Here is a 43,712-nt window from a genome sequence, read left to right as displayed (position 1 = left end):
TTGATTTATACTGTGTCAACTTTTTCTAGGACAAGACACTGGGTTGGTTATGTAGCCCTTAAAACCATCCCACTTATGGCAACATTGATGGCCCTGCTTATCCCCACTAAATTTCCACTTTGCCTTTTTTTTATGCCAAAAAGAGAACAAATATGCATTTTAAGGGAAAAACATTTGGAAGTTACAAGTTTTCGTCGTAACTTTGCACCCGGTAAAAAGATTATATTAATAGTTTATGAAATATTTTAAATTGATGGCCGCTGCTATGATTGGCAGCGCTACCCTCACCTCTTGTTTCAAGGATGAGCCTCTTAACGCAGAGTGCGATATTGAGCAGGCATATATTCATGTGGATAATCCGTTGGAAATGTTCGCTAATTACACAGACACTATCGTAAAGGTTCTCTCCAACGAACAAGACATAACTTTCAACGTAAAAAGACATACAGACATAAGTAATATGGCACCATTATTCAGACTAACTGAAGGTGCAAAGATTACACCCGAAAATGGTTCTGTACATGATTTTACTAATGGTCCTATTATATATAAGGTTACTTCGCAGGATGGAGAATGGAATCGTTCTTATTCCGTATCATTTTCATTTCCACCTGTTTTTTACGAAGAAATGAAATATGACTTTGAGGAGTATTTCCTCAATGAGGTTAAACCTGTGAATAAATATTATGTATGGAGCGACAAAAACGATGACGGAACAAGAGCCAACAATTGGGCAACAGGTAATCCTGGATACAACTTAAGCGTAGGAAACACAGCCAAACCAAACACCTACCCTACAGTTCCTATTCCTGCAGGTTCAGAAGGCACACTGGATGGTACTGCTTGCGTTAAACTAACGACAAGCGACACTGGTGCATTCGGAATGATGTACAAAATGCCTATTGCAGCAGGCAACTTATTCTTAGGTAAGTTCGACGCATCTCAAGCCATGAAGGATGCAATGAAAACTACTCAATTTGGTATTCCTGTCAGTTTCTTGCCAATCAGATTCAGCGGCTATTACAAATACCAAAGAGGTAATAAATTTACCGACAAAAAGAAGAATGTTGTAGAGGGCAAATTGGATTATGGTACCATCTATGCTGTACTTTACGACAATCATAATGCGGAAGGAGAAGCTATCTTTCTTGATGGAAGCAACGTACAAACAAGTGAACAAATAGTAGCCATTGCAAAGGTGCCAGACATTGATAACACACCAGAATGGACTCATTTTGACTTAGAGTTTGAAAAAAGAAAGGAAATCGACATGGAGAAACTCAAGAACATGGGCTATAGTTTAGCTATTGTATGTTCATCCAGTGTGGATGGAGCATCATTCATGGGAGCCATAGGCAGCACCTTATATGTTGATAAATTCCGTATAACATGTGAAAAGGGAGATGAATAAGATGAACAAAATTTCAATATTATCAATTCTGCTCTTTACAGCAGCAAATACGCCAACTTTTGGTTGGACGAATCAATACGGAGAGGTAAAAAGTAACAGTCTCCTAAGAAACTACAGTTACTACGTAAGAGGTGGCTACAATTTGGGAGGAACAGCTCCTATAGGAATGCCTGCTACTATTCGCACCCTTCATAGCTATTCTGTTCGTCCTAATTTTATATTAGGTTTCGACGCTTTCCACCCTTTCAATGACAGTTGGGGAATCATGTTTGGTCTCCACTTTGAAAATAAAGGCATGAAAACAGATGCTGGCGTTAAGAATTACCACATGAAAATGAAATGTGGCGACAGAGAATTGGAAGGTATGTTCACTGGAAATGTAGTCACTAAAGTAGATCAAAGTTTGGCAACAATACCAATACAAGCAACCTATGATATATCTGAAAAGGTAAGAATCAAGTTAGGTCCATATTTCTCTTATGTCACCTCACATAAATTTGACGGATATGCCTATGATGGCTATTTGCGTCAAGGTGATCCAACGGGAATGAAAGTTGAACTTGGTAACACAGATGGCGAACGTGGGGAATACGATTTTTCTGGAGATATGCGCAACTGGCAATTCGGTATAGACGTAGGTGCTGATTGGTACTTTTCAAAACGATGGGGAGGTTATGCTGGTCTGACATGGGGTCTTTCTGAAATCTTCAAGAAAAACTTTACAGTATTAGATCAATCATTATACCCTATCTACGGAACTATCGGTTTGATTTATCAATTGAAATAAAAACTTAATTTAAACAAAGAAAATATGAAGAAATTATTTACTTCAGTAGCATTGGCACTTGCACTGATGTCTGCATCTGCCGAAAATTACACTTGTCCTCTGGCTGTAAGCATCAGTGGTTCTGATGATATACCCGCAGGAGACGTTACAGTATCTGTCACCAAGCAGGACAATGGCAAATACACCATGGACCTCAAAAACTTTGCTATGGGTGGCATGGGAGTTGGAAATATTCATATTGAGAACGTAGAAGCAACAGAATGCGGAAACGTAACCGCTTTGGAAACCCAACAAACCATTCAAATCACTCAGGGTGACGATGCTTCTGTTGAAGATTGGATGGGTCCTGGTTTAGGCGACCTTCCTATTCTTCTCAAAGGTCAACTCAAAGGTGGAAATTTCAATGCAATTTTGAATATTCCACTTGCAGGAGGCATGATTGTGGGTGTGAAATTAGGTAACGATGCCAACCAGATGGGTCAATTACCAAACTCTGGATTCGAAGAATTTTCAGAAAAGAGCAAAGAACCAATCGGATGGCATTCCTTCTATAAAGGTAACCTTGCAGGCTCGTTAGCAGGAACAGCAGCAGGACAGCGTACGTGGGAATCAGAAGACAAACCAGAGAGCAGCGAAGGCACTAAGTCCGTCATGATAAAATCCTCAAGCATTCTTTCTGTCTCTGCCAACGGAACCATTACAACGGGGCACATTCAAGCAGGAGCCATGTCTGCTTCAAACAAAAAAAATTGCTCATTCCTTGATTTTAGTAAGACAGACCTTGATGTTGATAATAATCCATTCTACGCAGTGCTGACTAATAAGCCAGACTTTATTAAGATGAGCGTAAAGTATCATGTGGGGGAAAGAAGTGCTAAAAATTGGTCGGGAAAAGTTGAAACTTACAGTAATTATGTTACAGCATCAGCCAAAGCTATTCTCACAAACGGGAAATACGTACAAGACCCAGAAGTTGATGATTACAAAGATAATATCATCGCACGTGCAGAGAATAAAACAATAGCAGATACAAAAGATGCTTGGCAAGAAATTTCCATTCCATTTACATACGCAAAGGATAAGGAAACCCCTAAGGCTGCTCTTGTTACAATCTCTACATGCGCAGAACCTGGAGGTGGTAGCAAAAACACTAAGGATCCAGACATTCTCTATGTAGATGATGTAGAACTTGTATATAATGCTGGTTTTAAATCAGTTTCTTTCAACAATGAAGAATTGACTGATTTTGATGAATCTGGAAACATAAACATAGAGAAATACGACAAGAAAGTTAAACCTGAAGATTTTACCATTGTAGCGGAAGGCGCAGGTGCTTACGTAACCAAGAAGATAACAGCTGATGATGAAGCAACATATGTAACAATTACGGTTACTTCAAATGACTTAAAAACATTTGTCACTCGTACAGTAACCTTCCCAGGTTTGGTAAACGGCATCAACAAGCCTCAGACCGTTACTCTCCCTAACGGCATCAACGCCATCTACAACCTCGCTGGTCAGCAGGTAAGTTCTATGACTTCTGGCAATGTTTACATTGTGAAGACCACTGACGGAAAGACCAAGAAGGTTATCAAGAAATAATGGTTTTAAAAAGTAAAATAACGATACAGAAGTAACAATTTACTTCCTATCATAAACATCAGAATCCTCGGCAGAAGGAAATTTCCTTTCGCCGAGGATTTTTTCTGCGTGGGCAGGCGCAAATTTTTCCCTGCCCACGCAAAAATAAAAGTGGTACCCTACTATCCTATTCGATACACTACAGATATAAATTTAGGCTTTCCCTATATATAATAAGGTGTACGTACACAAAAATAGGCCTTTTCGTCTTACAAAAAGTTAAAAAAGTGACTTTTTTCTACTTTTACATCATTTTTTCTTTCTTTTTGTTTGTTATTACAATCTTTTTCTTTACCTTTGCAATCGCAAACAAGAAAATAAAAATTTTAAACTCAATAAAAGATTAAGATTATGAAAGCATCAGAAGTCATTGCGAATCTCCAGAGAAGATTCCCTAATGAGCCTGAATACATTCAGGCAGTTAGTCAGGTACTTGGTACCATCGAGGAAGAGTACAACAAGCACCCTGAGTTTGAGAAAGCAAACCTCATCGAGCGTCTTTGCATTCCAGACCGTGTCATCGAATTCCGTGTATCATGGGTAGATGATAAGGGTAACGTTCAGACTAACATGGGTTACCGTATCCAGCACAACAACGTGATTGGTCCATACAAGGGAGGTATTCGCTATCACAAGTCTGTAAACTTGAGCATCTTGAAGTTCTTGGCTTTTGAGCAGACATTCAAGAACTCTTTGACTACTCTCCCAATGGGTGGTGCTAAGGGTGGTTCTGACTTCTCTCCACGTGGTAAGAGCAACAACGAAGTGATGCGTTTCTGCCAGGCTTTCATGACTGAGCTTTACCGTCACATGGGTCCAGACGAGGACGTTCCAGCAGGTGATATCGGTGTTGGTGGCCGTGAGGTAGGTTACCTCTTCGGTATGTACAAGAAGTTGACTCACCAGTTCCAGGGTGTCTTGACTGGTAAGGGTCAGGAGTTCGGTGGTTCTCGTATCCGTCCTGAGGCTACAGGTTACGGTAACGTTTACTTCCTCTGCAACATGCTCGCTACAAAGAACATCGACCTCAAGGGCAAGACTGTTTTGGTATCTGGTTCTGGTAACGTTGCTCAATATACAATGGAGAAGTTGATCGAGTTGGGTGCTAAGCCAGTGACATGTTCTGACTCTGACGGTTACATCTACGATCCAGATGGTATCGATCGCGAGAAGCTCGACTACATCATGGAACTCAAGAACGTAGAGCGCGGTCGTATCAAGGAGTATGCTGAGAAATATGGCGTGAAGTATGTAGAGGGTGCAAAGCCTTGGTTTGAGAAGGCAGACATCGCTCTCCCATCAGCTACTCAGAATGAGATCAACGAGGAAGCTGCTAAGGCTCTCATCGCTAATGGTGTGATTGCTGTCAGCGAGGGTGCTAACATGCCATCTACTCCAGAGGCTATCAAGGTATTCCAGGATGCTAAGATTCTCTACGCTCCAGGTAAGGCTGCCAACGCAGGTGGTGTTGCTGTATCAGGTCTCGAGATGAGCCAGAACTCAGAGCGTTTGAAGTGGTCTCGTGAGGAAGTTGACGCTAAGCTCCACGACATCATGAACGACATTCACGCTAACTGTGTGAAGTATGGTACAGAGGCTGACGGTTACGTTAACTATGTAAAGGGTGCTAACGTAGCAGGTTTCTTGAAGGTAGCTAAGGCTATGATGGCTCAGGGTATCGTATAATCATATCAACTTTAAGATATTACTCAAAGAAAGTAGGCCGTTTTTGACCTACTTTCTTTTTTTTATGCGTAAAAAATTTGCTTTAAAAAGAGCGCAACTTAACGAAGCGCTTCATTAACCTCTAACGAAGCGCATCATTAAAACCTAACGAAGCGCATCATTAGCACCTAACGAAGCGCATCATTAAAACCTAATAAAGCGCATCATTAAAACCTACCATCCAAATGCCTCTGTTTAGCAGGAAATCTGCACCACTAATATGATACTGAACACCACAATAAAAATGGGTTCAGCCTATTTTATTCTGTAGGTTGATAGAAGAGCACTGCCTTTATGTAAGTCTCAAACTTGGAATCTCTATGCTTGCTCAATCTCATTTGGATGATAGCTTTCAGAACCGCATAAAAACAGAGGGTCAGCATCAAACCAATGACAATCGCCAAGACGGACGTCCAGGTCTTGCCATAAACGTAGGCACTATCTGGCATTGCAGATAAGATGATGATTGGAATCAAAGTAATAATACCTCCAACAGTCATCTTGTGGCGAGGAGTACCACCCATATCCATGATGGCTTGCTTGTCGAAGAGGTAATCCTCCAACTCCATCCGCTCGATACCATAATCCTCCAACTTTGGGAAGTTTGGACGGTCGCCATACTTCTTTATCTTGTCTGTCACCTTATGTTCGAAGTCATCAAAAAACTCCTTCTCTGGATCTTTTAAGTTCATTTTCTTATTATATTAAATATTGAATATTCCTGCAAAAAAATCACCACAACAATTACAAAAGAAAAAAGCAAAGGTATCTTATCACGAGAAACCTTCGCCTTCATTCTTTTTCTGTAAAAAAAGAAAGCAGTGCCCCTATAAGCCGAGTTCTGTCTGTATCCTACAAGAAGTAAGAACAGAGTCTGCCATTTATCTAGCCCTAAAGTCACCCTTAGGTTCAAGCACTCTACCCTCCACAGTAGTCCGAAGACTTCGGACGAGCCGCCCTCAAACTGCGGTTTACATGAGCTTACAGCTCCCAGATGACACAGCCTGACGATCACCCGCCAGCTGGTGGTCTCTTACACCACCTTCTCACCCTTACTCTCACCACTCCACTCAAAGAGCAAGATAGTAAAAGCGGTTATTTTCTTCTGCCGACACCTACTGTCACCAATAGCTTCTATTTTCGGAAGTGGGATGCCCTATGCTGCCCGGACTTTCCTCCCGCATTCCCATGAAGGAATGCCAGCGACAGACCGGAGCGCTGCTTTCAGTCTGCAAAGGTACAAAAAACTTTTGAATCTCTGCTATGTTTCTTTACTTTTTTCCAATATTAACCTATAGAGGTCTTCTTACGCCGTATTCTATTTCTTCCTACACCTTATTATATATAAGCACGAATCAATAGTAAGTGCAGGATAAATAGGCGCTATCAAATTAGTGCTTGCAGCAGCAACCACCTTCGTGCTTTACACCGCCAATGACAGCCTGATGCTGATCACGCAACAAGTCGTTGACGGTCTTTACTGGATTGAAAGTGCTCAGAGGAACTTCTACAAAGACGGTGTTCCAATCGCTCATCGCACCATTCCACAGACCAGGCAACTCCAATGCCTTCAAGTCCTTACCATTCTTACTCTTGCTTGAAATAAATCCAGTAGTAGAATCCACATAATCAGGCAGATTGAATGGTTCGCCCTTATAGTTCTTTGTAGCACAAACGAGATCTACCGGATTGAAGTGAGTACCCTGAGTAAACATCTTCATGTATTCCTCATTGTTTGTATCAATCTGAGAACTCTCAAGAATCTGCAAACTTACAGTACCATCATTATTATAAGTAAGGAAAGGACCGCCACCAGGCTCACCAACGTTCTTGACTACGCCGCAGACACGCATAGGGCGGTTCAATTTCTTACGCAAATAAATAACCAGTTCGGCATCCTCCAATTCCTTGATATCTGCACGGCGACAACAGAGATCACGCTGAACGAAGCGGATAATCTCCTCCAATTTTTCATGATTATAAAGGCCAGAGTCAAGCAAATTCAAGTATTTGAAAGCCCTCTTCTGAAGCGTAACCAGAATACCAGCAATAACCTGTTTATAGGTTACTGTGTCAGCCTTCAAGCGATCTGGCACTACATTATCAATGTTCTTCACAAAGACAACGTCGGCATCAATTTCATTCAGATTCTGGATCAGAGCGCCATGTCCTCCTGGACGGAACAGCAAGCTGCCATCCTCATTGCGGAAAGGCGTGTTATCAGGATTAGCAGCAATCGTATCGGTGCTTGGTTTCTGCTCTGAGAAAGAGATGTTGTACTTCACACCAAACTTCTCTGCATAGAAATCAGCCTTCTCTGCCACCTTCTGCTTGAAAAGTTTCAAATGGTCATGAGAAACAGTAAAGTGTACGTTAGCCTCACCATTGCTACTTGCATAGAGAGCAGCCTCTACCAGGTGTTCCTCCATAGGAGTGCGCACCTCATCCGCAGAATACTCATGGAAAAGCAATAAGCCCTTAGGTAACTGACCGTAGTTGAGTCCCTTTGCTTCCAAAAGGTTAGCCACCACAGCCTTGTAGTTACCTTCACCCATCAGTTTCTTGATGCCCTTGCCTTCATTCTCACGACATTTCTCACAGAGAGCCTCACGGAAAGCAAACTTCTTGATGTTCTCGAAGAAATGCTTCTCAAAGTCTGTAGTAGGTACATCATAAGGAGCGCTCAAGAAAGCAAACATGTTTTTGAACATACGACTGGCTGCACCGGATGCAGGTACAAACTTCACGATTTTGTGCCCCTCAGCCTTGTACTCATTCCAAGCCTGCTCATAATTTTTCACTTCATCATCTGTAGGAGCCATGATACCCTTGCCGATAGCGGCAGCAGCCTCAAGCTTCAAGAAAGGAAAACCATTCTTGATCTGCTCCAACTGATGTTCAATTTGTTGCTCGCTAATGCCACGAGCCTTGATTTGATTTAGATCTTGCTGATTCATAATACCACATTTATGTTATTTTATGCGATTATGCCACAAATATAGTAACTTTTTTTGAAAAAGCGAAATATTTGCGCGATTTTTTGTACCTTTGCAGCAAAATATTAACAAGGAGGGATAAAAATGAACGAAGTTTTTACATTTACACCCGAAGAGAAGGAGCAAACCCTGCTCATCCTCGAAAGATTGAGAAATGCCATCGGAGAGACTTTCACGCAGGAAGATGAAACCAATTTGCGTGAGGATATCCACCATGCTTTCGAAAATCACCAAATACGACGTGACGTGTTTGGACTGAATCCTATTTTGCATGCACTCCAGACTGCAGAAATAGCTGTCAACGAAATTGGTCTGAAACGAGATGGTGTCATTTCCATACTGATGCAGACCAGCGTCATCGACGGATACCAAACCTTAGCAGACATCAAACGCAAATATGGTGACAACGTGGAGCACATCATCGGCGGTCTGCTCCGCATTCACGATCTGTACAAACGAAATCCTATCATAGAAAGCGAGAATTTCAGAAATCTGCTCATCTCGTTTTCTGAAGACATGCGTGTGATCCTCATCATGATAGCAGACCGCGTGAATGTGATGCGACAGATAAGAGACACGAAGCAGGAAGAGGCTAAAAAGGAAGTCAGCGAGGAAGCCAGTTACCTCTATGCCCCACTCGCCCACAAATTGGGTCTCTATAAACTGAAGAGCGAACTGGAAGATCTCAGTCTGAAGTATCTGGAGCATGATGCCTATTATTTAATAAAGGAGAAATTGAATGCCACAAAAGCATCCCGAGATGCTTATATCGCTCGTTTTATCAAACCTATTCAGGAAAAGTTGAATGAAGCTGGACTGAAATATCACATGAAGGGACGAACAAAGAGCATCCATTCCATCTGGCAGAAAATGAAAAAGCAGGGATGCGGATTTGAAGGTGTATATGACCTGTTTGCCATCAGAATCATCCTTGATGTGCCTCGTGAAATGGAATACAAACAATGCTGGCAAGTGTTCGCCATCATCACGGACATGTATCAGCCTAATCCGAAGCGTATGCGCGACTGGTTATCCGTACCTAAGAGTAATGGATATGAAAGTTTGCACACCACCGTACTGGGTCCGGAAAAGAAATGGGTGGAAGTACAAATCAGAACAGAACGTATGGACGATATCGCCGAGCATGGCCTGGCTGCCCACTGGCGCTATAAAGGTATCAGACAGGGAGAAGGCGGCATTGACGAATGGCTTGCCAATATCCGAAGTGCGCTGGAGAACAATGACGATCTGCAATTGATGGACCAATTCACCACAGATCTGAAGGAAGATGAGGTGTATGTATTTACCCCGAAGGGTGATCTGCTCAACTTCCCGAAAGGTGCCACAGTGCTTGATTTCGCCTACTATATCCACTCGCGTATTGGCAACAACTGCGTGGGAGGTAAAATCAACGGAAGGGCCGTAAGCTTCAGACAAGAGCTCCATTCCGGCGACCAGATTGAGATTCTCACCCAGAGTAATCAAAAGCCAAGACAAGAATGGTTGAATATCGTACAGACCTCGAAGGCAAAAGCAAAAATCAGACTCGCCCTCAAGGAAACCCAGAAGAAGGATGGTCTCCTTGCCAAGGAACTCATCGAGCGACGATTCAAAAACCGCAAAATCGATATTGATGAGAGTACGATGGCGCGTATCATCAAGAAGATGGGCTACAAAGAGAACTCGGATTTCTATAAAGATATAGCAGAAGAAAAACTGGATGTCAATAGTGTTATCGACAGATACGTGGCAGAACGTGACCACGATCTCAACTTGTCCAACGCTACCAGACCTGCTGAAAGCGCAGCCAACTTCGAATACGAAAATCCAACAGAGGAACTGGTGAAACAAAGCGACGACGTGCTTACTATAGACGAAAATCTCAAAGGTATAGATTTCGAACTTGCTCATTGTTGTCACCCTATCTATGGTGATCCGATTTTTGGTTTCGTAACCATCAACAAGGGTATCAAGATTCACCGTACCGACTGTCCAAATGCCCGCGAATTGCGCAGACGTTTCGGTTACCGCATCGTAAGAGCCCGCTGGAGCGGAAAAGGTACTTCCAAATATGCCATTACTCTGCGAATTATCGGAAATGATGACATAGGTATTGTCAGCAACATTACCAATATCATTTCTAAAGAAGATAAACTCGTGATGCGTGGTATCAACATCTCATCCAAGGATGGACTCTTCTCTGGTAATGTAACCGTCATGATAGATGATGCTACAAAGACCGAAACACTCATCAAGAAACTGAGTGCAGTAAAGGGAGTAAAACAGGTAATAAGAATCTAAACGTAAGACAAAGATTAGCTGAAGTTATCATATAATTTTTCGGCATAAATTCAACAAGATAAAGGCTAAATGCTTGATGCTTATAGTATCGGTATTTAGCCTTAATTTTATTTAAGTACAAGCACACAAGTGTTAAAGTAGGTTATAAATAAACGGATTTTCATAAAAATCCATTGCTATTTCGGATATAATAACTATTTTTGTACGTGTGTTTTTCATAGTATTAGATTTAAGGTTAACAAGGAATGGGTCACAGCGGTGACCCTTTTTTTATGTTTTCTTGAATTTTCTATAGAGTTTCCAAGCCAACAAAGCCCCATCGAATGCACTAACACCGATGGAAAACAGACTCTGCATCCTTTTGCTTGGGCTTGCGTTCTTGGATAAAGCATCAGGCTTTGAAAATAATGATTTCCACAAAGCCTTGATTCTTGCATCATCAGCCTCGATATCCTTTTGCAACAATTCTTTTCGCAAACGGATTTCTGTCAATGAACTATATTGCGTCGGATTAGAATTATCTTGATTCATCATCTTATCATTATTTTTGCATAAAAATACCTGCAAGGAATTTCACCAAAGGACGTTCTATCCATTGATGGCGGAATATAATGAATACCACTAATATAAATAGGTATATAGCCGCAACGATGCAGAATCCCCAAACATTTCCAATAAGTTCACCCAAGCCATAAGCCAAGGCAAAAGACAAATAAATAAGGGCAATCATGAGCAAGCCGACTAACACTACGGTAACAGTTATGGCAGTCAGCAAGCGTACTACTTTATCCACTACATCGAGCTTCACGTATTCCGTCTGAAGCCCGATATAGTGTTTGAGCACTTCAACAAGTTGCCCAATAGTTTCTACATTTTTATCGTTAGAAAACATCATGATAAATTATCGTCCTCAAAAAGACATGATAAATTATACCTCAGGAGCAGCGTCCTTGATGTCATCTACCAAATCATCAACATCCTTTTTGCTGAGTTTGATGTTATGCTTGCTGCAGAAATTGTCAACTGCATCAGCAATCTTGCTACGTGTATCCTCACCCTTCTCAGGAGCAAAAATCAAACCTAAAGCTGAACCAGCGATTGCACCGCCGAGGAAAGCTCCAATGTAACCTAATGCTTTCATAATTACTAAGTTTTTATTGTTAAACATGTTATCAAGAGATCAACGGGCTAACCTTAAAAGATGGTCCGATGACTTCTTTATGTTGCAAATGTACTAAATAAAATTCAATAAACAATGATTTTTTCCTTAATTTTTATTTAAAGGTGTTGTATTACCCATGTTTTAACAAACTTTATGCGAGGTTTCTTGTTGTATTTGCAATATTATTTGTATTTTCGCAGAACGAAAGCGACACAAATTGTCAACTGTTGGTGATTATATCACTACTCAACAACAAAGAAATCAAATAAGTTAAACAATAAAAACATTAAGTTATGAAGAAATTATCAGTTTTGAGCTTAGGCTTGTGCATTGTTTTGGCACTTGCAAGTTGTAAGTCTAAAGAAAGCATGTATAAGAAAGCATACGAGAAAGCACAGGCTCAGGAAGTACAGCAGCCTGCAACAACAGAACCAGTTGTTACTCCATTGGAGACAACTACTCCTAGCGAATCAACAAATACAGAAGTAGATAATGCATCAGTACGTCAGGAGAATGTATCACTCGTTGCAGGTTCTGGTCTCCAGAATTTCAGTGTAGTTGTAGGTTCTTTCTCTTTGAAGGCTAACGCAGAGGGTCTCTACAACACCTTGAAGAGCTCTGGCTATGACGCACAAATCGTATTCAACAGTGAGCGCAATATGTATCGTGTGGTTGCTTCCACATTCGTAGATAAAGCTGGTGCCGTAAAGAGCCGTAACGAGCTCCGTGCCAGCAAGTACCCAGACGCTTGGTTGCTCTTTAAGAAATAATGCGCATCTTATCCATAGATTACGGTAAGAAACGTACCGGACTGGCAGTGACCGACCCATTGCAGATTATCGCAGGTGGGTTGGCCACTGTTGCTACATCTGAACTATTTGCCTTCATCGAAGGCTATATACAAAAAGAACAGGTGGAGCGTATTGTCATCGGCAAGCCGATGCAGCCCAACGGACAACCCAGTGAAAATCTGGCGCGTGTGGAGAATTTCTTCAACAGATGGCGAAAGGCTCACCCGGAGATTCCCATTGAGTACTATGATGAAAGATTCACTTCTGTACTCGCCCATCGAGCAATGATAGACGGCGGAGTTAAGAAGAAAGTAAGAAAAGAAAACAAAGGACTGGTGGACGAGATTAGCGCCACCATTATTTTACAAGATTTTTTGCAATCCAGAAAATGATTTTACCTATTTATATATATGGTCAGCCTGTATTAAGAAAAGTGGCTGAAGATATTACTCCGGATTATCCGGAGCTGAAACAGCTGATTTCCAACATGTATGAAACTCTTGACGCAAGCAACGGAGTAGGTCTTGCTGCCCCTCAGATTGGTCTCGACATCCGTGTTGTAGTTATCGATTTGGATGTACTTAGCGAGGATTTCCCTGAGTACAAAGGTTTCAGAAAAGCATTTATCAATGCTCACATCATCGAGCGCGACGAGGAAAGCAAGACAGAGTCTTTGGAAGAAGGCTGCCTGTCTATCCCTGGCATCTCAGAAAAAGTTACCCGCCCTACCCGTATCCATGTGAAATATCTTGATGAAGAGTATCAGGAGCACGACGAATGGGTGGAAGGTTATCTGGCAAGAGTTATGCAGCATGAATTTGACCACCTGGAGGGCACCATGTTTGTAGATCGCATTTCACCTCTACGCAAAAACATGATTGCCGGTAAACTTAAAAACATCATCAAGGGCAAATTCCGCTGTGCTTATCGCACTAAAATTCGTCGCTAATCAGCGAAAAAGCATTTTCAATAGGTTTTAGTTCTATTTATACATTCAGTATGAACAAAAAGAGATTCTTGGCTATAGCTTTCCTTGCATTGTCTATAGCACCGGTTGCTGCGCAATATCGAGTAGATCGCCTCATTACTGCAGGCAGAAGTGCTCTGTATTACGAAGACTATGTTTTGTCTATCAAATACTTTAATTTGGCAATCGGCGCCAAGCCATATCTCTATGAACCATGGTATTATCGCAGCGTGGCTAAATTCAGCCTCGATGACTATACGGGTGCTGAGAGCGATGCTACAGAAGCATTGCATCTCAACCCATATATCAATGATATCTATGACCTACGTGCTATTTGCCGTATCAGACAGAGCAAATATGATGAGGCTATCCAGGATTACAATTCTGCCATCAAGATTGAACCCAGAAATCGCAACTATTGGTTCAATCGTGCCCTCTGTCTGATGCAGGACAAGAAATACGATCCTGCTCTGGTACAACTTGATTCTATCATCAAGCAGTGGCATGACTTTTCCAATGCATATTCCCTCAAGGCAGAAGTGTATCTCCAGAAAAAAGATACCATAAGTGCCGAAAAATGGCTGGATAAAAGTCTTGAACTCAATCCATACGATGGAGATACATGGACCACACGTGCCTACATGGCTCTCGCAAGAAAAGAATGGAGCATTGCCGATGAGGCTCTCACCAAGTCTTTTCATTTCAAGCCAAACAATGTAAACAACTATATCAATAGGGCCTTGGCTCGTATCAACCTCAATAATCTAAGAGGAGCTATGAGCGATTATGATAATGCACTGGATTTGGATCCGAATAATTTTCTCGCACACTACAACCGTGGTCTAATGCGTGTACAACTGGGAGACGATAACAGAGCTATCTCCGACTTTGACTTCGTCATCAAGATGGAGCCACAAAATTTCATGGCGATTTTCAACCGTGCGCTCCTGCATGAGAAAACAGGAAATCTCCGTGCAGCCATCCGTGACTTTACAACGGTAATCAATCAATTTCCTAATTTCTGGACAGGGCTCTCCTATCGTGCCAACTGTTACAGACGACTTGGCATGACAAACAAGGCGGAGCTTGACGAATTCCGCATATTCAAAGCACAAATGAACAAACATCTGGGAATACAACCGAGATGGAGCTCCAAGACCAAGAAAGAAATACGTAAACGCTCAGAAATTGATCCGAATAAGTTTGCAAGCCTTGTAGTAGAAGACGAACCAAAATACGAGCACGAATACAAGAGTGAGTATCGCGGACGCATTCAAAACAGATTGGTGGAGACTGCTTATCTCCCAATGTACAGAATCAGTTATTTCCCAAGTACACAAAATATTACGGGTGTACAGGCATTCGACAGGGACGTAGAGCAACTCAATATCCAGAACAAACAAAACAAGGACACAAAGCTCTACATCGTTTGCAACAAGGAACAACTGGACGAGAACGGCTCTATGAAAATATTCTCGCTGATTGATAAACTATCGGCAGAATTAAGCGTAGCAAAAGATGACGAAAGAAAGAAGGAACTTCTGATTCACAGGGCTGTTGCCAATGCCGTATTGCGTGACTTTGAGGCAGCCATCAGTGATTTCACAGAATACATCAAGTTGGACGACACCAACGCATTAGCATATTGGCAAAGAGCCGTTTGTCAGACAGAAATGGACGAATTCAATGTTTCAGAAGGACAGCCTATCATCAACATCCATTCTGCAGAAGCAGATTTCAGTGATGCAATCCGTCTGAGCAAGAACAATAATGCATACATTTATTATAATAGAGGAAATCTGCATGCTAACCGCAAGGAATTATCTAAGGCCATTGATGATTATACAATGGCTATCAAAATAGATAACAAACTTGCAGAAGCATATTATAATAGAGGTATAGCACGTTCAAAAACAGGCAATAAGGCTACTGCCATCCAAGATTTGTCTAAAGCTGGAGAATTAGGTCTTTATGATGCTTACTCTGTCATCAAAAAGCTAAACAAACAGAAAGAAGAAAAGAAATAGATTCTTGTTTGCAGGTCATGCAACAACAGATAATTCTAACAAAGGGGGTGTATCAAGCAAAATTAACAGCTTAATACACCCCCTTCTGCATACATATTATAATAACTTATAGATTTCACTCGGAGTTTTACGTTTCAGCACTTCCAAACCGAAATCCTTTCCTGCCACGATGCCATAACTTCTCAAAACTTGTTCAACAGTCTTTCGTGCCAATTCCGGATGATTGTTTTCTTCACTAAGATGACAGAGCCAAACATGTCGGAGATTAGAAGTTGCATATTCAGCAAGTGCCTTTCCACAAGCATCATTACTCAGATGTCCGTTAGGACCCAGAATACGATCTTTCAAATATTGAGGATAATTACCCTGCAACAACATTTCAACACTATGGTTTGCTTCTATTACCAGATAATTAGCACGACCTATGAATTCGTGCATTTCTTCTGTAATATGTCCGACATCAGTAAGCAGACAGAAGCATACACCACCCTGTTCCACAAAATAGCCCACATTATCGGTACTATCATGAGGAACTCCAAATGGTGTAACCTTAAACTCTCCCAGAGTAAAAGGAATCCCTTTTTCTATAACATGGACATTTTGCGGAACGATCTTCTTGCGAACACAATAATTCCTCTCTATCCCCATGTGAACTTTACGGGTTGTATATACCGGTAGATGAAAATCATTACTCAAACTTCCCACAGACTTAACATGGTCTGCATGATCATGAGTGATAAGGATATGATGAATATCCTCAAACTGCATGCCATAATTATGAAAATGCTTTTTTAAGCTTCTCAATCCGACACCTACATCTATCAATATAGAATCCGTCTCAGTGTAAAGATAGTAGCAATTACCACTACTTCCACTGCCGAAGGAAATAAATCTCAGCATTTTAAATTATATTTTCATGCAAAATTAGCAAAAAAAACTCATATTACAAAGTTTTTTAGTACCTTTGTAGCAATTTTTAGCAAATTAATAAGATTTAAACATCAGTTTTATGGCAAGAAATGTAATTACATACATAAAAAAACACTTATATCCCATACTTCCCACCATGGTATGCGGAAGTTTATTCGGTTTTTTGTCACTCATGAGTTGCCAGCCACATAAAGGAAGCGAAGAACAACTGAAAGCAGACATTGATTCCTTCGCTACCTACTATTATAATTGGCATTTTGAAAAAGCAGCCAGGTTTTGCACGCCCGAATCAAAGGTTTGGTTACGCTACGCTGCAAGCAACGTACACCAAGCTGACATAGAGCTACTGAAAGCAAAAAACGAAGATGCTCAAATTGAAATTGGAGACATAGACTTCAATGAAGATGAAGTAACAGCTACCGTCAATCTGGAAATAACCAATTTCCTCCAAATGGATACAATCGGTAAAGAAGCCCGCCTCATCAAACAGTCGAAGTTCACATTACCTATGACTATTCATAATGGCAAATGGAAAGTAGAACTCAAGCAGTTACCTACCTTACAAAAATAGGTTTGCCCTTCCTTTTTTAGAAAGGCAAACCTACTGCAAAGTGAAAATCGAAATCACGGCTCAACTTTGGATGGATGATAGACCAATGTTCCTTTTCTGATTCATAAGCAGGATTGATAGCTTTCATACCTACATCAAATCGCAAGATGAAATAATCAAAGTTCAATCTCAGACCCATACCGTACGAAGCGGCTATCTGCTTATAGAATTCAGTAAACTTGAATTGGCCACCTGGCTGTTCTGCATAATTGCGGAGCGTCCAGATATTACCTGCATCTATGAAGAGCGCACCCTGCAATTTCCAGAATAAAGAAGAGCGATACTCAGCATTTAAGTCGAGTTTGACATCACCCGTCTGATTGATAAAATCGATACGGCCATCAGTACCCTTAAACTTACCCGGACCTAATTCTCTTACGCTCCAACCTCTTACGGAATTGGCACCACCTGAGAAATATCGCTTCTCAAAAGGCAGCACCGTGCTATTACCATAAGGATAAGCAACTCCCAGACCAGCATGAAGAGCCAAGGCATTACGCTTATCAAACTGGAACAGATGAGTATAATCAAAATCAAACTTCACATACTGCGCATAAGCGATATTAAACAAAGTGTGTTGTCCCTGAGAATTGGTTTTAAATCCAAATCCTTTAGAGACACCATTCAGCAGATTACCAGCCGACTCAAAATTAGCCCTGACTGCATCTACGCCATCCGTATAACTGACAGTAAAACCAGTCTTCATGATAAAGATATCCTCGTAGTTATAACGCAGGATAGCATTCCTGTTTTCCGCATTATCCAGATAATCACGCTTGAACGTAGAAGAGATCCAAGGCATATACACATAATTGAGATCCAACAAATCAAAGCGGTAATTCAGATGATGCTTCGGTTCACTCCAGCGATAACGCCATGCAGAAGAGAATACTCTGCGATGAAATTCTGGTCGATTCTGGAAATCCCAACTTACAGCCCATTCAGAACTTGCCGTCTGTCTGCGCCTGAAACTCTTGGAAAGGAATGGAGCAAGGAAACGAGGGAAAACCAATTTTGTTTCTACAGAAAACTCCGTATAGTTCTGATCCTGATAACCTTCCAAACCGGTAATTGCCTCATAAGCACCACGGAATTCTATACTCAATTGCTCACTCCCATGAAAGAGATTACGATTGGTATAGGTAATGGATGCTGCAGCACCCAAGTCACCAGCAGTATTAGTACCTTCCGGCTGGAAAGAGATAGTAGAAGGCTTATTGGTACTTATCTGGATATGACAATCCAGCAAATTGGTATCTGGCACTTCCGCAAATTTAATATTCGTATATTTTACAGCTTGGAGACGGGCGAAATTATTGTATGTCCGCTGCAAGGCAGAAGCATCATAAGGTCGCCCCTCTTTGATAGCTGTCGCATTGAGAAGAACCTGTTTGCGAAGATGGATTCGATCACTATCATTACTTTGGAAAAGTACATCACGTATCAGATAACGAGTATGATCAACTTCTGGAGAATTGTTATTTGGCTTGTACTTTCTCAACTGAAGCGTCAGAGCTATATCCTTGCGCCCCATGATTGTATCAGCCGCAAAGTGAATAAAATCCTTATTGAAACGGAAGTATCCATTATCTGATAATAAACCGGCAATACGTTTTCGCTCATTATCCAAAGTTTCGACAGTAAAACGCATTCCTGGCTTGATCTGCTGATTATCAGGCTGGTCGAGATGCAACAACTGCAGGATACCTTCATCCTGGATGTCATAATTTACCTTTCCTATCAGAAAAGGCTGACCAGGATGAAGGAGATAGGTAGCCTTCAGTTTTTTCCCTTTTGTCTCAGTATAAAGAGAAACACCCGCATTCATATATCCTTCATTCTGCATGGCTGTCATCAGATCCTGACAGGACAGACGAGCCTGCAAGGTATCATAAATGACAGGCTTGCGACTGAAAGGATTTCTGAAAAGCGAAAACAACTTGGGCTTCTCTTTCTGACGTACATACTGAGATAGAGGGGAAGCATTATAATCAGACTGATCTGACACAACCGCCACCTTATCTAATATATACTCACCCTCTTGTACATACTTGCCAGTAGAGCAAGCTGTAGTCAACAAAAGGATTGAAAACGGAATATAACTATATCTCTTCATTGCTGCAAAGTTACGACAAAAAATCGAGCCAACGAAAAAAAAATATAAAAATTCAAACAAATTAAGGCTTTAACAGGAGGAATATTTTGCCATGTCCTATTTTTAATGTAACTTTGCCAAAAATAAGTCCTATAGTAAAGGGATTACAAGATTCATAACAAGAATAGAAAATAACATATATGATTAGCAAGAATAAAATTAAATATATTCACTCACTCGAGCTAAAAAAGAACCGAAATAAAGAAGGTGTGTTTGTAGCCGAAGGACATAAGGTGGTGGAAGACCTCCTGGAACTCCAGCCTGCAGAAATCCTTGTTGCTACAGAAGAATGGCTGAAAGGAAAACACTTTGGAGCCTCAACAGAAGTGATTGAAGTAACTGATGAAGAACTCAAAAAAGTGAGTTTCTTACAGCACCCCCAACAGGTTCTTGCTGTTTTCAAACAGGTCGGCAGGGAACACCCTACATCTACTACAGGCTTTTCCGAAGTAGATACATCGATCCTCAATCTTGCACTGGATGGAGTCCAAGACCCGGGAAATCTGGGAACAATCATACGAATCGCAGACTGGTTTGGCATCGAACATATATACTGCAGTCTGGACACAGCAGATGTCTATAATCCCAAAGTAGTACAAGCTACCATGGGTAGTATAGCCCGCGTAAAAGTGGAATATGGAAACCTGCAGGCTTTGATGGAGTCACTTTCTCAGGAGACACCGATTTATGGTACTCTGTTGGATGGCGAGAACATCTACCAGCAAAAGTTAGAGAACCGCGGTTTTATCATCATGGGAAATGAGGGCAAAGGTATCTCTCCTGCATTGACAAAGCTCGTCAACCATCGCTTGTTAATTCCCAACTTCCCGGAAGGAAGAGCCACTGCAGACAGTCTCAATGTGGCGATAGCCACCGCTATTACTTGTGCAGAATTCAGAAGGCAAGACATATCCTTCTCATAAAGAAAGAAAACGTTTTTAAAAGGAGGAAACATTCATAAACGAAGAAGATCATGGATACTAAAGTTTTATTCAAGAACCGCAGCATAACATCCTGTATGAAAGCTGCTTACGATTACACCGGAAGCCATTTTACTTCACTCATCAAGAAGACATGGTGGGCTACACTCATCTATGCTATTCTGATGGCAATTACCGTATATTTCAGAATGCCCAATAAGGGATTGCATGATTGGGGAGTAGAAAATCCCATCACGTCATACCTTCTGCAAACCATCATTTATGCAATGACATGGTTTGCATTCTGTCTCAGTAGTGCTGCTATCTGGACATGGCTTACCAAGACATCATTCTGGAAGAATTTGCTGAAATTCACCATCGTATATATTATATTCGAAATAATAGGTGGTTTTGCCATCGGTTTCGGATATGGAGGCACGTCTGCTATTTACCAAGCCATGGCAACCAAGGCTATGGCAGCAAATTCCACTTTAACTCTGACTTACGCAGTAACGGGCATTGTCGCAGTAATCTTATTGGTTATCGTTGCGCTCTTGGCTTTACCATTTGCCCATATCATCCCCCATGTTATGCTCAAGCAAAAAGAAGAAAAGCTGAAACCTTGGAGCACTTACAAAGAGGGAGTCAAACACCTGGGCAGCATTTTCCTGATGGGTTTCTTGGGAACGATCATAATCTGCATCATTTCCTGTATCGTACTGATACCAACCTTCATCATGAGTTGGGCACAGATGTCATCTCAAATGGGAGCTTTAGGTGGCGACCCGCTTGGAGTCCCTGCTTATTTCACTCCATTACTTTTGATTGTCTTGAGTATCACGATATTTGTCCTGACATACGTTGCAAGTTGGTTAGGCATTTCCTATGCCTATCTCTATGGTTCAAATACCAGTCTGGAGAAAAAGAAAAAAGAACTGCAAAATACAAATGAAGGCTCTTTCACTAATCAATGAAGCTACTTTCATCTTCCAATGAAACTGCTTTCACTTGCCAAAGAAAAGGCTTTCATCTACCAATGAAGCTGCTTTCACTTTAAAGCATCATAAAATAGTATCAACATAATAATACAGAATTCAATGAAAAAGACAAAATTGCTTTTCATCGACCGCGATGGAACCTTGATTCAAGAACCAGAGGATGAACAGATAGACAGCTTTGCAAAGCTCGTCTTTACTAAGGGCGTGTTCAGAAATCTCTCTTTCATAGCACAACATACAGATTTCAAGTTAATCATGGTGAGCAATCAGGATGGTTTAGGCACTGACAGTTTTCCTGAAGAAACTTTCTGGCCTGTTCACAATTTTATCATCCAGAGTTTGGAAAGCGAAGGTATCCATTTTGAAAAACAGCATATCGACCGACATTTTCCGGAAGATCATTCACCTATGAGAAAGCCGGGTACGGGAATGCTGCAAGAATACATGAATAATCCTGAGTATGATCTGGCCAACAGTTATGTAATCGGAGACAGAGAGACAGATGCACAATTAGCAGAAAATCTCGGTTGCAAGAGCCTCATCCTCGGCAAAGACGGAATGGATTGGGACAAGATAGCAGAAATTCTCTTTGCAGGTGACCGTATCGCAGAGGTGAAGCGCACCACCAAGGAAACAGACATCTATATCAAGGTAAATCTCGATGGTTCGGGCAAATGTGATATATCAACAGGATTGGGCTTCTTCGACCACATGCTGGAGCAAATAGGCAAGCATGGCATGATGGATCTCACCATACATACCAAGGGAGATCTCGAAGTAGATGAGCATCATACCATCGAAGATACAGGTATAGCCCTCGGTGAATGTCTCCTTCAGGCATTAGGTGATAAAAGAGGAATTGAAAGATATGGCTATTGCCTGCCAATGGACGACTGCCTGTGCCAGGTAGCATTGGATTTCGGAGGTCGCCCATGGCTGATATGGGATGCAGAATTTCATAGAGAGAAAGTAGGCGAAATGCCTACAGAGATGTTTAAGCATTTCTTCAAAAGCTTAAGCGATGCAGCCAAGATGAATCTCAACATCAAGGCAGAGGGTGAAAATGAACACCATAAGATAGAAGGAATCTTCAAAGCGCTGGCCCGCTCACTGAAAATGGCAGTGAAGCGAGACATCTACCACTTCGAACTGCCAAGTTCCAAGGGTATGCTTTAATGGATTTCTATCACTTGAGTATCATAAGCAAACTTGAAGCCAGCAGGCAGTCGCCTGTTGGCTTTTTCGTATAAGCCAATCTGGTGAGTTACATGAGTAAGATAAACCTGTCTGGCTCCTATGCGCCTTGCCACACGGATGGCATCATCTACCAGCTGATGACTGTGATGAGGCTTCTCAAAACGCAACGCATTGATTACCAGTACCTCTACCCCATCCAGATAAGTATATTCTTCATCATCCATCGACTTCATATCCGTGATATAGGCAAACTTTCCGAAACGATAGCCCAAAATAGGCATTTTATCATGCATTACCCTAATTGGCATGTAGGAGATATCCCCTATCGTATATTCACGATGAGGCTCTATGGTATGCAGCGATAATTTTGGAGCACCGGGATAAAGGAGTTCTGGATTAGCAGGGAAACAGTAAGGCATGGTATGGGGCAAGGTGGAAGTAACCAACCCGTCACCATAAACCTGAATATCTCCAAACTTACAGAAACCGCGCAAGTCATCCATTCCTCCTACATGATCATAATGGATATGAGTAATCAGCACCCCATCTAACTTACGGAAAGGAACACGGAGAAGTTGCATGCGAATATCAGGACCTGCATCTATCAGTATCCGGGTATGATCCGTTTCTACCAATACTGCACAGCGAAACCTCTTATCCTTGGGATTCTGGCTTCTGCATACCTCACAATTACATCCCAAAACAGGAACACCGCTTGATGTTCCTGTTCCCAATAAAGTTATCTTTAGCTTACTATTCATGAGACAACTCTTTATTTAATATTTACCTCAGGGTGAATCTCAATGCCAAACTTATGAAAGACATCATCCTGAATAGCCTTACACAACCTGACCACATCCTGTCCCTTAGCACCACCTCGATTTACCAAGACCAGCGCCTGCTTATCATGAACACCAGCAGGGCCAAGACTCTTACCTTTCCATCCACACTGATCAATCATCCATCCTGCAGGAATTTTCTCATGACATGCATCTATCGTATAATGAGGCATGTTCGGATAAAGCGATACCAATTCCTCATACTTTGTCTTATCCACGATAGGATTCATAAAGAAACTACCCGCATTGCCCTGAATCTTCGGATCCGGCAATTTTGCATTGCGAATATCTATGATGACTTCTCGCAACTGCTTTGCCGTAGGATTAGAAATACCTTTTTCTGCCAAAGAACTGCGGATATTTCCATAGTCAAGGTCTGGAGTATAGGTCTTTGACAGACGATATACCACACGGGTAATCAAGTACTTATCACGCCATTCCTTCTTAAATTTACTCTGGCGATAACTATACTCGCAGTCGGAATTATCAAATTTTACAATCTTACCCGTAGAGAGTTCAACAGCCTCTACCTTATAAATGATATCCTTTGCCTCAACACCATAAGCACCTATGTTCTGCACCGCACTGGCTCCCACCTCACCAGGAATGATCGACAGATTCTCGGCACCATAGTAACCATGTTCAACACAATATGCAACAAAATCATCAAAGACAACGCCGCTTCCGCACTCTACGAAGATTTCATCCTCTTGAGAAGCAAGAGAGTCCATCGTCTTTTCAGCAGTTACATCTGCAGCAGTAATCCATCCCTCATTTAGGAGTTTCTGCCTATCAATGACACGAATTCCCAAGATGGAAGAGTGGATGACCGTAGCGGGATAATCACCCGTCAAAAGCAGGTTACTACCACTTCCGATAATCAAAACAGGCTGATCTTGCTCTGTAAGTATCTCAGCCACCTTTCTTGCATCCTCTACAGAAGCATATTCCAGAAAGCGACGGCAAGTAGCAGCTATGCCAAAAGTATTGTGAGCCAAGAGGCTATAATCTTTAATATCCTTCATTCTGTATTACATATTAAGTTTGGTAAGCATCCATTTTCCATGAACACGCTTGAAAGTCAATATTGTTTCCATTCCATTTGCAATGCCACGTATCACAAAGATTTTCTGATTGCTCTCAGCATATTTCTGTCCATATATAATATTGTATATCATTCCATGAGGCAATTGCGGAGCAAAGGCTGGCCAGGTTTCCGGTTCAATATCACCACTCATGGTACTGAAATCATCATCCGGATCTGGACCAACAAATTTCACAGGATTGTGGAGATGTTTAGCCTGGAAAGCAGAATCCGTTGCAAAATGTCCATAGAACTTCAAGAAACTGGCATTCATGTTGGAGTACATAGGCTTATAATTGATAGAAGTCATCATCCACTCACCATTGATGCGATTGAAGAGGAACTGCTGCACCTTTTTCTTGGCATAGAACACCTTTTCTACGACTACATGATCGATAGCAGTATCCTTCACCAGATTCATCTGCTTCTGATTATCAAAAATCAAGGTGTAATAATCCTGATGCATGAAGAAATGCTCCATTTTCCAAGCCCGTTTTCCTATCGATTTTACGAGTTTATCATTGTGATAGACAGGCAATGGGAAATGAACACGTTTCATCTGCAGTTTTCTATTCGCAGCAAAATTAAAGACGAAATCATCAAAAAGCTCATCTGCAGCCTTAGGCATCGGAGTCTCCTCGATCAATTTTTCCGTAGAATCAACAGTTTGAGTATCTGCGACAACAGAATCAACAGATGTAGAATCATGCACCTGAGCCGGCTTCTTGTCAGAGCATCCCACAGACGTAAAACAAACGACTGTAAGGACCGCCAGTAACACTGATAAAAAAGAAAGTTTCTTCATAAACCTATAAATTTCTCAAATTTTCAATGCAAAAGTACAACTTTCTTTTGAGATATTTCATATTTTGAGCAAAAAATGTTATCTTTGCACTCAAAATATATAAATTAAGATTATGTTATTAGAAAAAATAGAAGAACTCTTGAAGGAAGTGAGCACTCTTTCTGCTCAAAATGCAGAAGAAGTAGAACAGCTCAGACTCAAGTATTTGAGCAAGAAGGGCTCGATTAATGCCCTTATGGCCGACTTCCGCACAGTACCTGCCGACCAGAAGAAAACAATTGGTGTAAAGATCAATGAGTTGAAGCAAGCTGTTACAGAACGCATCAACGCACTCAAGGAGCAAATGGAAGAGGCTGATGCATCCAGCGATGATATTGACTTGACACGTACCGCCTACCCAGTAGCTCTCGGTACCCGTCATCCATTGACAGTTGTCAAGAATCAGATTATCGACATTTTCTCTCGCATGGGCTTTACTCTCTATCATGGCCCAGAGGTTGACGATGACAAGCATGTTTTCACCATGCTCAACTTTGCCGCCGATCATCCAGCCCGCGATATGCAGGATACTTTCTTCATTGAGCAGAGCGACCCTAACGATGTGACTAAGAATATTCTCCTGCGCAGCCATACGTCTGGTGATGAGGCTCACTATATGGAGACTCACGAACCACCTATCCGTGTACTTTGCCCAGGTCGTGTATATCGTAATGAAGCTATCAGCGCACGTGCACACTGTTTCTTCCATCAGGTAGAAGGTCTGTATGTTGACAAGAATGTCAGCTTTACCGACTTGAAGCAGGTTCTCCTTACATTTGCTCGCGAGATGTTTGGTGCTGACACCAAGATTCGTCTGCGTCCAAGCTATTTCCCATTCACTGAGCCAAGTGCAGAGATGGATATCTCTTGTAACATCTGTGGTGGTAAAGGATGTAACTTCTGTAAGCATACCGGTTGGGTAGAGATTCTCGGTTGCGGTATGGTTGACCCTCATGATCTTGAGGCTTGTGGCATCGATTCTAATGTTTACACTGGTTATGCATTTGGTATGGGTGTAGAGCGTATTACCAACTTGAAGTATCGTGTAAGCGACCTCCGCCTCTTCTCAGAGAATGATACACGTTTCTTGCGTGAATTCGAATCTGCGAAGTAAATAGATACTGATACTGATTCAAGAAATCCGGCAAAAGTAGGTGTTCACCTGACTTTTGCCGGATTTCTTCTTTATTTTATATTTATAGACGATAAAACCGAATTCGGATAATACCGGAAAATCTCTATGGATTATATCATACACCCGATTACATGAAATACTTCTTGTATTCATTCTCAAAATTAGGAGTGAACACTTCTTTACCCATATTTTCGAGTATTTCCTCCTTTGTCCAGAATTTGCCTCCATCCAGTTCATCCTGACTTGGCTTCACTTCACCATCATACACACAGCGATGCACATAGACCAATTCCTTCTCACGCTTACTCTCAAAGACATAATGTCCCATGGATATCGGTTCAAAGTCGGTTATTCCAAGTTCTTCCTTCACCTCACGGTGCAGAGCCTGATTTACACTCTCGCCCAAATCTACATGTCCACCGCAAGCCGTATCCCACTTGTCCGGTTGAATATCCTTCCAAGCCGGGCGATGCTGGAGAAATAGATCGCCTTTATTATTAAAAAGGTGTAGATGTACCACGGGATGCAATATTTTACAGCCATCATGAGCATGACCACGACTGATGGCACCCAAAATATTTCCCATCTCATCTACTACCGGAAACTGTTCATCTTTATTATCTATCATTTTCATTACTATTTTAATGCTATTTGTTATAGCGTACCATATTCATCAGAATATCTGAGCATCTGATGTTCATAGGATTCCGTATAATCAAGAAGAACCTTTGTCACATTACCCTCTTCATCAAACTCCAGTTTCATCCATGGGTTAATAAATCCTTTATAAGGAGCAAGGTTAAGTTTCTTGTATCGTTCCAAGATTTCATGATGCAACTCTGGATTGAGATTAACAGCATACTTCTCTACCAGAATACGGGCCGTATCAAAATCACCCTCACTCTTGATACGCTGGATTTCAGCCAACAAGTCTGCAAAAGCATGACGGAGAGCAGGATAATCAGTGATCTGAACGTAAGTCTTGCCATCTTTCTTCACCAGTTGTACCGCCTGAGAATAGTGTTCTAAGACCCAATTGGCTATCAACGCACGGTTGCGCATGTGAGCTTCCTCTATCTTATCACCCTCCTTGATACGTATCGCCTGTGTCAACAGTCCATTCATCAAATAAGAATAATATTGAGCCTTATAAGCCTCATCATCAGGAGTCAATCCCAACTCTACCAGTTTGTGATCTGCCACATAATACAAGCCGAACAAATCAGCACGAGCCTCCTCGATAGTATTGCCATAAGCCTTGAGAGCATCTGGGTCAACACCAGGAAGCAACTGACCACTGCCATGTCCCAGACATTCATGCAGGTCGGTATGCAGATCATCCGTCACATCACCATATCGGTTGATGAGATCAAGAGTTTCCTGATCAATAGCAAATTCATCCAGGAATCCATTACCATGCGCAGCCTTATTGTATGCTTCTGTCAGATTTCCAATCGTCACACTCTTGCTTCCATGAGTCTCGCGAATCCAGTTAGCATTCGGGAGATTGATGCCGATGGCAGAAGCAGGATATTCATCACCACCCAACATAGCAGCACAGATGACATGAGCCGTTACACCTTTAACCTCAGCCTTCTTAAACTGAGGAGCCACCGGAGAATGGTCCTCAAACCACTGCGCATTCTGGCTGATAGCCTGAGTACGTCGGGTTGCTTTCATATCTTTAAATTCAACAAGCCCTTCCCAGGTTCCTTTCAGTCCAAGAGGATCACCATAGACCTCAATAAAACCATTGATGAAATCAACCATACCCTCCTGCTGCTTGACCCACGCAATGCTATATCGGTCGAAATCAGAAAGATCTCCAGTGCGATAATACTTGATCAGAAGATCGATGACATGAGCCTGCTGCTCATTTTCTGCATATTTCTGAGCTTTCAAGAGCCAGGAAGTAATCTCCTTAATGGCAGTACCATACATACCTTCTTCTTTCCAGGTCATTTCTACGATTTCTCCATTCCGCTTCATCAGTTTGGAATTGAGTCCATAGGAAGGCGGTGTCAGGTCTTCGCCATCCTTCAGTCTGGCATAATATCTTTCCACCTCATTCTGGGTAACGCCTTCATAGAAATTGCAGGCAGAAGTGGCTACCAAATCAACACCATCAGTCTGATTCACACGCTTCGGAAGAATTTCCTCATCAAAAATAACGGGCACCAATTCATCCAGCAAATCCTCCTTGGTTTCACCTCTTTTCAAAGGCAGTTCTGTCTCAGGCATCATAGAAACAGCCTCATAGAAGAAATGTTCGGAAAAACCAGGTTTGAATTTTTCACAACCATAATGGTGGCAGATGCCGCTGGAGAACCAAACTCTCTTGAGGTAAACCTCGAGAGCCTTGAAGTCATCAGAAGTTCTATCTCCATCGTAATGCTTATAGATAGTCTCCAAAGTCTTACGGATACGAAGATTGTACTTTCCCTGCTGGTCGAAGGTTATATCACGCCCCATCAAAGTAGCCTTTGCTAAGCAATAAATATATATTTGCTGAGAAAGCGTCAAATCCTCAAAACCATTCAAGCGATAGCGCAACATTTGCAAGTCGGCAAAACGCTCGTCTGTGAACTGAAAATGTTCGTTAGAATTGCTCATCATTCTGTTAATTAATTTATTATGATGCAAAAGTAACAACTTTCTTTGAAATAATCAAATAAAAAGTCTGTTTTCTAATAAAAAATATGTACCTTTGCCGGAAATTCATGCGAAATGCAAATAATAGATATACTGAAAAATTATTTTGGATACGATTCCTTCCGTTCTAATCAGGAAGCTATCATCCGGGAAATCATGCAGGGCAAGGATTGTCTCGTACTGATGCCTACAGGAGGCGGTAAAAGTCTCTGCTATCAGATACCCGCCTTAGCCTTGCCTGGTACCGCTGTGGTTATATCACCACTCATCAGTCTGATGCACGATCAGGTGGAAGCGCTCAAAGCCAATGGTATTCCGGCAGAAGCACTCAACAGTAGTACGGATACGATAGAGGAAACCATCATCAGAAGAAGATGTGAGGCTGGTGACCTGAAAATCATATACGTTTCTCCAGAGAAATTGCTGAGCGAAATACCATATCTCTTCAGCAATATCAAAATCTCATTATTTGCCGTAGATGAGGCTCACTGCATCAGCCAATGGGGACATGACTTCAGACCGGAATATTCACAATTGGGACTTCTTCACGAAAGATTCCAAGGAGTACCGGTCATGGCTCTGACCGCCACTGCTGATAAAATCACCCGTGAGGACATCGTCAAGCAGCTACACCTCAATGGCAAGACATTCGTCAGCAGCTTCGACCGCCCCAACTTAAGTCTGGCTGTACGCCGTGAAGGAACCAAGGCTGAAAAGATCAAATTCATCCTGCGCTATATCGGTTCCCATCCGGGCGATGCAGGTATCATCTATTGTCTTTCGAGAAAGAATACAGAGGTTGTGGCAGAAGAACTCAAAAAGAAGGGCATCAATGCTGCCGCCTATCATGCCGGACTTCCTACAGAAGAACGGGCTTCCATCCAGGAACGGTTCAAGATGGACCAGATTCAGGTGGTATGTGCCACCATTGCTTTCGGTATGGGCATCGACAAGGGAAACGTAAGATGGGTCATCCACTATAATCTGCCACAGAGCATCGAGAGTTTCTATCAGGAAATAGGACGAGCTGGACGCGACGGTGCACCTGCAGACACCATCCTATTCTACTCGCTCGCTGATGTCATACAGAGAAAGAGTTTTGCTGAAGCAAGTGGGCAAAAGGCAATCAATGCAGAGAAACTGCAACGTATGCAGGAATATGCTGAAGCCAGAGTCTGCCGCAGAAGAATCCTGCTCAATTACTTTGGCGAAACCTCGGCAGAAGACTGCGGGCACTGCGATGTATGCGCCCATCCGCCAAGAACATTTGATGGTACGATTGTCACACAAAAAGCGCTGAGCGCCATCGTCAGGACCAACGAAAAGATTCACATCGGACAATGTATTGAGGTACTTAGAGGAATCAAATCACCCACAGTGGTCAGGAACCATTACAATGAGCTCAAGACCTTTGGCGTGGGAAGTGACGTCAGCGTGAAAGACTGGCAAAACTATATGTTGCAGATGATGCAGATGGGATTTTTCGAAATTGCCTACAATGAGCACAATGTTATGAAAGTAACCAGCCTCGGCTGGCAGGTACTCAAGGGAGAACACCCTGTACAATTGGCTGTCATACAGCAAAGCGATAAAGGCAAGACCCCAGTGGTACATCCAAGACTGGTACGCGTATCACATACCAGAACAGAGAATCAGGACCTTTTCGAAAGACTGAGAAAACTCCGACTCAAACTGGCTACAGAACAGGGCTACCCACCTTACATCATTCTGTCAGACCAGTCTTTGCATGAATTGGCAGCCATGAAACCAAGAACCATCGAACAGTTTGGTTTAGTGCATGGCATCGGTGAATTCAAGAAGAAAAAGTATGGGGAAATCTTCCTCAAAGAAATCAATAAAGAACCAAGAATGTTTGAATAAAAAAGAATGTTCTTCTAAAATAGAATATTTGAACAAAATACATAGTAAATATGAAGTTTATCGGAATTATTCCTGCGCGCTTCGCCTCAACAAGATTTCCAGGCAAGCCGCTGGCTATGTTGGGCGACAAGCCTGTCATACAGCATGTTTATGAAAAAGTTTCCGCTGCTTTGGAGGAAGCTTATGTAGCAACCGACGACACCCGCATCTATGATGCCGTAGTAGCTTTTGGCGGCAAGGCGGTCATGACACGTTCTGACCACAAGAGCGGCACCGACCGCATTGAGGAAGCTATTGAGAAAATTGGCGGCGACTGGGATGTCATCGTCAACGTACAGGGTGACGAACCATTTGTTGCTAAAAGTCAGCTCAATACCATCTGCCACTGCTTCGATGATGAGGCTACCCAGATAGCAACCCTTGGCAAACCCTTTACAAGCATGGATGCTGTAGCCAACCCAAACAGTCCAAAGATTGTAGTTGACAACTTTGGTTTTGCCATGTATTTCTCCAGAAGCATCATACCTTTTGTAAGAGGAAAAGAACAGGAAGAATGGCTCGACAACTATCCTTTCCTCAAGCACCTCGGCATCTATGCTTACAGAAAGGATGTACTGCGAAAAATCACCCAGTTGCCACAGAGTTCTCTTGAAATTGCAGAAAGTCTGGAGCAACTCAGATGGCTGCAGAATGGATATAAGATCAAAGTGGGTAAGACTGACGTAGAAACAGTAGGAATTGATACTCCACAAGACTTGGAAAAAGCCGAAGCTTTCCTGAAAGCACAGACTTCCAACGATTAATATTCAGCACTTTTAAACTGCTTAACGTTGGGCATCAAAATAATGATTAACATTGAGCATTAAAATAAGATAACAACATGAAGTTCGTACAAACCATACAGCAAAACATCATCCAACAGCATCTTCTGGAAAAAGACAAAAAATATCTGGTTGCCCTTTCTGGAGGAGCAGACAGTGTTGCTTTGCTGCTGGTACTTCATGAATTGGGTTATACCGTAGAGGCATGTCATTGTAATTTCCATCTAAGAGGAGAAGAGTCTGACAGAGATGAGCGATTTTGTGTTACCCTCTGCCAGCAACTCAACATAGAATTGCATCGCATCCACTTCGATACCAGGACTTACGCCAAACTCCATAATGAAAGCATCGAATTAGCGGCACGCAACTTGCGTTACCGCTTTTTCGATCAGCTTCGCAAGGATGTGGACGCTGCCGGTATCTGCGTAGCCCATCATCAGGACGACAATGTTGAGACAATTCTTATCAATTTGGTAAGAGGTACAGGACTGAAAGGGCTTACAGGCATTTCTCCTGTCAACGGATACATCATCCGTCCATTCCTTTGTATCACCCGACAGGACATCCTCGATTATCTGACGGAACGCCAGCAGAATTTTGTAACAGACAGTTCCAATCTGGTAGATGACGTCGTAAGAAACAAGATACGGCTGAATATCATCCCGATGCTCAAAGAAATCAACCCGGCAGTTTGCCACAACATAGCAGCTACCGCCCGATATCTGACTGAAGCTTCGAAGATGCTCACGGCAGCCCTGGAGAAAGAAAAGGAGCAGATATACCAGGAAATACCAGCCTCTTTCTGTATGCCACAGCCAGTTATCCGCATCAGCAAATCATGGCTATTAAACCAGGCAAGCACTGAGTATGCCCTGTTTCATACCCTTTCTCCATACGGAGCCTCCGGCAAGATGATTCAGGAGATACTCCTCTCTATCAATTCTACAGGAAAAACGTGGCAAACACCTACCCATCAGATACTTATAGATAGAGAACAAATTCTGATAAAAGAAAATAAGGAGGATGATTTCAGAAGAATTCTGATACCAGAACCAGGCTGCTATGTGACTGCAATAGGAAAAATAAGGATTTCCAAAGAAACAGTAACAGAAGACTTCCAACCAAGCAAAGAGAAGCATCTGATTACACTGGAAGCCAGAAATATCAAATTTCCGCTCATGCTCCGACGCACCCAACAGGGAGACGCATTCATACCTTTCGGAATGAAAGGCAGAAAATTAGTTAGCGACTATTTAACAGATAGAAAAAGAAATCTATTTGAAAAACAGTCGCAACTCATTTTGGCAGATTCTGCTGGAAATATTCTATGGGTAGTGGGTGAACGCACTTCAGATGACTTCAGAATCAAGCATACGACAGAAACTATTCTGAAGATTGAAATTGTTCAAGATTAGATAGAATACAAGAGGGTGTGTCACAAAGTCCATGACACACCCTTTTGAGATTAATCAGTAATCTTGGCTCCAAACTGAAGGATGAACTTGATTTTCTTCCCCTTCATGTTTTCAGGCTTCTTCCAGGAACCATCGAGTACAAGAACCTTAACACGCTTACCTGCAGGAACAGCATCCACAGCATCCTGGAGTGTAAAGTAATTGCCACGTCCACGGGTTGAAACCACATAGTCATAATGGCGAACATGCTTCTTGAGTTCAGGTACCTGCTTACCAATCTCATCAGCCAAGGCATTGGCTACCAGACGAGCTCCATATACATTATAATGGGTATTATCCTGACGACCTTTAGGAATCTGAGAACATTCACCCGGACGGAACCACATATGCAACTTACGGCTTCCCTCTATGCCTAACTCTGTCTCAATATCATGAGTAATCTTTGTGGCATCCACAAAAGGAACATTCAGACGATGCGCCACATTACAAGGAGCTACGACATAAGCTCCGTGAGTATCAATGAGTGTATCACTATTTATCTTCTCTTCACCCGCAAAAGTAGTCTTTCTCAATTTCTCGTCATCATCATTCTCCACTGGTGCCTGATAGAAACATCTGCGCACTACCGAATTAAACAAAACCGGGATACCACCTTTGGCACGTGTTTCCTTGACAAAACGCTCCAGATTGGCATCAAAGGTAGAGCCAGGATCAGTATGACGGTCGGCATGAGGCTTTTCATCATTGTGACCAAACTGAATAAACACATAATCCCCCGGTTTCAGTTGATCCAATACTTTCTGCCATCTACCTTCATTGATAAAACTCTTAGAACTTCTACCATTCACAGCATGGTTATCAACGATGATTTTATCATCAAAACAACCTTGCAGTACCATACCCCATCCTCTTTCTGGATTATTCTTGGCATTACCTTTCTCAGCAGCAGTAGAATCACCTATCACAAAGACAGTCGTTACCTTACTTCCAGATGTCAGAGCGAGCACCAGAAACAGGCAGGCAAACCAGGATAAAATCTTTTTCATCATAACGATTCGTTTTTAAGTTTTGAATTTTCAGTTATTATTTTTAAAAAAGGCAGGAAGACCATCCAAACTGATGCTCCCTGCCTTTATTTCATATTGGCTATAAACCAAGAAAAACATTTCTTGATGACGCCTAAGTAAATTACTTCTTGATGACAGCGATAAGTTCATCAGCAGAAACCAACTGCTGCTCACCACTCTCCATATTCTTCAAAGTAACCTTACCCTGTTCAATCTCATTCTCACCAGCAAGAACCACAAAAGGAATATTCTTGGCATTGGCGTAACTCATCTGCTTCTTCATCTTAGCCTTGTCAGGGAAGATTTCTGCACGGATACCTGCCTCGCGAGCCTGACGGGCGATAGGCAGACAATATGCAGTTTCCTTCTCACCGAAGTTGATGAAGAGGACCTGTGTGGCATTCACAGCCTCCTTTGGATAAAGGTCGAGGGCATTAAGTACATCATAGATACGGTCTGCACCGAAAGAAATACCCACACCGCTCAATCCAGGAAGACCGAAGATACCAGTAAGGTTGTCATATCGGCCACCACCGGTAATACTACCCATAGGAGTATCAAGTGCCTTCACTTCGAAGATAGCACCGGTATAGTAGTTCAAGCCACGAGCCAAAGTAAGATCCAGTTCAATCTCATTCTTCAACCCTACAGTCTTCAGCGTATCAAGGATAAATTTAGTTTCCTCTACACCCTTCAAACCGATTTCTGAAGTTTCTAATACCTTAGCAATTACTTCAAGCTTCTCATCGTTAGAACCTGATAATGAGATAATTGGCTGCAACTTCTCGATAGCTTCCTCAGAGATACCATCAGCACGAAGTTCGTCATTCACATTGTCAAGTCCAATCTTATCAAGCTTATCGATAGCCACGGTAATATCCACAATATTCTCAGCCTCACCGATTACCTCAGCGATACCAGTCAGGATCTTGCGGTTATTGATTTTGATGCAGACACGAACACCAAACTTGGTGAAAACAGTATCCACAATTTGCATCAACTCCACCTCATTGAGCAAGGAATCAGAACCTACCACATCCGCATCGCACTGATAAAACTCGCGGTAGCGACCCTTCTGTGGACGGTCTGCACGCCAAACTGGCTGAATCTGATAACGCTTGAACGGCATCTGAAGTTCATCACGATGCTGAACCACATAACGAGCGAAAGGTACGGTCAAATCATAACGCAAACCTTTCTCACAAAGTTTTGCTGCCAACTTCAATGATCCTAAAGAATGAATATCCTCATCACTGATTTTATTCATATAGTCGCCAGAATTCAGAATTTTGAACAGCAACTTATCACCTTCCTCGCCATATTTACCCATCAGCGTCTGAAGGGTTTCCATGGCAGGTGTTTCTATCTGTTGGAATCCATAGAGTGCATATACATCCTTAATGGTATTAAAGATGTAATTGCGTTTCGCCATCTCGATAGGTCCGAAATCGCGAGTACCCTTTGGAATACTTGGTTTCTGAGCCATTTATTATTGTTTTATATTAAATGTTTAGTGCTTAATGTTCTGCGCAATATCTACCCTCAAAGTAAAATTAAACACAAAACATTAAACACTATATTATAAATTACTTTCTTACGATAGTTTGTTCACGGTCTGGACCAATAGAAATGATACCGATGCGAGTCTCGAGGAACTCTTCGAGGAAAGCTATGTAATCCTTGAATTCCTGTGGGAACTGATCCTCAGAAGTAAACTGAGTCATATCGGTCTTCCAACCCTTGAACTCCTTATATACAGGTTCTACATCGTCGATTTCGTATGGGAAGTCTGTAGTTACAGAACCATCCTTCAACTTGTATGCAACACAAGCCTTGATAGTGTCGAAACCATCGAGCACGTCGCTCTTCATCATGATAAGCTCAGTAACACCATTTACCATCACAGAATACTTCAACTGTACAAGGTCGCACCAACCGCAACGGCGCTCACGGCCTGTAACAGCACCATACTCATGACCGAGGTCGCGAATCTTGGCACCAGTCTCATCAAACAACTCTGTTGGGAAAGGACCAGCACCTACACGAGTACAGTAAGCCTTCATGATACCATATACATTACCGATGCGGTTAGGACCGATACCCAAACCGATACAAGCACCCGCACAGATTGTATTGGATGAAGTTACGAAAGGATAAGAACCGAAATCTACATCAAGCATAGTACCCTGAGCACCCTCGCAAAGAATATCCTTGCCAGAACGGAGCACCTTATTGATCTCCACCTCGCTGTCAACGATAGGGAACTGCTTCAGGTATTCGATACCTTCCATCCAAGTCTTCTCTACCTCTGTGATATCGAAATCAGTATAACCGAGAGATGCTATCTGCTTGAGGTGCAAAGCCTTATGAGCCTCATACTTCTCCTGGAAGTTCTCAAGGATATCACCCACGCGCAGACCAGTACGGCTTACTTTGTCAGTATAAGTAGGACCAATACCCTTACCAGTTGTACCAACCTTGTTTTTACCCTTAGAAGCCTCGATGGCTGCATCGAGCACACGATGAGTAGGCATGATGAGATGAGCCTTCTTAGAAATATGAAGACGGCTTTTGAGGTCATGACCGCTCTTCTCCAAGTCCTTAGCCTCCTGCATGAAGAGGTCTGGAGCCAGAACGACACCATTACCAATAATGTTCACCTTACCGCCCTGGAAAATACCAGAAGGGATAGAGCGAAGAACGTATTTCTGTCCCTCAAACTCCAATGTATGTCCTGCATTAGGACCACCCTGAAAGCGAGCTACCACATCATACTTAGGGGTCAACACGTCAACCACCTTACCTTTACCTTCATCGCCCCACTGAAGACCCAGCAGGACATCTACTTTACCTGTGTTCATTTTATAAATAGTTATTTTGACTTTTCTACTTTACCATTGTTACGTTTTCTGGTCATCTTGCCCTGACACGTACTGCACACTCCATAGATATAGAGGGCGAAGGCATCACGACGGAATCTCTGCAGCTTGGTCTCATTGATGGCATCCACGACCAGTGGAGCCTGTACCTCCGTTACCTTACCACAAACCGTACACACCTGATGTACATGGTTTTCATTATTAAAACTTGCTTCATACTTGGTACCATCCACCAAACTATGTCGCACGACCAGACGGAGTTCGATGAATAGATGCATCGTATTGTAAAGCGTTGCCCTACTTACGGGGAAATGCATTTTTTCCAACTGTGCTCCAAGGTCTTCGAGCGTAAAATGCCCTTTTAAACTATAAACTGCATCAAGGACAGCATAACGTTCCGGAGTCTTGCGATGCTTATTCATCTCCAGATAATTATCTAAAACTTCCCTGACTTTTGACTTCACATTATTAGTCATATTACTACCTAAGTTACATAAAACGCACAAAGATAGCCATAATTTATGACATAGAGAAAACTATTATTTTAAAAAAATCTAAATGAGGAATCTTTCCCTATCACGAGAGAAAAAAACAGGAAACCCCACATGCAAAATGCATAATTATAACAAAATTCTTACTTCTTAGAATTTCTTTAATTCCTCATAGATTCTTTGCACAGGAAGTCCCATGACATTGAAGTAGCTTCCCTTCAAACTCGTACAACCGATATAACCTATCCATTCCTGAATGCCATAGGCTCCAGCCTTATCAAACGGTTTGTAATGCCCTACATAATAGTCTATCTCCTCCTTTGACAGCTTCTTGAAAGTAACCTCCGTAACGACCGAGAATTGTCGCTGTTTTTCCAGAGAAGTAATACAGACACCCGTCACCACATGATGGGTCTTTCCGCTCAGCATTTCCAGCATTCTGCTCGCATCCGCAGCATCCTTCGGTTTTCCCAGAATGATTCCCTTTCCTTCCTGGTCATTCTGTTCTTCACTGCTTGGTGCTATCACTACCGTATCAGCAGTAAGTATCAACAATTCAGGATTTCCATCCGAAGGTTGCTGATGATTGATGGAAGTATCCTGATGACTGATGGCAGAATCAAGCAGTGGGCGGTATGCCTGTGCTTTTTTCACAGCTATATACTGGGCTGTATCGTATGCAGGTAGAGATTCCGGAAAACTTTCGTCTATACCCTGAATGACCTTCACTTCGAAAGGAATGTCGAGACCAGCTAAAAGTTCCTTGCGTCGAGGCGAATTACTTGCCAATATGATTCTAAAATTCTTCATACGTTTCGATTTATTGATGAATTACCATCCGAAAGCCTTTGCTCCAGACAACCATTTTCCCTGTGCACGAAGCACCTGTTCCACGACATCTCTACCACAGCCTTCACCACCATTGCAGGAAGATACATAAGTAGAGATTTCCTTGATGTCGGAACATGCATCAGCAGGACAACAAGGACATCCGCATTCTCTCATCACCTCGTAATCAGGAATATCATCACCAACGTAGATGATTTCCTCGTTCGTCAACTGATATTTCTCCAGAAACTCACGATAGGTCTTGATTTTAACGGCACAACCCATATAAATATCCTCTACGCCCAATCCCGCATAACGAAGACGGATGGCCTCTGATTTTCCACCCGTGAGTATCACTATGCGTAAATCTGATTTCTGCGCCAACTGGATGGCATATCCATCCTTAATGTTCACCGTACGCAAAGGCTCACCTGCAGGAGAAAGGGTTATCGTTTGGCAAGAAAGCACACCATCTACATCAAAGACTATGGCCTTGATCTTATTTAAATCATAATTTATCATATCTGTTTAAACTTCTATTTTTTACTGAAACGATGATTACTATTTCTTACTGAAACGATGGATACCTAAGCTCAGGCGCTCATAGATATCCTTGATCTGAGGCTGATCCTTCAACAGGGCAGCCTGCATACGAATCACATTTTCGTCAAACCGTACAGCTGGCCCCGTCTGTGCCTCCCTTGGAGAAAGTTCATGTACTTTCCTGGCTGTCTCATCTATCAGCGGCAGCATCACATCAAACGGAACACCGTGGTCTGCCAGGATTTTCTCACTGATAGCATAACAGTGGTTGACAAAATTGCAGGCAAAAACAGCTGCAAGATGCAAGTACTTACGGTCAGCACTCGACAATTCATATACTCTCCCACTCAACTCATGCGCCATATCAGCTATCACTGTATGAGCATAGTCATCATTTGCCTCTATAAAACAAGGAATCTCAGAAAAGTTCACTTCCTTGCTTTTAGAGAAAGTCTGCATGGGATAAAATACGCCATAATGGATTGCCATCCCTTCAAAGACGTTCATATCCATAGAACCGGCAGTATGCAGGAAGATCTTGGTTTCCTTCCCCTTGCAAAGCCGTGGCAGCAATTCACCCAAAACAGAGTCTTTAACGGAAACAATATACAAATCGGCATCCGCACGCACCTGTTCTATATCCGTTACGGGTGCTCCACCAGCAATCTGAGCCAAGGCTGTTGCCGACTCCACGGTTCTACTAAACACCTGCACGATATCATGACCGGCAGCCAAAAGCGCCTTCCCCAAGTTGGTGGCCAGATTACCAGCCCCTATCAAAACTATCTTCATGATTTACCTTCAATTATCTGAGTTATTACTTTATACCTTATTATATATATAGGGATACACACATATATGAACAAAGGTTACCGAACAGACTGACTATTCGATAACCTTATTCAATAATGCCACGCCACGCTCTGTACAGAATCCACGTATAATAACCAAGAAATAATTGTCGAACATTTCCTGCATACTATACTTCTTGTAGAGCTGGTTATGCATAATTTCACTCATGGAGGCACTGAGAAGTTCCATCGTAAGGCTATAGTCAATATCCTGACGGAAGAGCCCTTCCTCTACACCCGCCTTCAGGAATTTTACCCTATCCGCAAATTCGCGTTCATGCTCCTGATTGAAAAACTCGATCACCCGAGGCATACGGTGAATTTCCTCATAAAAAGCAACCCCCACCATACTATTCACCTCCATCTGCAGCTTATAGAAATAGCCGATAATATCCACTACATTATGAGCCCCATTGCAGGAGTAGGCCTCTAACTTTTCCCTCATCTCCAGGTTTTTGATTTTCAAGCCAGCAAGGAGCAGTTCCTCTTTATCACCGAATATTTCATATACGGTACGCTTAGACACATGAAGCCCTTGTGAGATTTCATCCATCTTCACAGCCCTAACACCACGCTTGTAAAATTCACCCATGGCATAGTCGATGATTCTACTTTTCAATTCCTTGCGATATTCATTAATTTCGACCATTTTTTTGCTCTGTCTAAGTTTTTTTGTGCAAAGATACAAAAAAAAACAAAAAACCTACGCAATTTAACTGGTTTTTTATTACCTTTGCACAAAAATACCAAAATGTGCACAAAATGCATAAAAATCGTAAGAATTTAAAACTTTAAACTAACATATTATTATGGTAAAGATTACAAAGGAGGCGGCTCTTGCCTATCACGTAAATGGCCGTCCTGGAAAAATCGAGGTTAAGCCAACTAAGCCATACCATACTCAGACGGATTTGAGTTTGGCTTATTCACCTGGTGTAGCATTTCCATGTCTTGAGATTCAGCAGAATCCAGACGATGTTTACAAGTACACAGACAAGGGTAACCTTGTAGCCGTTATCAGCAACGGTACTGCTGTGCTCGGTCTTGGCGATATCGGCGCCATGAGCGGTAAGCCAGTAATGGAAGGTAAGGGATTACTCTTCAAGATTTATGGTGGAATCGATGTCTTTGATATCGAGATTGACGAAAAAGACCCAGAAAAATTCTGTGAAGTTGTAGAGCGCATTGCTCCATCTTTCGGTGGTATCAACCTGGAGGATATCAAGGCTCCTCAGTGTTTCTACATCGAAGAGCGTCTGAAGAAGACTCTCGACATCCCTGTGATGCATGACGACCAGCATGGTACTGCCATCATCTCTGCAGCAGGTTTGAAAAATGCGCTTGAGGTTGCAGGTAAGGACATCGCCAAGGTGAAAATCGTTGTCAATGGTGCCGGTGCTGCTGCCATCAGTTGCACCAAGCTCTATGTAGCTCTCGGTGCTAAGGTGGAAAATATCCTGATGCTCGACTCCAAGGGTGTGATTACAAGCGACCGCGAAAACCTCACTGAACAGAAGAAGATCTTTGCCACAGACCGTCGCGACGTTCATACTCTGGAAGAGGCTATCAAGGGTGCTGATGTTTTCGTAGGCTTGAGCAAGGGTAACGTACTCTCTCAGGATATGTTGCGCTCTATGAACGACAACCCTATCGTATTCGCACTTGCCAACCCTGTGCCTGAAATCAGCTACGAGGACGCAATGGCAAGCCGCCCTGACGTCCTGATGTCAACAGGTCGTTCTGACTATCCTAACCAGATCAACAACGTGATCGGTTTCCCATATATCTTCCGCGGTGCACTCGACGTTCACGCACGTGCCATCAACGAAGAAATGAAGTTGGCTGCTGTACACGCTATCGCTGACCTGGCCAAGCAGCCGGTTCCTGATGTAGTCAATGAAGTTTATCATGTCAACGACCTTACATTCGGTCCTAAATACTTCATTCCAAAACCAGTTGACCCACGTCTGATTACTGAGGTGAGTGCAGCTATCGCAAAGGCAGCTATGGACAGCGGTGTTGCCCGCACTCCTATCACCGACTGGGAGGCATACAAGCAGCACCTGCGCGAGTTGCTCGGTCAGGAGACCAAGTTGACCCGCAAGCTCCATGATACAGCCCGCCTGCACCCACAGCGCGTGGTATTTGCTGAAGGTGGCAACCCAACTATGTTGAAGGCAGCCGTTCAGGCCAAGACAGAAGGCATCTGCGAGCCAATCCTCTTGGGTAATCCAGACCGTCTGAATCGTGTAGCTACCCGCTTGAAACTTGATTTGACTGGCATCCAGATTGTAGATATGCGTGCTGACAACGAGCAAGGTCGCCGTGCTACATTTGCTAAACACTTGGCAGAGAAGAGAGCACGCGAAGGCTATACATTCGAGGAGGCTTACGACAAGATGTACGAGCGCAACTACTTCGGTATGTCTATGGTAGAGCAAGGTGATGCTGATGCTTTCATCACAGGTCTTTACACTAAATATTCCAACACCATCAAGGTGGCAAAGGACGTGATCGGCATCCGTGAGGGCTACAACACCTTCGGAACCATGCACATCCTCAATACGCAGAAGGGCATCTTCTATATTGCTGACACCCTCATCAACCGCCACCCAGACCAGGATGTACTCGTGGATATCGCTAAATTGTCTGCTGGTACAGTGAAGTTCTTCAATGAGGAACCAGTGATGGCAATGCTGAGCTATTCTAACTTCGGTACCGATGCACAGGGTTCACCTGTCAAGGTAAAGAATGCCGTAGATGCAATGCAGAAGGAATTCCCTGATTTGGCAATTGATGGCGAGATGCAGGTGAACTATGCACTCAACAAGCAGTTGCGCGATGAAAAATATCCATTCTCTCGCCTGAAGGGTAAGGACGTCAACACATTGGTATTCCCTAACCTCAGCAGCGCCAACGGTGCTTACAAGCTCTTGCAGGCATTGAGTCCTGAGGCTGAAATTATCGGTCCTATCCAGATGGGTCTTAACAAGCCTATCCACTTCACCGATTCTGAGAGCAGCGTACAGGATATCGTCAACATCACAGCTGTAGCTGTAATTGACGCATACGTCGAGAAGATCAAGAACAACAAATAGTATCAATTACTATATCCAATAAAAATAAGGGTGTGTCATGGATTGTGACATACCCTTTTTTTATAAATACAAATCTTGTTAATGATATTCCATACTATTCACACGAAAAACGTCATGATTGTAATTTTAACACTATGAAAACAATACAGAAACAAATTATTCAAAATTATGAGATAGATTAAGGAAACATTGATTTTTTAGTTAAAACAAGTTAAATATTCGTGAAATACAAGTAAAAGGCAAAAAGTGGAGAAAAAAGGCAAAAAAATATTTGGTGGAATAAATAAAAAGCATTACCTTTGCCATCGTTATCCTGAAAACAATCTTTTTACCTTAAAGGAAACTAATACCTATTGAAGATTTGGAGCGGTAGCCTGTGAAGGTCATCGCTTTTTTTTTGCACTAAATTTTCCATCATCCCTTGCGCAAACCTCCCAAGCGCACATCCAATTATTTATACATTTCATACAATATGTAAAAAAAGAAAATATATCATATTGCATTCTCATCATCAAGGAGAAAATACCATACCCCCTACCCACTTTTATTTTTCCCTGGGCAAGCAAAAATTTCTCCATGGGCACGCAGAAAAAAATTCATGGGCAGACAGCAAAAAACAAATCAGTGACTTTTCCTGATTTCTGTAGACACTTTTTTACTTTATAA

39 protein-coding genes and 1 other RNA gene are annotated in these 43,712 nt (G+C 42.3%); 19 read left to right on the top strand and 21 right to left on the bottom strand.

The genetic code is table 11. The features are described from left to right. The 5 genes from DW917_RS17745 to DW917_RS09740 form a co-directional block, all read left to right on the top strand. Positions 1–249, top strand: a 249-nt coding sequence (locus tag DW917_RS17745) for a hypothetical protein (protein WP_233524694.1), incomplete at its 5' end; no start/stop codon positions are given. After that, positions 236–1,411, top strand: coding sequence for a PCMD domain-containing protein (locus DW917_RS09755; protein WP_118118232.1), 1,176 nt, complete (start codon positions 236–238; stop codon positions 1,409–1,411). The genes DW917_RS17745 and DW917_RS09755, both read left to right, overlap by 14 nt. Then, positions 1,404–2,198 carry a porin family protein gene (locus tag DW917_RS09750; RefSeq protein ID WP_233524693.1) on the top strand — a complete coding sequence of 265 codons (795 nt, stop codon included), beginning with the start codon at positions 1,404–1,406 and terminating at the stop codon, positions 2,196–2,198. The genes DW917_RS09755 and DW917_RS09750 overlap by 8 nt, the downstream gene beginning before the upstream one ends. Positions 2,199–2,222: 24 nt before the next feature. Further along, positions 2,223–3,800 carry a calycin-like domain-containing protein gene (locus DW917_RS09745; RefSeq protein WP_118118230.1) on the top strand — a complete coding sequence of 526 codons (1,578 nt, stop codon included), beginning with the start codon at positions 2,223–2,225 and terminating at the stop codon, positions 3,798–3,800. Positions 3,801–4,190: 390 nt separating this feature from the next. Continuing rightward, complete coding sequence (locus DW917_RS09740; RefSeq protein ID WP_118118228.1) at positions 4,191–5,525, top strand: NADP-specific glutamate dehydrogenase; 1,335 nt, start codon at positions 4,191–4,193, stop codon at positions 5,523–5,525. 299 nt (positions 5,526–5,824) lie between these two features. Here the strand turns inward: DW917_RS09740 and DW917_RS09735 are convergent, their stop codons facing one another. From DW917_RS09735 to DW917_RS09725, 3 genes are all read right to left on the bottom strand, one after another. Continuing rightward, entirely contained in the window at positions 5,825–6,256 is a 432-nt protein-coding gene (locus tag DW917_RS09735; RefSeq protein WP_118118226.1) for a hypothetical protein, read from the bottom strand. A gap of 122 nt (positions 6,257–6,378) precedes the next feature. Next, positions 6,379–6,786, bottom strand: an RNA gene (gene rnpB, locus DW917_RS09730) — RNase P RNA component class A. A 169-nt stretch (positions 6,787–6,955) separates the two neighbouring features. After that, a complete protein-coding gene (locus DW917_RS09725; RefSeq protein ID WP_118118224.1) occupies positions 6,956–8,521 on the bottom strand; it encodes a DUF4301 family protein in 1,566 nt (521 codons plus the stop codon). Between the two features lie 123 nt (positions 8,522–8,644). On the opposite strand from DW917_RS09725, the gene DW917_RS09720 reads away from it, so the two are divergent. Then, the gene (locus DW917_RS09720) at positions 8,645–10,861 is read left to right on the top strand and encodes a bifunctional (p)ppGpp synthetase/guanosine-3',5'-bis(diphosphate) 3'-pyrophosphohydrolase (RefSeq protein WP_118118222.1); all 2,217 of its coding nucleotides are present in this window, start codon (positions 8,645–8,647) and stop codon (positions 10,859–10,861) included. Between the two features lie 270 nt (positions 10,862–11,131). On the opposite strand, the gene DW917_RS09715 is transcribed toward DW917_RS09720, so the two are convergent. The 3 genes from DW917_RS09715 to DW917_RS09705 are packed head-to-tail and all read right to left on the bottom strand — an operon-like array spanning position 11,132 to position 12,002. Then, complete coding sequence (locus DW917_RS09715; protein ID WP_199545532.1) at positions 11,132–11,395, bottom strand: hypothetical protein; 264 nt, start codon at positions 11,393–11,395, stop codon at positions 11,132–11,134. 7 nt (positions 11,396–11,402) lie between these two features. Continuing rightward, a complete protein-coding gene (locus DW917_RS09710; protein ID WP_118118240.1) occupies positions 11,403–11,753 on the bottom strand; it encodes a phage holin family protein in 351 nt (116 codons plus the stop codon). Positions 11,754–11,789: 36 nt separating this feature from the next. Continuing rightward, positions 11,790–12,002: a YtxH domain-containing protein gene (locus DW917_RS09705; protein ID WP_022111558.1), complete on the bottom strand. Its 213-nt coding sequence runs from the start codon at positions 12,000–12,002 to the stop codon at positions 11,790–11,792. A 314-nt stretch (positions 12,003–12,316) separates the two neighbouring features. Here DW917_RS09705 and DW917_RS09700 point away from each other — a divergent pair, with 314 nt between their 5' ends. Genes DW917_RS09700 through DW917_RS09685 form a run of 4 tightly spaced genes read left to right on the top strand, consistent with a single transcriptional unit; the run spans position 12,317 to position 15,808 of the window. Further along, on the top strand, positions 12,317–12,793 hold the full coding sequence (locus tag DW917_RS09700) for an SPOR domain-containing protein (RefSeq protein ID WP_118118220.1): 477 nt from the start codon (positions 12,317–12,319) through the stop codon (positions 12,791–12,793). Further along, on the top strand, positions 12,790–13,206 hold the full coding sequence (gene ruvX / locus DW917_RS09695) for a Holliday junction resolvase RuvX (protein ID WP_187349068.1): 417 nt from the start codon (positions 12,790–12,792) through the stop codon (positions 13,204–13,206). The genes DW917_RS09700 and ruvX overlap by 4 nt, the downstream gene beginning before the upstream one ends. Continuing rightward, positions 13,203–13,763 carry a peptide deformylase gene (gene def / locus DW917_RS09690; protein ID WP_022111561.1) on the top strand — a complete coding sequence of 187 codons (561 nt, stop codon included), beginning with the start codon at positions 13,203–13,205 and terminating at the stop codon, positions 13,761–13,763. The genes ruvX and def overlap by 4 nt, the downstream gene beginning before the upstream one ends. Positions 13,764–13,813: 50 nt before the next feature. Continuing rightward, entirely contained in the window at positions 13,814–15,808 is a 1,995-nt protein-coding gene (locus DW917_RS09685) for a tetratricopeptide repeat protein (protein WP_118118218.1), read from the top strand. 96 nt (positions 15,809–15,904) lie between these two features. On the opposite strand, the gene DW917_RS09680 is transcribed toward DW917_RS09685, so the two are convergent. Next, positions 15,905–16,708 carry an MBL fold metallo-hydrolase gene (locus tag DW917_RS09680; RefSeq protein WP_118118216.1) on the bottom strand — a complete coding sequence of 268 codons (804 nt, stop codon included), beginning with the start codon at positions 16,706–16,708 and terminating at the stop codon, positions 15,905–15,907. A gap of 109 nt (positions 16,709–16,817) precedes the next feature. On the opposite strand from DW917_RS09680, the gene DW917_RS09675 reads away from it, so the two are divergent. Next, positions 16,818–17,309, top strand: a complete 492-nt coding sequence (locus tag DW917_RS09675) for a hypothetical protein (protein ID WP_233524692.1) — start codon at positions 16,818–16,820, stop codon at positions 17,307–17,309. Positions 17,310–17,325: 16 nt separating this feature from the next. On the opposite strand, the gene DW917_RS09670 is transcribed toward DW917_RS09675, so the two are convergent. Continuing rightward, positions 17,326–19,464, bottom strand: a complete 2,139-nt coding sequence (locus DW917_RS09670) for a BamA/TamA family outer membrane protein (RefSeq protein WP_118118213.1) — start codon at positions 19,462–19,464, stop codon at positions 17,326–17,328. Positions 19,465–19,643: 179 nt separating this feature from the next. Here DW917_RS09670 and DW917_RS09665 point away from each other — a divergent pair, with 179 nt between their 5' ends. From DW917_RS09665 to hisB, 3 genes are all read left to right on the top strand, one after another. Then, positions 19,644–20,426: an RNA methyltransferase gene (locus DW917_RS09665; protein ID WP_118118211.1), complete on the top strand. Its 783-nt coding sequence runs from the start codon at positions 19,644–19,646 to the stop codon at positions 20,424–20,426. 50 nt (positions 20,427–20,476) lie between these two features. Next, positions 20,477–21,397: a hypothetical protein gene (locus tag DW917_RS09660; RefSeq protein WP_118118209.1), complete on the top strand. Its 921-nt coding sequence runs from the start codon at positions 20,477–20,479 to the stop codon at positions 21,395–21,397. Between the two features lie 123 nt (positions 21,398–21,520). Then, positions 21,521–22,597 (top strand): bifunctional histidinol-phosphatase/imidazoleglycerol-phosphate dehydratase HisB, encoded by a 1,077-nt coding sequence (hisB, locus tag DW917_RS09655; RefSeq protein WP_118118207.1) that lies wholly within the window; start codon positions 21,521–21,523, stop codon positions 22,595–22,597. On the opposite strand, the gene DW917_RS09650 is transcribed toward hisB, so the two are convergent. The 3 genes from DW917_RS09650 to DW917_RS09640 are packed head-to-tail and all read right to left on the bottom strand — an operon-like array spanning position 22,594 to position 25,346. Beyond that, complete coding sequence (locus DW917_RS09650) at positions 22,594–23,379, bottom strand: MBL fold metallo-hydrolase (protein ID WP_118118205.1); 786 nt, start codon at positions 23,377–23,379, stop codon at positions 22,594–22,596. The two genes, hisB and DW917_RS09650, sit on opposite strands and share 4 nt — an antisense overlap. Positions 23,380–23,390: 11 nt before the next feature. After that, positions 23,391–24,482 (bottom strand): UDP-N-acetylmuramate dehydrogenase, encoded by a 1,092-nt coding sequence (murB, locus tag DW917_RS09645; RefSeq protein ID WP_118118202.1) that lies wholly within the window; start codon positions 24,480–24,482, stop codon positions 23,391–23,393. Between the two features lie 6 nt (positions 24,483–24,488). Continuing rightward, positions 24,489–25,346 (bottom strand): DUF4348 domain-containing protein, encoded by an 858-nt coding sequence (locus DW917_RS09640; RefSeq protein WP_118118199.1) that lies wholly within the window; start codon positions 25,344–25,346, stop codon positions 24,489–24,491. A gap of 112 nt (positions 25,347–25,458) precedes the next feature. Here DW917_RS09640 and pheS point away from each other — a divergent pair, with 112 nt between their 5' ends. Then, positions 25,459–26,499: a phenylalanine--tRNA ligase subunit alpha gene (gene pheS / locus DW917_RS09635; protein ID WP_022111572.1), complete on the top strand. Its 1,041-nt coding sequence runs from the start codon at positions 25,459–25,461 to the stop codon at positions 26,497–26,499. 148 nt (positions 26,500–26,647) lie between these two features. Here the strand turns inward: pheS and DW917_RS09630 are convergent, their stop codons facing one another. After that, positions 26,648–27,148 (bottom strand): NUDIX domain-containing protein, encoded by a 501-nt coding sequence (locus DW917_RS09630; protein ID WP_118118198.1) that lies wholly within the window; start codon positions 27,146–27,148, stop codon positions 26,648–26,650. Positions 27,149–27,174: 26 nt separating this feature from the next. Continuing rightward, positions 27,175–29,133 (bottom strand): dihydrofolate reductase, encoded by a 1,959-nt coding sequence (locus tag DW917_RS09625; protein ID WP_370453527.1) that lies wholly within the window; start codon positions 29,131–29,133, stop codon positions 27,175–27,177. Between the two features lie 114 nt (positions 29,134–29,247). Between DW917_RS09625 and recQ the strand changes: the two genes are divergently transcribed. The 3 genes from recQ (at position 29,248) to tilS (ending at position 33,289) form a co-directional block, all read left to right on the top strand. After that, entirely contained in the window at positions 29,248–31,053 is a 1,806-nt protein-coding gene (gene recQ / locus DW917_RS09620) for a DNA helicase RecQ (protein ID WP_118118196.1), read from the top strand. 50 nt (positions 31,054–31,103) lie between these two features. Beyond that, positions 31,104–31,856, top strand: coding sequence for a 3-deoxy-manno-octulosonate cytidylyltransferase (gene kdsB, locus DW917_RS09615; RefSeq protein WP_118118194.1), 753 nt, complete (start codon positions 31,104–31,106; stop codon positions 31,854–31,856). 77 nt (positions 31,857–31,933) lie between these two features. Beyond that, positions 31,934–33,289 carry a tRNA lysidine(34) synthetase TilS gene (gene tilS, locus DW917_RS09610; protein WP_118118192.1) on the top strand — a complete coding sequence of 452 codons (1,356 nt, stop codon included), beginning with the start codon at positions 31,934–31,936 and terminating at the stop codon, positions 33,287–33,289. Positions 33,290–33,339: 50 nt separating this feature from the next. On the opposite strand, the gene DW917_RS09605 is transcribed toward tilS, so the two are convergent. From DW917_RS09605 to DW917_RS09570, 8 genes are all read right to left on the bottom strand, one after another. After that, a complete protein-coding gene (locus DW917_RS09605; RefSeq protein WP_187349067.1) occupies positions 33,340–34,335 on the bottom strand; it encodes a rhamnogalacturonan acetylesterase in 996 nt (331 codons plus the stop codon). Positions 34,336–34,477: 142 nt separating this feature from the next. Beyond that, positions 34,478–35,842, bottom strand: coding sequence for a histidine--tRNA ligase (gene hisS, locus DW917_RS09600; protein WP_118118188.1), 1,365 nt, complete (start codon positions 35,840–35,842; stop codon positions 34,478–34,480). A 100-nt stretch (positions 35,843–35,942) separates the two neighbouring features. Continuing rightward, positions 35,943–37,217 (bottom strand): adenylosuccinate synthase, encoded by a 1,275-nt coding sequence (locus DW917_RS09595; RefSeq protein ID WP_118118186.1) that lies wholly within the window; start codon positions 37,215–37,217, stop codon positions 35,943–35,945. An 11-nt stretch (positions 37,218–37,228) separates the two neighbouring features. Next, a complete protein-coding gene (locus DW917_RS09590) occupies positions 37,229–37,711 on the bottom strand; it encodes a Fur family transcriptional regulator (protein WP_118118184.1) in 483 nt (160 codons plus the stop codon). A gap of 165 nt (positions 37,712–37,876) precedes the next feature. Then, complete coding sequence (locus DW917_RS09585) at positions 37,877–38,536, bottom strand: Maf-like protein (protein WP_118118182.1); 660 nt, start codon at positions 38,534–38,536, stop codon at positions 37,877–37,879. Between the two features lie 21 nt (positions 38,537–38,557). Next, entirely contained in the window at positions 38,558–39,076 is a 519-nt protein-coding gene (locus DW917_RS09580) for an HAD family hydrolase (protein WP_118118180.1), read from the bottom strand. Between the two features lie 39 nt (positions 39,077–39,115). After that, a complete protein-coding gene (locus DW917_RS09575) occupies positions 39,116–39,889 on the bottom strand; it encodes a Rossmann-like and DUF2520 domain-containing protein (RefSeq protein WP_118118178.1) in 774 nt (257 codons plus the stop codon). A 93-nt stretch (positions 39,890–39,982) separates the two neighbouring features. Further along, on the bottom strand, positions 39,983–40,597 hold the full coding sequence (locus DW917_RS09570; protein WP_118118176.1) for a TetR/AcrR family transcriptional regulator: 615 nt from the start codon (positions 40,595–40,597) through the stop codon (positions 39,983–39,985). A gap of 160 nt (positions 40,598–40,757) precedes the next feature. On the opposite strand from DW917_RS09570, the gene DW917_RS09565 reads away from it, so the two are divergent. Beyond that, positions 40,758–43,046 carry an NADP-dependent malic enzyme gene (locus tag DW917_RS09565; protein WP_118118174.1) on the top strand — a complete coding sequence of 763 codons (2,289 nt, stop codon included), beginning with the start codon at positions 40,758–40,760 and terminating at the stop codon, positions 43,044–43,046. The last annotated feature ends 666 nt before the right edge of the window (positions 43,047–43,712 follow it).

Source organism: Prevotella sp. AM42-24 (assembly GCF_003461825.1).
Lineage (GTDB): Bacteria > Bacteroidota > Bacteroidia > Bacteroidales > Bacteroidaceae > Prevotella > Prevotella hominis.
The sequence above is the reverse complement of the archived record's forward strand: the minus strand, read 5'-3'. Positions and strand labels throughout refer to the sequence as shown.

Coding starts and splice junctions, on each gene's coding strand:
- DW917_RS09675 (WP_233524692.1), top strand. CDS start 16,818: ATGGCAAGAAATGTAATTACATACATAAAAAAACACTTATATCCCATA.
- DW917_RS09685 (WP_118118218.1), top strand. CDS start 13,814: ATGAACAAAAAGAGATTCTTGGCTATAGCTTTCCTTGCATTGTCTATA.
- DW917_RS09585 (WP_118118182.1), bottom strand. CDS start 38,536: ATGAAGAATTTTAGAATCATATTGGCAAGTAATTCGCCTCGACGCAAG.
- DW917_RS09640 (WP_118118199.1), bottom strand. CDS start 25,346: ATGAAGAAACTTTCTTTTTTATCAGTGTTACTGGCGGTCCTTACAGTC.
- DW917_RS09700 (WP_118118220.1), top strand. CDS start 12,317: ATGAAGAAATTATCAGTTTTGAGCTTAGGCTTGTGCATTGTTTTGGCA.
- DW917_RS09665 (WP_118118211.1), top strand. CDS start 19,644: ATGATTAGCAAGAATAAAATTAAATATATTCACTCACTCGAGCTAAAA.
- pheS (WP_022111572.1), top strand. CDS start 25,459: ATGTTATTAGAAAAAATAGAAGAACTCTTGAAGGAAGTGAGCACTCTT.
- hisS (WP_118118188.1), bottom strand. CDS start 35,842: ATGGCTCAGAAACCAAGTATTCCAAAGGGTACTCGCGATTTCGGACCT.
- DW917_RS09725 (WP_118118224.1), bottom strand. CDS start 8,521: ATGAATCAGCAAGATCTAAATCAAATCAAGGCTCGTGGCATTAGCGAG.
- tilS (WP_118118192.1), top strand. CDS start 31,934: ATGAAGTTCGTACAAACCATACAGCAAAACATCATCCAACAGCATCTT.
- murB (WP_118118202.1), bottom strand. CDS start 24,482: ATGAAGGATATTAAAGATTATAGCCTCTTGGCTCACAATACTTTTGGC.
- kdsB (WP_118118194.1), top strand. CDS start 31,104: ATGAAGTTTATCGGAATTATTCCTGCGCGCTTCGCCTCAACAAGATTT.
- DW917_RS09740 (WP_118118228.1), top strand. CDS start 4,191: ATGAAAGCATCAGAAGTCATTGCGAATCTCCAGAGAAGATTCCCTAAT.
- DW917_RS09735 (WP_118118226.1), bottom strand. CDS start 6,256: ATGAACTTAAAAGATCCAGAGAAGGAGTTTTTTGATGACTTCGAACAT.
- DW917_RS09720 (WP_118118222.1), top strand. CDS start 8,645: ATGAACGAAGTTTTTACATTTACACCCGAAGAGAAGGAGCAAACCCTG.
- DW917_RS09710 (WP_118118240.1), bottom strand. CDS start 11,753: ATGTTTTCTAACGATAAAAATGTAGAAACTATTGGGCAACTTGTTGAA.
- DW917_RS09570 (WP_118118176.1), bottom strand. CDS start 40,597: ATGGTCGAAATTAATGAATATCGCAAGGAATTGAAAAGTAGAATCATC.
- DW917_RS09650 (WP_118118205.1), bottom strand. CDS start 23,379: ATGAATAGTAAGCTAAAGATAACTTTATTGGGAACAGGAACATCAAGC.
- def (WP_022111561.1), top strand. CDS start 13,203: ATGATTTTACCTATTTATATATATGGTCAGCCTGTATTAAGAAAAGTG.
- DW917_RS09705 (WP_022111558.1), bottom strand. CDS start 12,002: ATGAAAGCATTAGGTTACATTGGAGCTTTCCTCGGCGGTGCAATCGCT.
- DW917_RS09745 (WP_118118230.1), top strand. CDS start 2,223: ATGAAGAAATTATTTACTTCAGTAGCATTGGCACTTGCACTGATGTCT.
- hisB (WP_118118207.1), top strand. CDS start 21,521: ATGAAAAAGACAAAATTGCTTTTCATCGACCGCGATGGAACCTTGATT.
- DW917_RS09590 (WP_118118184.1), bottom strand. CDS start 37,711: ATGACTAATAATGTGAAGTCAAAAGTCAGGGAAGTTTTAGATAATTAT.
- DW917_RS09565 (WP_118118174.1), top strand. CDS start 40,758: ATGGTAAAGATTACAAAGGAGGCGGCTCTTGCCTATCACGTAAATGGC.
- DW917_RS09580 (WP_118118180.1), bottom strand. CDS start 39,076: ATGATAAATTATGATTTAAATAAGATCAAGGCCATAGTCTTTGATGTA.
- recQ (WP_118118196.1), top strand. CDS start 29,248: ATGCAAATAATAGATATACTGAAAAATTATTTTGGATACGATTCCTTC.
- DW917_RS09625 (WP_370453527.1), bottom strand. CDS start 29,133: ATGAGCAATTCTAACGAACATTTTCAGTTCACAGACGAGCGTTTTGCC.
- DW917_RS09660 (WP_118118209.1), top strand. CDS start 20,477: ATGGATACTAAAGTTTTATTCAAGAACCGCAGCATAACATCCTGTATG.
- DW917_RS09670 (WP_118118213.1), bottom strand. CDS start 19,464: ATGAAGAGATATAGTTATATTCCGTTTTCAATCCTTTTGTTGACTACA.
- DW917_RS09575 (WP_118118178.1), bottom strand. CDS start 39,889: ATGAAGATAGTTTTGATAGGGGCTGGTAATCTGGCCACCAACTTGGGG.
- DW917_RS09630 (WP_118118198.1), bottom strand. CDS start 27,148: ATGATAGATAATAAAGATGAACAGTTTCCGGTAGTAGATGAGATGGGA.
- DW917_RS09605 (WP_187349067.1), bottom strand. CDS start 34,335: ATGAAAAAGATTTTATCCTGGTTTGCCTGCCTGTTTCTGGTGCTCGCT.
- DW917_RS09755 (WP_118118232.1), top strand. CDS start 236: ATGAAATATTTTAAATTGATGGCCGCTGCTATGATTGGCAGCGCTACC.
- DW917_RS09715 (WP_199545532.1), bottom strand. CDS start 11,395: ATGATGAATCAAGATAATTCTAATCCGACGCAATATAGTTCATTGACA.
- DW917_RS09680 (WP_118118216.1), bottom strand. CDS start 16,708: ATGCTGAGATTTATTTCCTTCGGCAGTGGAAGTAGTGGTAATTGCTAC.
- DW917_RS09595 (WP_118118186.1), bottom strand. CDS start 37,217: ATGAACACAGGTAAAGTAGATGTCCTGCTGGGTCTTCAGTGGGGCGAT.
- DW917_RS09750 (WP_233524693.1), top strand. CDS start 1,404: ATGAATAAGATGAACAAAATTTCAATATTATCAATTCTGCTCTTTACA.